This is a genomic window from Litchfieldia alkalitelluris, assembly GCF_002153425.1.
GTDB classification, from domain to species: domain Bacteria; phylum Bacillota; class Bacilli; order Bacillales; family Salisediminibacteriaceae; genus Evansella; species Evansella alkalicola.
In genome coordinates, this window is the sequence record NZ_KZ119600.1 from 4475795 (window position 1) to 4517429 (window position 41635).

Below are 41635 nucleotides of genomic sequence, written 5' to 3' on the forward strand. Positions count from 1 at the left end.
TGCTAATAAATTCAAATCTGTCGGTATTACCTTCTCTTATCGACAGTTTTGCTTCTAATAAATTCAAATCTGTCGGTATTACCTTGTCTTATCGACAGTTTTGCTGCTAATAAATTCAAATCTGCCGGTATTACCTTGTCTTATCAACAGTTTTGTTGCTGAAAAATTCAAATCTGTCGTTATTACTTTGCTTCATGGACAGTTTTCCGCTCCAATACATTAAAACTGTCTTTAGAAAACAGAAGCACTCGTTTTTACCAATTGAAGAGGTGGTGGTGTTTCAATCTTAGGCATAAGAAGGTAGTGTTTCAATCTTTAAGCATAAGGGTGTGGTTATTCAATTTCAGGGCATAAGGTTGAGGTTCTTCGAACGCTGGGCATCATAAAAAAAAGAGAGCTTCAACAGCCCCCCTCCGATTCACGCCCTGCCCCTATGAGATAACATTTCAGCCTACATCAACTATGAAGCAAGCATGATTTTTATACCAAAAGCAATGAGGATTGCTCCCCCGAGCCACTCGCTGTATCCATGAAAGTAATGTCCCATTTTTCTTCCCAGGATCAGACCCATCCACGTAAAAATAGTGCTCATTACACCGAAGCTAACTAATGTAACCCATGTTTTTGCACCAAGCATCCCTAGACTTAGGCCTGCAGAAAAACTGTCGAGACTTACACTAACAGCAAAAAGAATCAATCCTAGACCTGATGTGCTTAGGATAGATGCCCGTTCCTCTTGAAAGGTCGATGCTATCATCTGTAAACCTATAAAGATCAACATGCCACCGCCTAGAACAAATGCGAATAAACCTATGTATTGAGATAATAGTTTACCTAAAACTAACCCAATTAGTGGCATCATCACGTGAAACCAGCCCACAGTTAGCCCGATTTTCGCAATGTGTTTATACCTTAATCCAATTAGCCCCATCCCTATTGAAATGGAGAAGGCATCCATGCTTAAAGCAAATGCCATAAACCCGATTGTAACTAATTCTCCGAACACGTAATCACCCCTCGGACTAGCTATTCTAATCTATGCAAGTCCAAAGGGGTTTATCTCTACTTTTTTTGCTACAGTGAAAATATGAATTTTGGGATGAGGATCATTTCAATTGCAAAACACCACTCGATGTGCAAGTTCTATGTTTATTCTTTTATAACTTGTCCTCCTGCCGCTTTGCGCAGACGGTTCATGATTGCAGAGCCAATTGCCGTTTCAGGAAAAACTTCACTGTATATAATATCTACATTGTTTTTGTCAAAAGCCCTTAATGATTCATATAACCTCTGGGCAACTGTGGATAAATCAGTCCTTTTTCCACAAACGACCTCTTGATGCGCCTCTAGAAAAAGGCCTCTATTATCTTCTGTTACCATGACACCTACTTTTTTACCCGCAGCTACCCCTTCTTCCACTTGGCGATGGAAAAAATCTACGCCCCCATCAACTAAAACAAGAGGAGCGCTCGGAGCATAATGTGTATATTTCATACCAGGTGATTTAGGAGTGAGGTCTTTTTCATAAAGGGCAGGATCCTCAGAAACTTGCCCAACTACCTCCTCTAGCTGTTCTTTCGTGACACCACCTGGCCTTAAAATGATTACTTCTCCAGTTGAACAGTCTACAACTGTAGATTCCACACCCACGCCTGTTGGACCACCATCTATAATGAGGGGGATCCTTCCGTTCAAATCATGATATACATGATCTGCAGTAGTAGGGCTTGGCTTTCCAGAAGTATTTGCACTAGGTGCTGCTAGGGGAATATCACTCGCTTTTATCAGGGCTAGGGCAATAGGATGATCTGGCATTCGAACAGCAACTGTGGATAAGTTAGCCGTCACCCTTGGGGATAAATTCCCACTGTGCTCTAAAACAATTGTTAGGGGACCAGGCCAGAATGCTTCCATGAGCTTTTGAGCAGGTGATGGTATCTTTTCTACATATTTACTCAATTGCTCCATATTGGCAATATGTACAATTAACGGGTTATCCGAAGGCCTTCCTTTAGCTTCATATATTCTTTCAATTGCTTTATCTGAAAGTGCATTGCCACCTAATCCATATACTGTTTCAGTCGGAAATGCCACAACTTCACCAGCTATTATACGTTTGGCAGCATGTTCTATTTCATCATTTTTAGATAAGTTTTCCACATCTTTTTCCACAGAAATAACTTCTGTCTTGTTATCATGCATATAAATGCCCCCTTGCTGCTATATATTTTGCTTTGGTGTTGGGAAAAAGTCAATGCTTGTGGAAAAAACTGTGGAAGAAAACCCACTTATCCACAAAAATCAGTGGATAAGTGGGTTAATTCTGTTGATAACATTGTGTACTATTAAACTATAGTAAATTATATATCTGGATAAGTTGCCTCGGGTTTAGACTTATAATCTCGTTTTTGACTTATAATCTCATTTAAACTTAGAATCATGCATAGACTTAGGATCTCGTTTAAACGTACGATCAGGTTTAGAATGATAATCTCGTTTAGATTTAGGATCTGGGTTAGATTTAGGTCCTGCTTTAGACTTAGGATTAGGTTTCAAAACTAGGTCCATTTAGGACTTCATAAATACTGGAAGACCTTTTGATAGATGTTTCTGAACGTCCTCCAATGAAGTGAGTTCTCCTGGCAAATGATCCGCTGGAGTTTTCGCAAATCCTAAAGGCTGTAAAAAAGTCCCCTCTCCTGCAGCCAGTAAGTAAATATTTGATAATCCTTCTTCTAAGGCGTAATGGATCGTTGCCTCTAAAAATTCTAATATGAATAAGGAATTTACTTTATCAGAGTCAATAATTAGTGTCCTTAATAAGCCTGTATCATCTGTAACCTTTTGAATTCTAATAACAGAAACAAAGTCTCCTTGCTCGTTTTCAGCTATTAAAAATGATGACCATTCAACTGTGGCAGGTAGCTTTCCGACTCCAGTTTTCGCAATAAAATGTTGTATTGGTAATGTATCTTCTTCTGACGCTTTACGTACGATAAAACTCATTGCCCCCACCCTTTCTAGTAATTAAATAGGCTTTAATCTATTACTATGCGTTAGTAGGAGCAATATGACTAGAAAACTAGAAAATTCTATTATATTAAGCTTTAAATCTATCAACAATACTAGTAAAAATCTCTACTATAAAGAAAGACACTTCCACTTCCTCTTCATTCTCCTCTTCCTTAGGAGTTTCGTCTGCTTCATGGGCCACTGCGTCACCATTGGAGAAGTCTAAGAAACATAATGGTGGAAATAAAACACACCACCAATTGTCACCTTGTCCGTCCCCCAACTCAATAAGTACAGCCTCGTAGTCACCAGCAGGGTAAAGACGATCCCCATATAGTTTTGTTGGAAATGAAGTTTCCGTTAATGAAACGTTATAACTCTCATCATTACCAACCTTCTCTAATTCTTCCCCTACAATGCTATTCAAATCATCTATGTTTTCACCAATGATATCCCGTGCATCATCAACATCATCCAATAGTTCAACCCACTCTGTAATTTGTGCATTCACTGCATTTCGGATATTGTGTTTTACTTGTTGGTCGATTGGTGAATTGCTATTTGCTAAGATTCGTAGTCTGATAGATTCTTCGGGTATAAGAATTTCATCAGCCTGAACCGGTTTTAATAGATTTGCTTCCCAAGATAATAATAATACGGATAAGGACAAAAATATGTAAATATGAATTCGCTGCTTCATGCGAGACACCTTCCCTTCGTAGTACTCATTGTTAGCACTACTTAGGGAAGATAAACATAGAATCGAACGACAAGTTATGACAGAAGCATTAATAGATTTTGTCTAATTCCTTCTTATTCCGTAACCAAACCCTTTTCTTCCGCCCTTTTTGTTAAGAAAACTCTTATGAGGTTCCCCACAATAAGTCCAGGTATCAAGCTTAGAATCGGTAAGAAAACGGGACCAAATAAAATACCAAATATCTCAAAGGTTGTGGAATACATTAAACCGACTGTCACAGTATAAGCACAACATGCTAATGGTACATAAGAATATGGTCCAAGATTCCCCCTATTTTCGTCTCGATAGGCATCCCATAACCCATACATGTATAAACACGGATAAAACATTAGCCATTGAAAATCAATAATCTCAATCGTCTCTTGAATACGCCAGTTGAAGGATAACATGATAGCTAAATTAAAGTTACTCATTACATTTATCAAAACTTCGGCAACCATCAAGATAAAACCTTTAAAATGCTTTTTATTTATAAATTGGCCAAAACCTGGCAAAGCGATACTCCAGAGGAGCGCTTCATATTTTTTTCTTTGTCTTTTTACCATAGGAAATCCCCTTATGTAATTAGTAGGCTGAATTTTTATGATATGGAAATATATGATAATTATTTATCGTAAAATGGTTGTTCACAAAATGTACACATTTAAGTTAATGTCTGTAACACCTATTATGTTGTTTACTGCATAATGTTATAACCTAAAACTTTAATGTAACATACCCTTTTTTTGGGTATAGTTGGAATAATAAATTGGCATATTAAATGAAGATAAGAAAAGCAAAGATATTCGAACGTTACATATATGAAACAAAATGACAGGAGGCTAATATGTTTAATTTTAGATTTAGTGGTGTAAAAAAAATGCTCTTAACAAGCACTATTTTATCAAGCGTTTTTAGTATGTTTATTATCATTTTCACTTTCTTCCATCATTTTAAAATAAAAAAAATGATATCGAACTCGATATCACTTAAGAAGAATATTTAATGAAATCATGAAATTTTGAGAGCGGTTCTACATTTCAAGCATGAAATGAAATAGTGATGACTTGTTCACGATACTGTCCCTATCACTATCCGCTCTTTCCCGTTAATATCATTGATGATATCAACTGATGCTGACGGGAATTCCTCTACTATAAGAGTCTTTACAGCTTCCCCTTGACCATGTCCAATTTCAAAGGCAATGATGCCTGGTTTTATCAGAACAGATGGAATTTGTTTCACTAGTCGACGATAAATCCCTAAACCATCTTCTCCAGCAAACAATGCTAAGTGCGGTTCATGCTCAACAACGTTCCCTTTCATCACTGCTCGATCCCCTTCAGGAATATATGGCGGATTGGATACTACAACACTCACTTTTTCCCCTAAGGAGATGAAAGGGCTTAATAAATCTCCCTCCAAGAAAGTAATAGTAGCCCCTAATCGATTTGCGTTCTGGGAAGCTAAATGTAGTGCATCTCCCGAGATATCGATTGCTGTAACTTCTGCGTTCGATAACTCTAATGCTAGCGTGATGGCGATAACCCCACTCCCCGTACCTACATCAACGATCGCCACTTTATCACTATCTATAAGAGGAAGGCTTCTGATCATATCTAAAACGACCTCTATGAGTTCTTCTGTTTCTGGACGAGGAATTAAAACATCCTTATTCACATGGAATTCTCGTCCATAAAATACTTCTTCACCCGTTATATACTGCACTGGAATCCCTGACGCCGCTTTTTCCACGTCCTCTTGAAACTTCATCTGAATTTGCTCAGATAAAGTGGTATGGTATTCTGTCAACATCTGCGTACGCGACCAGCCAGTATGATGTTGTAGGAGCCGTTCGCCAATGGTTTCTTCGTAATCATGTTTTTGTAAAAAAGAAGAAGCCCAACGTAGGGCCTCATACACTTTCAACGATTCTCTCTCTTCCATAGACATAAGTTACTCCCCAGCTTCTTCCATGGCACGTGACTGTTCTTCCACAATCAAGGCCTCGATAATCTCATCTAGGTTACCTTGAAGAATTTGATCAAGTTTCTGAATTGTTAAGCCGATACGGTGATCTGTCACTCGGCTCTGTGGGAAGTTATAAGTACGGATTCTCTCAGAACGATCCCCAGTACCTACAGCAGATTTACGGTTTTGGGCATACTCTGCTTCTGCCTCTTTGCGGAATTTATCATAAACCCTTGCCCGTAAAACCTTCATCGCTTTTTCCTTATTCTTGATCTGTGATTTCTCATCTTGACATGACACGACTACTCCAGTTGGAAGGTGAGTTAAACGAACAGCAGACATCGTTGTATTTACACTTTGTCCCCCAGGACCACTTGATGCGAAGGTATCTACGCGAATGTCCTTCTCATTAATGTCCACTTCAACTTCTTCCGCCTCTGGAAGCACTGCAACCGTAGCAGTTGACGTATGAATACGGCCACCTGACTCTGTTGTTGGGACACGTTGTACACGATGGGCACCATTCTCATATTTCATTTTTGAGAAAGCACCTTTTCCGTTTATCATAAAAATAATTTCTTTAAATCCACCAATATCATTTTCACTTGCTTCAATAACTTCTGGTTTCCACCCTTGCGCTTCTGCATAACGGGAATACATGCGGAATAAGTCCCCTGCAAATAGGGCTGCCTCGTCTCCCCCAGCTGCTCCACGGATTTCAACGATAACGTTTTTATCGTCATTAGGATCTTTAGGAAGTAATAAAATTCGAAGTTTTTCTTCTAGTGGCGGCAGTTGTTCTCCTAACTCCTCCACCTCCATCTTGACCATTTCACGCATTTCATCATCAAGATTTTCCTTCAGCATCCCTTTTGCTTCATCATACTGTTCCTTCAGTTCTTTATAATTTCGATACGTCGTTACTGTTTCTTCTATGTCTGACTGCTCTTTTGAATAATCCCTTAGTTTCTTCGTATCACTGATGACATCAGGGTCCATTAACAGTTCGTTCAGTCTTTCATAACGTTCTTCTACAGCTTGTAACCGATCAAACACGATTCTTCACCTCAATTTAATATCGCATCGCTTACCAGTTTTGGCTCTGCTTGCGAAAGTTCCATTCCTTATTATAGTATAGGGAGTTCTATTTGTAAAAACTGTGTTACATTAATTTTTCACAATCCGTTTACTTAATAAACATGCATCCATTAGATTGTAACGACTAAATACTGTCCCCCTATTTCTAGAAATGCTTACGTCATTATAAGTGTGATGGTTTTTTCCGCCATGAACAGGGAATAGTGTATACCAATACGTCTTTTTTTAACAGAAAGGGGTTTGCAATGAAAGTTGTAATCATTGGCGGTGACGCAGCAGGTATGAGTGCCGCAATGCAAATAGTACGGAACAATAAAAACGCCCATGTCACTGTCCTTGAAAAAGGTAGTTATTATTCCTATGCCCAGTGTGGGCTACCTTATTTTATTGGTGGTTTAGTAGAGGAAACAGATCAGTTAATTGCTCGGAGTAGGGAAACATTTCAGGATAAATACGGTATTGACGCCAGAGTAAAGCATGAAGTGACAGCCCTTGATATAGAGAACAAAACTGTTAAGGGAGTAAATCATGATACTGGTAAACCTTTTGAAGTTTCCTATGATAAACTTCTGGTTGCAACAGGAGCATCACCCATTGTTCCTCCATTTGAGGGACGAGATCTTGATGGCGTTCATGTCCTAAAAACCATTCCAGACGCTGAAAATATCGTCGGCGACATGAAAGAGGATGTCTTAAATGTCACTGTTATTGGCGCAGGTTATATTGGCCTTGAGGTAGCTGAAAACCTTGTCCTTCAAGGACGCAAAGTAAGATTAATTGATTTAAATGAACGTCTTGGTGCGGTCTTTGACCCAGAAATTAGTGACCATTTACAAGAAGAAGCTACTAGAAATGGCGTGGAAACGGTACTTGGGGAAAAAGTGAAACGTTTCGAGGATAATGGTGATGGTCGTGTGAAACAAGTAGTAACTGACAAGGGCTCTTATTTATCTGATATGGTCATTATAGCCGTTGGAGTGAGGCCTAATACGAGTTTTGCAAAGGAAGCAGGTATTCAGCTTCACCACAGCGGTGCTATTGAAGTGAATTCGTACATGGAAACGAATGTGGATGATATTTATGCAGCAGGTGACTGTGCTGTTCAATATCACAGGATGAAGGAAAAAAATGATTATATCCCACTCGGTACACATGCAAATAAACAGGGGCGTATTGCAGGGAGTAATATTGCCGGTTTACGAAAGACGTTTCAAGGTGTTGTGGGGACTTCCATCCTGCAATTTTTTGACCTATCTGTTGGCATAACAGGTTTGTCGTCAGGAGCGGCGGAGGAACTCGGTTTTGATTATGAGCCACTTCTATTTGAGAGTCGTAATCACGCTGGATATTATCCTGGAAGTGAAAAAATGATGATAAAACTTTTGCGTAATAAGGAAAATGACCAGTTGTTAGGTGTTCAAATCATCGGAAAAGCTGGTGTTGATAAGAGGGTTGACGTAGCTGCTACAGCCTTGTATCACCACATGACCATATCAGATTTGGAAAACCTCGATTTGAGCTATGCTCCGCCTTTCAATGGCGTCTGGGATCCTTTGCAGCAAGCAGCTAGAAGATTTTAAGTTGGAGTATAAAGAAATTCAACCGCCTTTCCTAATAGGTGAAGGCGGTTGATTTACCAGCTATTTCGTTTATACTTAACGCCAATCATTAACTACGACTCGGTAGTTGTATCTCGGATTTACTTCATACAACTCCTCTTCAATCTCACGAATTCTGCTTTCTTTATCTACATTCTCTTGTCCTGCCATCGTATCATCAAGCATAACATTTACCCAAGCATGTCCTCCCATGAGAACAACCATACCTGGATTTACGCCTTCCATTCTATAAAGAACATCCTCGATCATATCCTGATCATCACCAAAATCTTGATGTTCCTGAAGTGGCGAGCGGTAGCTGGTACCTGTTGAGTTTTGCTCTGTAACTGGATGATAAGGATCAGCCTGCTCTTCAATAGCACCGTAATTAATAGGTCCTGGCCCCATTAATGCTGAACCCCAATCCTTGTGTTCAATTGGAGCTTCATTTGTATTTTGTCCCTGAACTTCTGGGGGATTTACGTCGTCATTACAACCAGTAAAAATTAGGAGCAATAATCCTAATCCTGTTAAGGTATATTTCATGTTAAGCACCTCCTATACCCTATCTTTTCCTAAAACATTGATTTAGATACAAAAGGGGTAAAGGAAGTTACTTCTTCACTCCATTAAATTAGCCAACCCTCCAACACGAAAAAGGAAAAAGGGAATTATTGCTGAACTCGCTGCAGGCTACTTGTTTTTTAATGTGTCGTCCATATAAAAAAAGAAGCTAGCTGTACGTGAACTGCTAACTTCTCCTTTTTGCTAATTTATATGGTCATTGATGATTCTTTTTCTTTTTTGTGAGTCATTGTAGGTTTTCCTGGTACTTCATGACAGTGACGGCAACGTGGCTCATAAGATTCAGACGCTCCAACTAGTATGATTGGATCATCATAGGAAGCTGGTTTTCCATTAATTAAACGTTGGGTACGACTAGCCGGCGAACCGCAAGTTAAACAGATGGCCTGTAACTTTGTTACCGTTTCAGCTAAAGCCATTAATGTAGGAACATGTCCAAATGGCTCTCCTCGGAAATCTTGATCTAATCCTGCAACTATAACACGAAGGTCTTGATCCGCTAATGCTTGGACAACATCAACGACATCTTCGTTAAAAAACTGGACTTCGTCTATTGCAACAACTTGAGTGTCTTTTTCTAATAAGTCCAATATAGACGATGCCTTTTCAATCGGCATGGCATACACTTTATTGCCATTATGAGAAACAACTTCTTTTTCGCTATAACGATTATCTATTTGTGGTTTAAATACCTGGACTTTTTGCCGACCATAGCTTGCCCTTCGAACACGACGAATGAGCTCCTCTGATTTCCCCGAAAACATACTTCCGCAAACTACTTCTAGCCAGCCTTCTCTCCTGGTCAAATGCATAATAAGACTCTCTCCCTCAACTTGTTGTAAAAATACTATCCATTCTTTTTCACTCTTCTTATTATAGACAGGTTATAGCCTTGGAACAATGGACTTTTCTCAGGGATTGTAGAAAAAGTTAGTATAGGTGCGATTTAAGGAGAATGTGGGCGTATGATGGAGAAAAAGGTTTCTGGAAGCTTTGTGGGAATTTATGGTGGAAGTGAAGCTGAAGCGCTGCCCAGGGCTAGCAAGTACCAATTAAAAAACAGACAAGGGAACATCCCTTGTCTGTTAGTAAGTCAATTACTTCATATTGTATTTCTTCTTGAATCGGTCTACACGGCCACCAGCATCGGCGAACTTTTGGCGTCCAGTATAGAATGGGTGAGAGTCAGAACTAACCTCTACAGTAAGCAATGGATAAGTGTTTCCATCTTCCCACTCGATTGTTTCACTAGAACCTTTTGTTGATCCGCTCAAGAACATAAAACCTGTACTTGTATCCTTAAATACAACCTTTTGATACTTAGGGTGAATTTCTGGTTTCATATCTTTTCATCTCCTTCCGCCCTGAATCTCTCGAAACAGAGTTATCTATTTTGATGTACAAAACATCAATTTTTATTAACAGTGTACTGTACATCAATTTCACACATGTTGGAATTATACCAACTGGAGAAGCAATTTGCAATACTAGGAACGACTATTTAAACAAGAAGTTTTTACCTCTTAAGTTCTTGTCCTAGGACGGCCTGCTTTGTCTTGCTCAAATGCCTTGAAAAACTCTTCGTTTGTCTTAGTAAGTCGTACTTTTTTCAAGAAGCGCTCAAGGAAGTCAGGCTGATCATTCATCGTTTTCCTCATAGCCCAAAGGTTTTCAATTTGCTCCTTAGGCAATAGCATTTCTTCACGACGTGTTCCAGAACGGCGAATATCAATTGCAGGGAAAATACGGCGTTCAGAAAGCTTACGGTCAAGATGAAGTTCCATATTACCCGTCCCTTTAAACTCTTCGTAAATCACATCGTCCATTCGAGATCCCGTATCTACAAGGGCTGTTGCTAAGATTGTTAAGCTGCCCCCTTCTTCGATATTTCTCGCCGCACCGAAGAAACGCTTTGGACGGTGGAAACTTGCTGGATCAATACCACCAGAGAGAGTTCGTCCACTTGGTGGGATAACTAAGTTATACGCTCTTGCAAGACGCGTAATACTATCCATTAAAATAACAACATCTTTTTTCGCTTCTACTAAACGTTGTGCGCGGTCTAGTACAAGTTCAGCTACTTTTATATGATTTTCTGGAACTTCATCAAAGGTAGAGCTTACAACTTCCCCTTTAATGGAACGCTCCATGTCGGTTACTTCCTCAGGACGCTCATCGATTAATAGAACGATTAACGTTACATCAGTGTGGTTTTCTGCAATGCTATTTGCCACCTCTTGTAATAGAAGTGTTTTACCAGCTTTAGGTGGTGCAACGATAAGACCACGTTGTCCAAAACCTACTGGTGCAATCATATCTATAACTCGAGACGCCGCTTTTTTAGGTTCATATTCAAGCGTCATTTTTTTATCTGGATACAACGGTGTTAGCTGTGGAAAATGTGGTCTCTCCCTTGCTAAATCAGGATCTTCTCCATTTACCGCAGCAACTTGTAATAGTCCGTAATATCGCTCATTTTCCTTCGGCTTTCTTACTTTACCTGATACAGTATCCCCATTTCGTAATTCAAAACGTCGAATTTGCGAAGCGGAAATATAGATGTCCTGTGAACTAGGCTTGTACGTGGTGGAACGTAAAAAACCAAAGCCTTCAGAAGGAACAATCTCTAGAATTCCTTCCATAAACATTAAGTCTTCTTGCTCCGCTTGCTTTTTCAATATGGCAAAAATTAATTCCTTTTTCGTTAATTGACTGTAATAAGTAACTTTTAATTCTTTTGCCATCTTATATAAGTCCTTTAGAGTCATCTGCTCTAATTGCGTTAGGCCTACACCCATTAGTATCAACACACTTTCATTAATTTTTTTGTTTATAGTCATATAGATAAGAATGATATAATTTCACTTTTTTCATAAAAACGCTAGGATTGTCGTTCAACTGTTTTATTTCTTAAACATATTTTAGATAATAATGTAATAGGTTGTTGAAAAAGTCAGTTGGATCACTGTGATGAGAATAAGGATAGCAGTTGAAGTAACAGAGGTATTAATACGATGAAGTATGGTCATCGTTCACGCCGCTTTTATGTAAAAATTAATATGAATGAATTAGCGCTTGTTCACATTATAATATAATCACAAATAATTTTATTAATCAAGTATTGAAAGTCTTGTGAACAAGTTAAATGGATAAAAGAGGTGGCGGCGACCGAACAGCCACCTCTTTCACATTTCACTAAAGATAAGCCTACAATGTTAAATGTCGGGCTTATGTTTTTAATTAATCATATTACTTAATTACTAAGTCCGGCTTTTTAGTTAAAACATGAGTCCCATCAATGAAACGAACCGTTCCTGATTTTGCTCGCATAACTACGGACTGGGTTGTGCCAGTGGCGCCTTTATATTGGACACCCTTTAATAGTTCACCATCAGTAACACCTGTGGCTGCAAAAATGGCATCGTCACCTTGGACTAAGTCATCCATTCTTAAAACACGGTTAATTTCATCAATCCCCATCGATTTACAGCGGGTTAACTCTTCTTCGCTCTGTGGCAATAGTTTCCCTTGAATTTCTCCACCTAAACATTTTAGGGCAACTGCAGCTAAGACACCTTCTGGAGCTCCTCCAGAACCTAAAAGCATATCCACACCTGTATCATCAAATACAGTGTTTATTGCAGCAGCAACATCTCCATCGCCCATCAATTTGATACGGGCACCAGCTTCCCTTACTTCTTGGATATACTGTTGATGTCGCTTTCGATTTAATATGGCAACTACTAGGTCATCAATATCCTTGTTTTTCGCCCTCGCCACTGCTTTTAAGTTGTCAAAGACTGGTGCGTCGATATCAATTTGTCCTACTGCTTCTCTGCCTACTGCTATTTTGTCCATATACATGTCTGGTGCGTGGAGAAGCTTTCCATTGTCCGCAATCGCTATAACTGCCAGAGCATTCCATTGCCCGTTAGCAACGATATTCGTCCCTTCTAAAGGATCCACTGCCACATCCACTCTTGGACCATATCCGTTTCCTAACTTTTCACCAATATATAGCATTGGCGCTTCGTCCATTTCCCCTTCTCCGATAACCACTGTCCCTTTCATTGGTACAGTATCAAACACATCACGCATCGCTTCTGTTGCAGCTTTGTCGGCCGCGTCCTTGTTCCCTCTTCCCATCCAACGTCCTGAAGCCAGCGCAGCCGCTTCCGTCACCCTAACTAGCTCCATGGATAAACTTCTTTCCATTACATTTCCCCCAATTTTAGTCGTTCTCCCTGGACTAAGATGTTATATAACAACTACACTCTATATTATAACACTACATTATGAATTTTCTATCTCTGATAACTCTTTTTCACTAAGTTTTTCACGCCAAATGTTTGCACCTAACCCGATCAGCTTTTCTTCCAAGCCACCGTACCCACGGTCAATATGCTCTACCCCAGTAATTTCAGTAACCCCGTCTGCCATTAACCCTGCTACGACTAAGGCAGCACCTGCTCGTAGATCGCTCGCACGTACTGTCGCACCTTGAAGGGTTGAACCTCCATTAATTAAAGCAGAGCGTCCTTCAACCTTAATATTTGCTCCCATTCTTCTTAGTTCATCAATATGTTTAAATCTTGCATTATATATCGTGTCTGTTACCATACTTGATCCTTCTGCTCTCGTCAGCAAGCTCGTAAATGGCTGCTGTAAATCCGTTGGAAAACCTGGGTATACAAGTGTTTTCACATCTACACCTTGAAGTCCCTTATGATTGGCTCGTACTAAAATAGAGTCATCTTCCTCCTCAATCATGACACCCATTTCCCTAAGCTTTGCAATTAATGATTCCACATGATCAGGAATAACATTGTCAATGAGGACAGATTCACCCATTGCTGAGGCCATGATAATGAAAGTTCCAGCTTCAATTCTGTCTGGAATGATGGAGTGTCTACAACCATGAAGCTCATCCACACCGTCAATACGAATAACGTTGGTTCCAGCCCCTTTGATATTTGCCCCCATACTTGAAAGAAGTGTTGCTACATCAATAATTTCTGGCTCTTTTGCTGCATTTTCTATAATCGTCCTGCCTTTTGCCCTTACAGCAGCCAGCATGATATTAATGGTTGCTCCAACACTAACCACATCTAAATAAATTCTTGCACCAATGAGCTCATCTGCCTGTAAATAAATTGCGCCTTGTTCATTTGTCACTTTAGCACCTAGTGCCTCAAAACCTTTAATATGTTGGTCAATTGGTCTAGGTCCTAAATTACAGCCTCCAGGCAGTCCAATGACAGCCTTCTTAAATTTACCAAGCATTGCTCCCATCATATAATATGATGCACGTAGTTTTTTAACTCGGCCATTTGGAAGTGGCATAGCAAACATCTTTTCAGGGTGAATTTCCAATGTGCCTCCTGAAAGATTCGTGCTACCCCCTATTTCCTCCAGTAATTCTGATAAGATTGTTACGTCGGAAATGTTAGGAAGATTGTCTATGATGACTGGAGAATCTGCTAAAATTGCGGCTGGTATAAGTGCCACTGCGCTATTCTTCGCTCCACTGACTTGAACAGTTCCATTTAGAGGATGTCCACCTTCAATCATTAGTTTTTCCATAATATGATGCTTCCCTTCTGTCATTCTAAGTTTGACCTTAATATTTAGGTTACCGTGAAAATCGATTTTGTTGGTATAAACTACAGTCTACTCGCATTCCATTTGTTCCAACAAAATATAACTTTGTATTTGTTCATTCGAACATTCTATTGGTCCTTTGTCCATATTTAAATCCTATCATAAAACTAATGTTATCTACCATTTTATACGTGAAAAAGTCTTTTTAGACGTGGTAATAAAAAGTAAGTCATTACTTATGTAAGCTAGTTTGCTTGTTCCATAATGTAACCTAGCTTGTTCCACGATATGAGCTGCTTGTTCCATAATGAAACCTAGCTTGTTTCACGATGTGATCTATACTCTTTGCAGTGATCAGTGGGAATTGGTCAGTCGGCACTGGTTACTGGCAGTGGTCAGTGTGCACGATCACTAGGCACTAGTCACTGGAAAAAAGTACTTTTATTAATGTGTTTTTATGCTTGTCTTCTTTATTAATGAAGGAAAAAGCATCTTATATGTGGTAAGATACTTTTTCCTTCATTCATTTTTAATTATTTATTCGCACTTTCCCAATCGCTTAAAAATTTTTCAATTCCCGAGTCAGTTAAAGGGTGCTTTACTAGCTGATGGATAACCTTTAATGGAACAGTGGCAATATGAGCGCCCCGAAGTGCTGACTCTGTTACATGCTGTGGATGTCTAATAGATGCAGCTATAATTTCAGTATCAATACCATGTAGGTCAAAAATTTCAGCAATCGTTGATACGAGGTCCAATCCATCGTGTCCAATATCATCCAATCTACCTAGGAATGGTGAAACATATGTTGCTCCTGCCCTTGCTGCTAGTAAGGCTTGGTTAGCAGAAAAAATCAAGGTTACATTTGTTTTAATATTTTTTTCGCTGAATGTCCGAACTGCCTTCAGCCCTTCACTAGTCATAGGAACCTTAATGGTGATATTTGGTGCGATTGCAGCCAATTCTTCCCCTTCTTTAATCATACCTGGAGCATCTAATGCTACTACTTCTGCACTAACTGATCCTTCTGTGACGACGCTTGTGATTTCCTTTAGGCGTTCTTGAAAGTCCACCCCTTCTTTTGCAACCAAGGATGGATTTGTAGTGACACCAGAGAGTATTCCTAGTTCATGTGCCTCTTGAATTTCTTCTAAATTCGCAGTATCAATGAAAAACTTCATGCTATCACTCCTTATGGAATTATGATAACGCTTACTGTTATCCGAAGATTTCGACTTATTTCTGCAAAAAATCTGAGTTGGCTGTATCCTACTATCACTAAAACATATGATAGGATCAGATGTAGCCAACCCATTATAATTAAAATCTTTAGTAAAGTTGATTTTCTCTCCAGGTACTCGCTTTCCGCGGGCGGCTGGTGAGCCTCCTTGATGCTTCGCATCTGCGGGGTCTCACCCCTGCCTTTGCTCCCGCAGGAGTCTCGTACCTTCTGCTCAATCAACTTTTACTAATTTATATTCTTATGAAAAAAATTAAGCTTTATTTGAAGAACCGAATTCTCTCATTTTTCCGATTACTGTTTCTTTAATCGTGTCACGAGCTGGTCCTAAGAATTTACGTGGGTCAATCATATCTGGGTTTGCATCAAGTACTTCGCGAACAGTTTTTGTAGAAGTGATTTGGTTCTCAGTGTTCACGTTGATTTTTGCAGTTCCAAGAGAGATTGCTTTTTGGATGTCCTTTAAAGGAATTCCTGTACCACCGTGAAGAACTAATGGTACACCAGTAAGATTCATAACTTCTTCCATACGGTCGAAGCCTAGGTTTGGTTCACCTTTGTATGGTCCATGTACAGAACCTAAAGCAGGTGCAAAGCAGTCTACTCCAGTTTCACGCACTAATTGGTCACACTCAGATGGAATTGCATATGCAGCTTCTGCATCATCAACAACTAAGTCGTCTTCTTGTCCACCAATACGGCCTAATTCTGCTTCAACAGAAACACCGATTGTGTGAGCTACGTCTACAACTTGCTTAGTGATAGCAATGTTCTCTTCTAATGGGTGGTGAGATCCATCGATCATTACAGATGTGAATCCAGCATACATTGCTTCCACACACTTTTCGAAGCTTGAACCATGGTCTAAATGAATTGCCACTGGTACAGTGGTTTCGTAGTCAGCCATAAGACCTTCAACGATCTGTACAATTGTGAAGAATCCACCCATGTAACGAGCAGCCCCTTCAGATACCCCAAGAATTACTGGAGAGTTCTCTTCTTGTGCTGCTTGTAGGATTGCTTGTGTATACTCTAGGTTGTTGATGTTGAATTGTCCTACTGCATAACCTTCTGACTTTGCTTTTTCAAGCATTTCTTTCATTGATACTAAAGGCATTCGTAAATCCTCCTTATACTTTCACTACTTATTCGCCTTCCAAAGAAAATGGCGTTTTTTTCACTACACACATACAAACGTCAGTGATAATATTTGCAAAAATAGAGCAGTTTATCCCAGTCATTTGTATGGTTCGGACGTGTATTTCGGTAAAAACGACGTGAAAAAGGCCATGAACCTAATTGGGTCATAGCAATGTAACCATTCACCAGGTTGACTAACACAACCATTATAGCATAGTAATGATGTATTACACGTGATATTTCTAACGAATTAGTACTTTTTCACATATTTATTATTAACTTTTTGTGACATTCAAGAAATTTCTTACTTCATTGCGCACTTCATCAATATCGAACGGCTTTGCAAAATGAGTGAGTGCACCTAAATTCATTGCTTCATTAATCATTTCCAGTTCCCCGTAGGCAGTCATCATAATAACCTCAGACTTAGCACCCATTTTCTTGATTTCCCTCAGTATTTCAAGACCATCCATTCCAGGAATTTTCATATCTAAAAGTATTAAATCTGGCTCTTCGTCTTCCACCAGCTTTAAAGCCTGTTTTCCATTAGAGGCCTGCATTGTTTTGTAGCCATCTTTTTCAAAAACTTCATTTAATAATACTCTAATCCCGAATTGATCATCTACAATAAGCAATTTTCGGTTTTCCACACGACACTCCCCCATCCGACTATTTTATTATATATTTTTATCTTGAGTGATGGACCTATTACGCTACTTAATACATTTCTATATAACTGGAAAAAAACCTTCTTTTATTTAAAATATTTTATAAATTCATCCTAAAGTTAACAATGCTAATCAACTTTTACTGCTTTCAATGGTTCACCAAAAAGTTCTAAAGTGGCATCACTATAAAACTCTTTCATGATTAGTCCTTCGCCTTTTTTAAAATAATGGTTTAAGCCTTTGTCACCCTGATAGACAAGATATGCTTGTACTGATTGTCCGTTTATATTTATAGCTACTTCCTCTTCATTTGGAGAATGGTGAAAGAAAAGGTCACTTATTGGGTCTGAAAAATCTAGTAAATACTGTATTAAGTCGTCCGCCATGCTCTCTGTACCTTGTTCTTCTCGTACTTTCCGAAAATGATCGTCAATATCTTCATTAGCCCTGCGAATCACAGTAACGGCTCTTTCTTCTTCATCCACTTCAAATAACTCATATTTATAGACGGCGTGAGCTTGATGTCCGAAACCTAATATATAATCATAGCTATCACTGTAAAGGAAACTAACACTTTCTGCCCCATGGTGTGAGCCATCTTCATTTACAAGCTCGAAATCGGTGAAAACGGCATATTCTTCAAGTGCTTCCTTGAATGATAAGGATTCCTCTTTATCTTGATGAAATTTATCTGGGAACAATTCAGCAAACATTTCATCTACTTCCGCTGTATCGAACTCCACATTATATAAGGTCCCGTTTTCCAGCCATCTAATATAATTGACACTGCCTTTTTCCAGCACATAATAGTCGATGCCGTCAATCTCATGCAATTCTAAATAATCAAAGGAATACGCATCTTCTAAAACTGTACCCTCGTAATTAAAAACAGCACTAAAAACATAGTTATCCTCTTCGTCACGTTCTTCCTCTCGATACATGACCCGTAAAAATAGCTCTACAGCATCCTGAACCTCAATAATTGCACTAACACGAATGAAGGATTCATCCATAGGAAGATTTAACTCCCCTGTAAAATAATCAATAGCCTCCTCCAATGGATACGAAGTTGACTTATAAATGTTCGCCCTTAAATCCCATACAAAATGATTAGCATATCGGTACATTTCTTCCTCACCCACAATATTCAGGTAGGTGTTATCATCAATAGTGATTAACTGTAAATCGTACACTTCCCCGCTCTGCATCTCAATTTTCACATCAACTGTAGATTGTCCAGTACTAACCTCTGAAACTTTAGCATCAGACAATTGGTTCCGATCATTTATGTTATTCATTAGGACCTCTCGACTTTCCTGTGTCAGAGTCCTTGTGTAGTCATCATATTCTTCCACATCTTTATTTAAGGAAAATTCATGAACTACCCCTTCCCTAATAAAAATCCGTTCACTCTCCCCGTCTAAACTAAATTGGTCCTCCTTATCGCCCGAGGTCTCATCTTGTTCCTCTTCCTCTGGTGAAACAGATGCAGGGTCAGAACTACTGCCCCAAAACCATTGATATGACAAAAGAAATCCTATTGAAAGTGCAATCAAAATAGCTAATGTAAATCCAAATTTTCTGCCACTACCAAACCCACTTCTGCTTTTTCCCGTTCTATTATTTTGTTTGTGACCATGCTCCTTCTCCTTTGAACCCTGAAACGTCCCCACCATACATTCCTCCTCTAGAGCCCTTGCTCGTTAAGTCGCTATGCATTCTTCATAAAATATTCATTTTGGTATTAGTCCATGTTTTGTTAAGATAAGAATATCAAATTTTTCGAGGAAGGTACGAGGTTTTATGAAAATATTCCAAACACAATTACAAGGACTACTAAATCAAATAGATAATAACGAAGCAGAACTAGAAGACGCAGCCCGTCTCGTTGCCCAGAGCATCATTAGTGACGGAGATGTTTGGATCTACGCCGAAGACGAAATGATAGGCGTCGTGGCTCAAGCGATGCATGGATCAGATTCCTTGCCAAACCTTTCTTTGGGAGAACAAGGTGCCCTGTTTGATTCCATGGATACATTACTCGTTTTTTCCCCGCATAAATTGAGTAAGGACGCCCTGAATGTCGTCCTGAGTGCTAAAGAAGAGGGTGCAAACATTGTGGGCGTGTCCTCAGAATCCACTCCTCATGAGGGGGAAGCGTGGACTGACCATTGTACCCTTCATTTTTCAACAGGCATAAAAAACGGTCTTGTGCCAACAGAATCAGGTAACCGCATTGGTATGCCTCATTTAATCGTTGCGCTACACTATTACTATGGCTTGTACTTCTCCGTAATGGAAATGCTTGAAGAAAATGAATTTGATTTCGATGCCGTGGATTGATAGTTGAAATCTCACCGCCATAGGATGCGGTGGGTTGATGAAGGTGATTTGACAGGCCATTGGTCGCGGTGGTTTGACAGTTGGAATCTCACTGCCATAGGACGCGGTGGGTTGACAGGCCATTGGTCGCGATGTTTCGTTATCTGCGTTGGCTTTATAAAGTTGTTATTGCTAACTGCGTTAACTCTACAATTGTTGTTATCGATAATAGCCCTAACGGCTTTCTAACAGTTTTCTCTCAATAGATTATGCAAGCAAAGCTGGCCCCTGGTGGTCAGCTTTTTTTGTTTAGTTTGTGAAGGTGGGTGGCAATGCTTTGATTTGGGGTAGTGAATTTAAAGTTATTTCAAACGTTCGATGGAAGGTAAATGGTAAATTCGCTTTCTAGTGGTCCCTTCGCAAACAAGATTCATTGACTTCAGCAAATATTTGCAGCCACTACTGTTAGGCAAGTCTATGAAAATCTGCATTTGCTTGTTGTTAATTGTATCTCGTAGTAGAAGTTTATAGTCAGAGAGCGCCGTGATATGCTCAAATTTTGCCTCATACGCACAACATATATTGTGGCATTTCCATGTTCCTTGCTTCCTTAACATTGGGCGAGTATTACATTTTGGACAAATCACCCCTCTGAGAATTTCACTTTCTTGAATTTGAAATTGCTCAAGAATGTTAGGTTCGTCATCGATATGATTTCTAGTTAATTGCTTCCCAAGTTTTTTTAGTTGTTTTGGTGAAAAAACCGGTGCGGTATGGAGCGTAAAAAAGTTATTTATCATGTCAGGGAGAATCGAGCTTCGGAAGAAATTCTGGTAAATTAATTTGGTGTCGATGAGTTGTGACGGAAGAATTCTAAACTCCGCATGATCATTTGCAAAAACAACAACTGATTCTATTGGAAATGAAGTAGTTTGTGGAAGTAGTTTACGAGAAATAAGCCATTTTCTAAGTTGGTAGGCCTGTCTCTTCACTTGCTGTGTTGGATCAGAGTATATTCTCTTTTGACCATTATAGATTTGAATTAATTGATGGATATCGGGATCGTATGTAACTTCACCAGAAAGGTATTTCACTTCGATTATCAGGAAGAAGTATGGGGAGAGAAGAAGTGTATCCATTTGAAACTTTACATTATCGTTGGAAAGCCTTAAATGATGTAAAATGTAGACCATTTGGTTAGGAATAAAGTTTAGATAATAGTCAATTGAGCTTTCACCACGTACACCTGCCTTCGTAATTCGATATTGCTCCTCCACTTTCTCTCTTTTCGGATGATTTTGTGGCAAACGCCTTAATAATGTTTCTAACTTTAGAAGTTTCAACGATTTTTGTCTTGGTTTTATGATCATATAGCCACTTCCTATTCTATTTTTTGTTTTCAATCAAATAATAATTGATAATTACCTGCTTTTTATGGAAAAATATTGTATTTTTAGTGAACATATTTTGGTAATTTCTCATTTGTATATGGAAATTAGCGTAGGTAGGAGATTGTGAATATGTGAATCGGGCAAAAAGTTTGTGAATTAGGCAAAAAAGTTTGTGAATCGGGCAAAAACAACCTATAAACGGGCAAAAAAATCAATATAAAGATAATTCGACAAAACTAAACAAAATCAGACACTCAAAATACAAAGAGCGGTACCATACTAGTACTCACTTCTCCTCACCTTCCTCCCGCCCGCTCCCCAAACCTAAAAAATCCCCGCACAAAGGCGGGGATCAAGCTAATTTAGTCTTTAGATCTTTTTATCTTTACTCAGCGCCTAGACTCGCACGAATAAATTCGCGGAATAGTGGCTGTGGGCGAGTCGGTCGTGAGACGAACTCTGGGTGGAATTGAGAAGCTACAAAGTATGGGTGCTCAGCCTCTGGTAATTCAATGATTTCAACAAGGCGCCCATCTGGACTAGTTCCAGAGAATACGAAGCCAGCAGCTTCCATTTTTTCACGATATTCGTTATTAAATTCATAACGATGACGGTGTCGTTCATACACCACTTGTTCTCCACCGTACGCTTTGTGCGCAACGGATCCTTCTACCAATTTACATGGATATAGACCAAGACGTAACGTACCACCGTAATCTTCAACATCCTTCTGTTCAGGAAGCAAGTCAATGACAGGGTGTGTTGTCGTTGGGTCTAGTTCCGAAGAATGAGCATCTCCAAACCCAACTACATTACGAGCAAATTCGATCGATGCAAGCTGCATACCAAGACAAATACCAAGGAAAGGAACTTTATTCACACGAGCATATTCTGTAGCAACAATTTTCCCTTCCACGCCACGGTCACCAAAGCCACCTGGAACTAGGATACCGTCAACACCTTCTAACAATTCTCCTACATTTTCCTTCGTTACTTCTTCTGAATTAATCCATTTGATTTCAATATCAGAATCATATTTATATCCTGCATGGCGAAGCGCTTCTGCTACAGACAAATACGCGTCCTGTAACGCAACGTATTTTCCAACTAAACCGATTGTTACCTTTTTAGAAAGGTTTTTCACACGGTCAACAAGGCTGATCCATTCGCTCATCTCCGCATCAGCACATTTAAGTCCTAAATGCTTACAAACGTAATCATCAAGATGTTGTTTTTGAAGTTCAAGAGGCACCTCGTATAATGTTTCAGCATCACGCGCTTCAATAACAGCCTCCTTTTCGATATCACAGAAAAGGGCGATTTTATCCTTCATATCCTCAGGAACTGGTCGTTCTGTACGAACAACGATAACGTTTGGCTGAATACCAAGGCTACGAAGCTCTTTTACGCTATGCTGAGTAGGCTTGGACTTCATTTCCCCCGCTGCAGATAAATATGGAATGAGGGTACAGTGTATGTACATCACATTGCTATGCCCTACATCAGATTTGATTTGGCGAATTGCTTCAAGGAAAGGCAGACTCTCAATATCCCCAACAGTTCCACCAATTTCCGTAATTACGACGTCTGGTTGACCAACTTTTCCAGCTTGAAAAACTCGGTCCTTAATCTCATTCGTGATGTGTGGGATAACTTGAACAGTTCCACCAAGGTAGTCACCACGGCGCTCTTTCTTTAGTACTGACGAATAGATTTTTCCAGTCGTAACGTTGCTGTATTTACCTAGATTAATATCAATAAAACGCTCGTAGTGCCCTAAGTCTAAGTCTGTTTCTGCACCGTCGTCAGTTACGAAAACTTCACCATGCTGGTAAGGGCTCATTGTTCCTGGGTCCACATTAATATAAGGATCGAATTTCTGAATAGTTACTTTTAGGCCACGATTTTTTAATAAACGACCTAAAGAAGCAGCTGTGATTCCTTTACCAAGTGACGATACTACGCCACCAGTTACAAAGATGTATTTTGTTGCCATGTTCCAGTCCCTCACTTTTTGTTTTCCACTTTTTAGTGGTTCCATTTTTATATTTCATTTATCCATTTTTATTTTGTGCTAAATAAATAGCTTCCACTCTTTATGTTGTATCGTGATATGAAATGCATTTTTTCATGCATGTATCTATGGTTATATCAATTTTCCTTGTAGGGACCACTCCTTTGTTTAAAAAAATTGTTTATTAGTAAACATAAAGTACTGCCCTGTGTAGAGTGATGAAATCATTGTCTCAGGGCATTTGTTATATAAACTCTTTTAAAAAATAGGCTTAGCTTTGCTAACTTTGATGTTGAATTCTCGTACCTTTCACAAAAAAACAAAAGTATTAATATCTAGGTTATCCTTTAACATTGCTTAATAAATAAAAAAAGCAAGACTCCCGTCCATATTTGGAGGGGACCCTTGCTATGAGTAACGTTTTAATACAATTATTAATTGTATAGCCCAAAAATGATTTTAGCGATTTCCGATAAAAAAGTCAAGCTGTCTTTTTATAGAAGATCCTCTTCATCTGATTCAGCTTCTATTTCTTCCTCATCTTCATCAAAATCTTCATCTAAGTCGGTATCTTCTTCTTTATCTTCATCAAAGTCTTCTTCATTTGCTAACTCATCAAGCTCATCTTCTAAATCTTCAAACTCATCGAAGTCTTCTTCGTCGTCAACTAAGTAATCTTCATCTTCCTCGTCTTCAGTACGTTTTTTCTTCTTCCGTGGCTTATTTGTTTGAGACAGTTCTTCTTCAGTCTGATCAAACGGGAACCATGAACGAAGGCCCCATTGATTATCACCGAGATTAACAAAACGACCATCGACAGACATTTCCGTGTATAGATGTGCAATTCGATTTGTTACCTCTTCTTCTGTTAAACCTTTTACTTTCGCAACTTCTTTTAACAATGCATAATAATCCGTGTTAGTTTTCGATTCTTTTAACAGCTCATAAGTTATTTCAAGCATTGCAACTTCCTTAAGCTGCTCTTTAGTATATTTATTGATGCTCACGGTCTGCACTTCCTTTCAACTGGGAACATTTTATTATTATCACCTATGATTTTTGAAAACATCTATGGTGTACAAATCAACGCTGAATTCATACCTTTCATTATAAACATATCTGCTCTAATTATGCCAGTCTATACCATTAATTCGTCAAGACTTTTTTGAATTTTATCTCTGTATACCATGATAGACAATATCTGTGCGTTTAATCCCCTATATTTTTGATGTCCGCTGCTCCTGCTTCTGCGGACATTTACTGCTTGATTCGCTTACCTTTTGTCCGCTGCTCTTGCTTCTGCGGACATTTACTGCGTGGATCGATTGTCTTTTGTCCGCTGCTCTTGCTTCTGCGGACATTTACTGCTTGATTCGTTTGCATTTTGTCCGCTGCTTCTGCTTCTGCGGACATTTACAGCGTGGATCGCTTACCTTTTGTCCGCTGCTCCTGCTTCTGCGGACATTTACTGCGTGATTCGCTTAACTTTTGTCCGCTGCTCCTGCTGCTGCGGACATTTACTACGTGGATCGATTGTCTTTTGTCCGCTGCTCTTGCTTCTGCGGACATTTACTGCTTGATTCGCTTACCTTTTGTCCGCTGCTTCTGCTGCTCCGGACATTTGCAGCTTGATTCGCTTACCTTTTGTCCGCTGATACTGCTGCTGCGGACATTTACTGCTTGGATCGTCTGACTTTTGTCCGCTGCTTCTGCTTCTGCGGACATTTACTGCGTGGATCGCTTACCTTTTGTCCGCTGCTCCTGCTTCTGCGGACATTTACTGCGTGATTCGCTTAACTTTTGTCCGCTGCTCCTGCTGCTGCGGACATTTACTACGTGGATCGATTGTCTTTTGTCCGCTGCTCTTGCTTCTGCGGACATTTACTGCTTGATTCGCTTACCTTTTGTCCGCTGCTTCTGCTGCTCCGGACATTTGCAGCTTGATTCGCTTACCTTTTGTCCGCTGATACTGCTGCTGCGGACATTTACTGCTTGGATCGTCTGACTTTTGTCCGCTGCTTCTGCTTCTGCGGACATTTACTGCGTGGATCGCTTACCTTTTGTCCGCTGCTCCTGCTTCTGCGGACATTTACTGCGTGATTCGCTTAACTTTTGTCCGCTGCTCCTGCTGCTGCGGACATTTACTACGTGGATCGATTGTCTTTTGTCCGCTGCTCTTGCTTCTGCGGACATTTACTGCTTGATTCGCTTACCTTTTGTCCGCTGCTTCTGCTGCTCCGGACATTTGCAGCTTGATTCGCTTACCTTTTGTCCGCTGATACTGCTGCTGCGGACATTTACTGCTTGGATCGTCTGACTTTTGTCCGCTGCTTCTGCTTCTGCGGACATTTACTGCGTGGATCGCTTACCTTTTGTCCGCTGCTCCTGCTTCTGCGGACATTTACTGCGTGATTCGCTTAACTTTTGTCCGCTGCTCCTGCTGCTGCGGACATTTACTACGTGGATCGATTGTCTTTTGTCCGCTGCTCTTGCTTCTGCGGACATTTACTGCTTGATTCGCTTACCTTTTGTCCGCTGCTTCTGCTGCTCCGGACATTTGCAGCTTGATTCGCTTACCTTTTGTCCGCTGATACTGCTGCTGCGGACATTTACTGCTTGGATCGTCTGACTTTTGTCCGCTGCTTCTGCTTCTGCGGACATTTACTGCGTGGATCGCTTACCTTTTGTCCGCTGCTCCTGCTTCTGCGGACATTTACTGCGTGGATCGCTTACCTTTTGTCCGCTGCTTCTGCTGCTGCGGACATTTGCAGCTTGATTCGCTTACCTTTTGTCCGCTGATACTGCTGCTGCGGACATTTACTGCGTAATTCGTTTGCATTTTGTCCGCTGATACTGATTTTGCGAACATTTACAACCTCAAACACTTGCCAGTTGTCCGCAGCTGAGATATTTGCAACATGAATAAACATGCTGAAAATACCTTAAACACGCTTTTGAGGTCCCCGCGACAGCAATAGGGAAATGGTCTTTAATATGGAACAATACTATATAGTTCTGATTTTGGTTACCACAAAACAACAAAAATGAAGACTCAAATCGTTTCGTTTACGCATCTAACGACAATACCGAAGCTGACTAAACGCGTTTTGTCGTTAGTTTGCGGATTAGTCTTCATTCTGAACTCAAAGCCATCCATAAACTCCATAATCCATAAAAAACTAAAAAATTTTTCTATATTTCCCCTTAAAAAATACACCTCACAAAATTAGTAGACATTTTGTGAGGTGCACGTTTTACGATTGCTCAAAATCCCTATCGAAAATTACAATTACAATCGCTCAAAATAACCAACAACAATTAAAAATCCCCATCTACATTTACAGATTCCTTCTGTATTTCCCACCCACTTCATAGAGTGCACCAGTTATTTGGCCTAGGCTTGCTACTTTTACAGTTTCCATCAGTTCCTCAAACAGGTTTCCTCCGGTCAAAGCTACTTCTTTTAGACGGGCCAAGGCCACCTGGGCCTCCTCCTTGTGCTGCTCTTGAAACTTCCGTAAGTTGCTTATTTGCTCTTCCTTCTCTTCTTTAGTCGCCCTAGCTAATTCCATTTCAAATTCTTCCTCTGAAGGAGGATTTGGATTGAGGTACGTATTAACTCCGATGATTGGGAGGTCACCATTATGTTTTAACGTTTCATATAAAAGAGACTCCTCTTGAATTTTTCCACGCTGGTATTGGGTTTCCATTGCACCCAGAACACCCCCGCGATCGTTCATTCGCTCTAATTCAAGAAGGACGGCTTCTTCCACAAGGTCAGTCAGTTCCTCAACAATAAAGGATCCTTGCTGTGGATTTTCATTCTTTGCTAATCCGAGCTCCTTAGTAATGATCATTTGTATAGCCATGGCGCGCCGCACGCTTTCTTCGGTTGGTGTTGTTACAGCCTCATCGTAAGCATTTGTGTGCAAGGAATTACAATTATCATAGATTGCTAGCAATGCCTGAAGAGTCGTTCGAATATCGTTGAAGTCTACCTCCATGGCATGAAGGGAGCGCCCTGATGTCTGAATATGGTATTTCAACTTCTGACTTCGAGCATTCGCACCGTATTTTTCCCGCATAGCCACTGCCCAAATACGCCGGGCAACTCTGCCGATTACTGTGTATTCAGGATCAAGTCCATTGCTAAAAAAGAAAGATAGATTCGGCGCGAAGTCATTCACGTCCATTCCGCGGCTTAAATAGTACTCCACATAAGTGAATCCATTAGCTAGTGTGAAGGCCAGTTGACTAATCGGATTGGCCCCCGCTTCGGCAATGTGGTAACCGCTAATTGAAACAGAATAGTAGTTTCTCACGCGGTGATCAATAAAATATTGTTGGATATCGCCCATCATTCGGAGGGCAAATTCCGTAGAAAAAATACACGTGTTCTGTCCTTGATCTTCCTTTAAAATGTCAGCTTGGACTGTTCCACGCACGGTTGACAAAGTAAACTCCTTGATTTCAGCACGCTCTGCCTCATTTGGATCTCTACCATTTTGTATTGCAAAAGCATCTAATTGCTGTTGAATCGCTGTATTCATAAACATGGCCAAGATGATTGGCGCAGGGCCATTAATTGTCATAGATACGGAGGTGGTAGGTGCACAAAGGTCGAAGCCATCATACAATTTTTTCATATCATCGAGGGTACAGATGCTCACACCACTCTCCCCGACTTTCCCGTAAATATCTGGTCTGTAATCAGGGTCTTCCCCGTATAGTGTTACGGAGTCGAAAGCCGTGCTCAGACGTTTTGCCTCGTCATCTTTTGACAAGTAGTGGAAGCGCCGGTTCGTTCGGCTCGGGCCACCTTCGCCAGCGAATTGTCGCTTTGGATCCTCCCCTTTTCGCTTGAATGGGAAAACTCCTGCAGTGTACGGGAACTCGCCAGGAACATTTTCCTTGCGAACCCAACGAACAATTTCCCCATAATCTGCAAAACCAGGTAGGGCTACCTTTGGTATATCGAGGCCAGACAAACTTCTAGTCTTAAGCTCAGTAACAATTTCTTTATCACGAATTTTTGTCACAAACTTATCTTGCTTGTATTTATCTTTTTTATCTTCCCATGTTTCTATCGTTTCCTTCGTTTCTTCACTTAGGGAATCAGCAATTCGTTCCCGTAAACCTTCTATTCTGGCGTCCACTGGGCCCCCGACATCCCCGACGTTCCCGCTGTCCCCTGCATGCTCGACTTCCCTGATGTCTCCTGCTTGCCTGGCGTCTCCTGCGTGCCCGACGTCCACTGCGTTCCTTGACTTTGCCCCTCCTAATTCCCCCAACTCCTGGAGAGCTTCCAACGTTCCTTCTACTTGGAATAAGCGCCTTGCTTTTTTTACTTCTTCTATTGTCTCATCATGGTACTGCTTTACGGATTGGGAAATCTCTCGTAAATAATGAACTTGCTCTGGAGGGATAATGACTTTTTTCAACGTGATTTCATCATTTTTCCCAAAATCAGTCTCCCATTTATCTTCACCGTATTTCCTCCTAAGCACTTGAGCTAGCTCGTAAAATAATCGATTTGTACCTGCGTCATTAAACTGGCTTGCGATCGTTCCATATACAGGCATTTCCTCTACATTCCTCTCAAACAAGGTATGACTTCGCTGATACGCCTTTCGAACCTCACGTAAAGCATCTTCTGAACCTTTCCGCTCAAACTTATTTATAGCAATCAAATCTGCAAAGTCGATCATATCGATTTTTTCCAACTGTGTTGGCGCACCAAATTCACTTGTCATCACATACATGGACACGTCAGCAACATCGGTAATGGCAGCATCCCCTTGCCCAATCCCGCTCGTCTCCACAATAATTAAGTCATAGCCAGCAAGCTTCACAACGCGAATCGCCTCTTCAATTGCTTTAGATAATTCCTGCCTGCTATCCCTCGTTGCTAAGGAACGCATGTATACACGCGGGTGGTGGATGGCGTTCATTCGAATCCGATCACCGAGGAGGGCTCCTCCAGTTTTTCGTTTCGTAGGGTCTACGGAAAGAATGGCCAATGTTTTTTCTGGAAAAGCCATTAAGTATCTCCGCACAAGTTCATCAGTGAGTGAGCTCTTCCCGGCCCCGCCAGTACCCGTAATCCCAAGGACAGGAATTTCTGATTGGATGCTCACCTCCGTAACAGCTTTAGAAAAAAATAAGTCAGCATTTTCTGAAATTTCTTCTTGGAAAGTCTTCTGTTCTGCAATACTTATCAGCCTTGCTACTGACTTTGAATCTTTCTTCTTCAGATTTTCCGTATCTAAATCTTCCACATCGTCCAATGGGAAATCACATAATTCTACCATTTCGTTTATCATTCCCTGAAGCCCCTGCTGTCGTCCATCTTCTGGTGAATAGATTCTCGTAATCCCGTATTCTTGCAACTCTTTAATTTCCGATGGGATGATAACCCCACCGCCACCACCGAATATTTTTATATGAGAAGCGCCACGTTCATGTAGCAAATCATACAAGTATTTAAAATATTCCACATGTCCGCCTTGATAGGAGGAAATAGCAATCCCTTGCACATCTTCCTGTATTGCTGCCTGGACAATTTCATCTACGGAACGGTTATGTCCTAAATGAATTACTTCAGCCCCAGTTGCCTGCAGCATTCTCCTCATGATATTAATAGAAGCATCATGGCCGTCAAATAAACTTGATGCAGTAACAAATCGAACTGCATGCTTCGGTTGATATTTCATTTCCATGTTATCTTCCCTCCGAGTTTATGTTTGAGCGTGCTGGTTGAAAACTATGGTCCTTGATTTGGAACCCACGAAAAAGCTGTGCTATCTGCAAGTCACAATAAGCCTCTATATCGTATTCTTTTTGTATAATCCATCTTCTAAATGTCCACATATGACCTGCAACAAGAATGTTATGGCAAGCGAGGGAAATCTCCTCTTCATCAATGGTAATCAGTCCCTTTTCTATACAAGACCTGATCTCTTTTTCAAACATGACCTTCATGCTTAATTCCTTCTGTAAAACATAGTTTAACGCCTCTCCTGACAGTGCTTTTGACTCTTGGTACATGACAAGCACTTCGTCCTGTAAGTCATCCACGACTCGGAAATAGGATTGAATCACTTGATGGAGGCGTTCAAGCCCCACTAAATTTTTATCCACAAGTCGCTCCCATTTTTCCACAACCTCATCGTAAACAGCATCACAGACGAGATACAAAATATCTTCCTTAGAGCCTATATATTCATAAAGCGTCCCAATGCTAAATCCAGAAGCCTGGGCAACCTCTCTCGTTGTTGTGCCATGATAGCCTTTTCTGTTAAAAAGCTCGACGGCGGCTTTTACAATTTGTTCTCTTCTTGTCTTGATTAATCGTTCATCCTTTACTAGTGATGGTACTTTTTTCTTTTTCATCAACCGCTGCTTCCTCCTCCCAAGCACCCTTCTTATTCTGCTGCTCCTGTTCTCAAATTCTCAGATCTCAGTGAGAAAATCGAAAACCCCACTTCGTAAATTCCGTATGATTCAGTAACACTCAGTTTTTTCCTCGCTTCGCAGATTCCCGCATCATTCATTAAAAAACTCGATGGCCCCGCTTCCACAAGTTCCCTCTCAATTCTCCTCCCCCTCATCTTTCCACCGCTCGTATATATGCTCGGCAGCGTCATAAGGGTCTTGCGATTCACCTTCCGTATTCATATACTCCTCTACCACCTGTTCTATCTCAGCCGTAAAACGTTCATGTAATCGACGCATCACTTCCTGCTTTCGTTGACTGAACCTCCGCTCAGTTTTCCTACCTGAGGAAATTAAGTAGTGATGGTGAGCCAACACCTCTTCCACTACGTTCTCCATACCTTGTTTTTGCGTGGAAACCGTTTCTGTTATTGGTGGATTCCAATCTTCTTCTCCCTTTGTTATATGAATAAGATCCCGTAACTCGCCACGGAGCTGATCCACCCCCGGGAGATCCGCTTTATTGATGACAAAGAGATCGGCAATCTCCATAATGCCTGCTTTAAAAGCTTGAATGACATCTCCACCAGACGGATATAGGACAAGAGCGACGGTGTCAGTTGTTTTCATAATATCCAACTCTGACTGGCCAACTCCAACCGTTTCCACAACAACAAGGTCAAATCCCGCTGCGTCCATTAAACGAACCACATCTTGACAAGCTTCAGATAATCCCCCTAAACTCCCTCTCGTTCCCATGCTACGAATAAAAACTCCCTCATCTTCGTCATGATCACGCATGCGGACCCTGTCACCAAGTAGAGCTCCACCTGAAAATGGACTCGTAGGATCTACAGCAACGACCGCCACTGTTTTCCCTTGTTTGCGCCATTCCTTAACGAGTCCATTGACAAGGGAGCTTTTCCCCGCACCTGGCGAACCAGTAATACCAATCGTTTGCGCACGACCAACATGGGGATAGAGGAGGGACAATAGTTTTCTATGATCTGAGCTTCGATTTTCAACAAGTGAAATCCCTTTAGCCAGAGCTCGATGATTCCCACTTACGATTTGTTCTGCGAGTTTCGTTGCGTCCATATCCATTTTCAATTGCCCCACCTCCCCTTGTTAAAATGCTCGCTCGCCAATTTTATTAATCCTTCAACAGCATTTTTGAGATAACGAGTCTTTGCACCTCATTCGTTCCTTCATAGATTTGAGTAATCTTGGCATCACGCATATAGCGTTCCACAGGGTACTCCTTCGTATAGCCGTAGCCGCCAAACACTTGAACCGCCTCTACTGTCACTTCCATTGCCGTATCCCCAGCAAATAGCTTGGACATTGCCGACTCCTTACCATAAGAAATGCCTTCGCTCTCACGCCATGCAGCCTGATAGGTTAATAGTCTAGACGCCTCTATTTTTGTGGCCATATCTGCAATCTTAAATCCTATTCCCTGCTGCGCACCTATCGCCTTTCCAAATTGCTTTCTTTCCTTCGCATAATCAACGGCTGCATCAAGGGCACCTTGTGCAATTCCTACTGCTTGAGCTGCGATTCCGTTTCGCCCACCATCAAGCGTCATCATGGCAATCTTAAACCCTTCCCCTTCTTCCCCTAAACGGTTTTCAGCAGGAACGCGACAATTGTCAAAGATGATCTCAAGGGTAGGTGATGACCTTATTCCTAACTTACTTTCCTTTTTCCCCATTGAAAAACCTGGTGTGCCCTTTTCTACAATAAATGCCGTGCACCCTTTATGTTTCTTCTCAGGCTCCGTCAATGCAAAAACAACATAGATTTCCGCTTCTCCAGCATTCGTGATGAAAATCTTTGAACCATTAAGAATATAGTCGTCTCCATCTTTCACAGCTGTTGTTCTCATAGCTGCTGCATCACTACCAGAACCAGGCTCTGTCAGTCCATATGCACCTAACTTTTTCCCTTCTGCTAGTGGACGGAGGAATCTTTGTTTCTGTTCTTCATTTCCGAATTTATATATAGGCCACCCTGCTAAGGACGTATGGGCCGAAAGGGTAACACCCGTTGAGGCACATACTCTAGATAACTCTTCCACCGCGATACAATAACTGAGGTAATCAGCACCAATTCCCCCATACTCCTCTGGCCACGGAATACCCGTTAATCCCAGCTCCCCCATTTGATCAAAGATAGAACGATCAAATCGCTCTTCTTCATCACGCTCTGCTGCAGTAGGTGCTACTTCATTTTCTGCAAAATCACGAACCATTTTCCTAATCATTTCTTGTTCATCTGTTAGTTTAAAAAACATGTCTACTTCCCCTCTTTCTTCTCTTCCCATTTACTATTTCAACAGCTGTTTACTGATCACTATTCGTTGAATTTCATTTGTTCCTTCATAGATTTGCGTCACTTTCGCATCTCGGAAATATCGCTCCACAGGGTACTCCTTCGTGTAGCCATAGCCACCGAAAATTTGGATCGCCTCTGTCGTTACTTCCATTGCCGTATTGGAGGCAAATAGTTTTGCCATTGATGCTTCCTTCACTGCCGGCAATCCTTTTTCAATGCAATCTGCTGCTTGATAGGTAAGCAATTTTGCTGCCTCCACCTTCGTCGCCATGTCAGCAAGCTTGAACGCCACGCCTTGTTGCAATCCAATCGGCTTTCCAAACTGCTTTCGTTCCTTTGCGTAAGCAGTTGCTGCTTCAAGTGCCCCTTCAGCAATACCTAAGGATTGGGCTGCGATTCCTATGCGCCCCTTATTTAAATTAGCGAGGGCAATCTTTAAGCCTTCTCCTTCACGTCCGAGGAGGTTTTCCGCTGACACTTTTGCATCTGAGAAGGAAAGTGCCCTCGTATTCGAACCATGGATTCCCATTTTCTTTTCTTTCGCACCAACCAATAGGCCTGGCGTATCCTTCTCGACGATGAAAGCACTGACACCTTTTGTACCAGCTGCAGGATCTGTTTTGGCGAAAACAACGTAAGTGTCCGCTGCGCCAGCATTTGTTATGAACATTTTTTCCCCGTTCAAAATGTAGTTTTGGCCTTCTTTGAACGCAGTCATTCTCATGCCCCCAGCGTCGCTCCCCGCGCCAGGTTCCGTTAATGCAAAGGCACCTAAATACTCCCCTGAAGCAAGCTTTGGTATAAATCGGCGCTTTTGCTCCGCAGTTCCAAAGTGTAAAATAGGGTTCGTGCCAACAGATGTATGAACGGATAAGATAACTCCAACCGTTGCACTAACCTTCGAAAGCTCATGAATGGCAATAATATAGGAGAGGTAATCCATTTCGGAGCCACCTAGGACCTCTGGAATCGGGATACCCATTAACCCTAGCTCCCCCATTTCCTTAATGATTTCAGTAGGGAACTCATCTGTTTCTTCCATCTTTTCTACTGCTTTTGCCACTTTTTCTTCCGCAAATTGCTTTACCATGCGGCGCAACATTTTCTGCTCTTCTGTGAAAGTTAGCTCCATATATGTCACCTAACCTTCATAGTTGTAAAAGCCTCGGCCTGATTTTTTCCCAAGCCAGCCAGCCTTTACATACTTCCTTAACAAAGGACAAGGTCTGTATTTGTCGTCTCCAAAGCCTTCGTGCAGTGTTTCCATAATATAAAGGCATGTGTCGAGTCCGATGAAGTCAGCCAATGTTAACGGCCCCATTGGGTGGTTCATACCGAGCTTCATCACTTCGTCCACATCCTTTGGGCTAGCTACACCTTCATATACTGTAAAAATTGCTTCATTGATCATAGGCATGAGGATTCTATTAGACACAAAGCCAGGATAGTCGTTCACTTCCACTGCCGTTTTCTTCAAAGATACTGCCATTTTTTCCACAGATTCATAGACTTCCTGAGCAGTGGCCAATCCACGAATCACCTCTACAAGCTTCATCACAGGTACTGGATTCATGAAATGCATACCAATAACCTTTTCTGGCCGTTTCGTAGCAGCAGCAATTTCCGTAATAGGTAATGATGATGTATTAGTGGCTAGGATCGTTCTTTCTGGAGCAATATCATCTAGCTGAGCAAAAATTCTTTTCTTTGTTTCCAAGTTTTCAGTTGCAGCTTCAATCACGATATCTGCCTGTTCCGCATTAGACAGATGGGTAGATGATTGGATTCTTCTCAAAAACCTTTCCATATCCGCCTCTGCAATGCGCTCCTTATCCACTTGGCGCTGGAGTTGTTTCCTTATACTGGACAATCCTCCATCTACAAATTCCTCTTTCAAATCATGAAGAATGACATCATAGCCATTCATAGCACAAACTTGCGCAATACCTGAGCCCATCTGTCCTGCACCAATTACCATCACTTTTTTTATATCCATTCCAATCATCAGCTCCCTTCGAACTCCTGGCTTTTTACACTTCAATCATCACAGCATCACCTTGACCGCCGCCACTACAGATTGCAGCTATTCCAATACCTCCGCCACGACGTTTCAACTCATATGCTAATGTCAAAATAATTCTCGTTCCACTCGCCCCTATTGGGTGACCTAAAGCAACAGCGCCACCATTAACATTAAGCTTTGCTGGGTCCAACTCTGCTATTTGTCCACTTGCTAAAGCTACTGCAGCAAACGCCTCATTCACTTCAAATAAATCAATTTCTGCAACAGACTTTCCTGTTTTTTTCAAAAGCTTATTTATCACTAACCCTGGCGTTTTCGGGAAATTCTCTGGCTCTACTGCAAGTTGGGCATGCCCCACGATTGTCGCTAATGGCGTAGCTCCTTGCGCCTTAGCCTTTTCCTCGCTCATTAAAACAACGGCTGCCGCACCATCATTAACACCAGGCGCATTTCCAGCTGTAATCGTCCCATCAGCTCCAAAAACTGGCTTTAGCTTTGCTAGTTTCTCAATGGTTGTATCTGCCCTTGGAGACTCATCAGCATTGACAACTAAAGGATCTCCCTTTCGCTGTGGCACCTCAACAGGAACGATCTCCTCATCCAACCTTCCAGCCTCCATTGCTTTCACAGCTTTTTGATGACTCTCAAACGACCACTTATCCTGTGCCTCACGGGTCAATCCACACTCAGAAGCAACACCATTTCCATACGTGCCCATATGAACGCCAGTGAATGTACAAGTCAGTCCGTCATGGGTCATCATGTCATGGAATTTTTGTTCTCCCATCTTGAAGCCAAACCTTGCCCCTTTGACAAAAAACGGTGCCTGACTCATGGACTCCATTCCACCGGCAACAACGGTTTCTTGCTCACCAGATTGAATAAGAATATCCCCTAACGTGACGCTACGCATGCCTGAAGCACAGACTTTATTAATTGTTTCTGTTTCCGTTTCCCATGGTATTCCTGCTTCGTGCATCGCCTGTCGTGAAGGTAGTTGACCCTGTCCCCCCTGTAGAACAGACCCCATGATAACGTGGTCCACATCTTTCCCATCCAGGTTTGCTCGAATTAAAGCCTCTTTTATCGCCTTTCCCCCTAATTGTGAAGCTGTAAAACTCGATAGTTTGCCCCCTAGCTTACCAATTGGTGTTCTCGCACCACTTACAATTACTGTTTTCCCCATTTTTTAAAGCCTCCCTTTTTTTAAAGGCTATGTTAAAATTTGAAGTTGATTTTTTAACAGAGCCCCATTAAAACTGGTGTCGCGCTGTTCGATATATGGTGGTTGATCGAACGCTCGCTCAGTTCCCTTTGACAATGTTTTTAAGCGCTTACAAATCTAGTGAACTACTTTCTTTAAAGATAACTTGAGAATAATATTTGTTGGAAAAACTACAGTCTGCTTCTTAGAGGTCACTTAAAAAGAATCTATATTTGAAGAATTGGCTTTTATTTATAAGGCCATTCATATAAAGTTGTTGATGAGACCTGCGCAAACTCGCTTTCACGCAAGGTACAAGTGCGACATCTACTCATTCTTCGCAGTGTCTTCTTTGCCTCGGGCAGCTGGTAAGCCTCCTCATGCATTCGCACTGCGGGGTCTTACCCCTGCCTTTGATCCCGAAGGTGTCTCACTTGCTCCGGTCTCATCAACAGTTCTTTATTAAGGACTCTTGAATAATGATTTGATCTAAAAGAAGATACAGTTACCTCGTAAACTTCAGTTTGTTCCACAAATTTACTAATCTTTAAATCTGTAAAGAATATCTAATAACATATCTATTCGGGAGCCTCGCATTTCATACGAGACACCCGAATATTTAGAATTTTCTGTTCTTCATACTTTATTTCTTCAAACAGCCTCAGATTCCTTTTTTATGTCTAAAGATTTTTCTAAAATCTCTACAATATCTAACGTTTTCACATCATCTTCTACTTCCTTCGCCTTTGTTCCATCACTTAGCATCGTTAAGCAATAAGGACAAGCACTTCCAATTACTGATGGTGAAACTTCAAGAGCCTGCTCTGTACGGGCTTCGTTTACGCGAGTTCCCGTGTCCTCCTCCATCCACATCATACCTCCACCAGCGCCACAGCACATTCCGTTTTCACGGTTACGTTCCATTTCAACTAGTTTTACACCAGGAATGGACTTCAGGATTTCGCGAGGTGCATCATACACATCGTTATATCTTCCTAAGTAACATGAATCGTGGTATACGATCGTTTCATTTACTTCTTTCGTAGGCTTAATCTTCCCTTCCTGAAGCCATTGGAATATTAGTTCTGTATGGTGATAGACTTCTGCTTCTAGTCCAAAGTCAGGATACTCATTTTTAAATGTGTTATAGATGTGAGGATCTGTTGTAATAATCTTCTTCACACCATTTTTCTCAAATTCTTGAATGTTTGCAGTTGCGAGCTCTTGGAATAAGAACTCGTTACCAATTCTTCGTGGCGTATCACCTGAGTTCTTTTCCTTGTTTCCTAGAATTGCAAACTTAATGCCAGTCTCATTCATGATTTTTGCAAAAGACTGGGCAATCTTCTGGCTTCGGTTATCATAAGACGCCATGGATCCAACAAAGAACAAGTAATCAAATTCTTCTCCACGCTTCTTAAGATCCTTCACTGTAGGAACTTCGATATCGTCCCTACCATCACGCCAGTTTTCACGCTCTTTACGGTTAATACCCCAAGGGTTCCCTTGCTTCTCAATATTTTTAATTGTACGCTGCGCTTCCGTATCCATCTTTCCTTCTGTCAGCACAAGGTAACGACGCATATCAATAATTTTGTCTACGTGCTCGTTCATTACTGGACATTGGTCCTCACAGTTACGGCATGTTGTACAAGCCCAAATTTCTTCTTCCGTAATGACATCTCCAATAAGACTTACATCATATGGATCTACAACAGTTGCAGCAGCCTCTTGTCCTGCTTGCCCCGCACCTGTAGCAGCTGCGGCTAGTTGGTTTCCTTTTGTATGGTTAAATGCAAAAGATGGTAACCACGGTTTTCTTGATGTTACTGCAGCACCTTTTTCTGTTAAATGGTCACGCATTTTTACAATGAGGTCCATTGGTGACAGCATTTTCCCTGTTCCAGTTGCTGGACACATATTTGTACAGCGCCCACACTCCACACATGCGTATAGATCAAGTAGTTGTTTATGGTCAAAATCTTCAATTTGATTTTTCCCAAACTTCTCAGCATCTTCGTCCTCAAAGTTGATGGACTCCAGCTGCCCTTTCTTATGCGTCGGTCCGAGCCAAACATTCGCTGGCCCTGCAATAAGGTGGGCGTGTTTCGATTGTGGAATATATACAAGGAATACTAGAAGGAATAACAAGTGCATCCACCAGAAAACGAAAAATGCTATTCCAGCAGCAGTGGCGCTAACCCCGCTGAAAACGGTTGCAATCCCAGATGCAATCGGCTCAAATCCAGTAGTCCCTTTATCTAGCCAGATCATTTCCATTCCTTTTGCAAATAGCTTGGAAATCATCAATCCTCCGATAAAAATTAGAACTAATCCTGCTTTAAAATTTCGCTTTAATCGGACGAGCTTTTCCACATATCGGCGGTGGAACGCCCAAACTACAGCTACAAGGATCATAAGTACGACTATTTCTTGGAAAAAAGTAAAGAATGGATATATTGGACCTAGTGGCAGATGTGATTCTGGTGCTAGCCCCTTCCATATGACATCAATGGCACTAAATTGAACGAGCAGGAATCCGTAAAAAAGCATGACATGAATAATTCCACTTTTCTTGTCCTTCATCAGCTTTTTTTGACCGAATACCATCGTCCAAAGGGCCTCCCACCGTTCTTTTACAGTGAGATTAAATTCTGCTTTTTTCCCTAGCTTAATGTACTCCATCCGCGTCTTAACTAATGACGCAAATAAATAAAGTGCGTATCCTGTTACGAGTAAAAATAAAATCCAGTTAATGATAATTGGTTCCAAGTAAAGCTCCCCTTTCTTCTAGACTTAATTTGCTGACAGGTGTTAATTAGTGGGACTCTTGAAGCTCTTGGTGCTTTGATGCTATTGGTGCTGGTTGATGCTACTGGTGTTGGTTGGTGCTCTTGGTGCTGTTGATGTTGGTTGTTGGATAAAAAATGAACTAAAGCATTATATATTTACCCATGTCGCCCCCGAAATCACACCTTATTCTGAAAATAATTATTATTCGGTTTTCATTATAGCACAATTTTTACTGAATGAGTATTCATTCATACTAAGTTTGTTAATACTATATTGTCTAATGTTTGAAAATATGCAGTCTAATTGGGGGTTGGGCAGTTTAGATTTGAAAGTAATAGAACTATAATCAACTCCTTTTCCACCTCTATGAATTAATTTCGCACATGTAAAAACAAAAGTCGGAATCTTATTTTTTCAAAAGCAACAAGCTTATGTTCAATAACATAGGGGAATAACCCTTCATATGCAAAAAGTAGTAAAAAACCGTTTTTTCGGAAAAGCTAACTAATCAAAGCCAAAAAATACATATTCTCAGGAGGGGTTTCTTTGTTTCTGATGGCACTTATAATAATCCTTATCCTCATCATTGCCTGGATAACAGTGGATATTTATTTAGGTTACAAGAAACACCAAGCAGCTATTAAACAATATAAAGAAGCTCCAATTAGACAGAGTGATGCCCATTTTTTTTCTCAAGGAGATAAGCTTTATGACGATATGTTTAAGGAAATTGTGAAGGCTAAAGACCACATTCACATGTACTTTTATATTTTTCGCGATGATAATATCGGAAAAAAAATGCTCGGGAATCTAATGGAAAAGGCACGTCAAGGTGTGACTGTCCGGTTAATGGTGGACTGGATAGGCTCTAAAATCTCAAAAGAGTCACTAGCTAAGTTAAAGGAAGCAGGAATACAATTTTCCAAAGCAAATCCCCCTTCTTTTCCATATTTCTTCTACACACTAAATGAACGTAATCATCGTAAGATCACTGTCATTGATGGAAAAATTGGATATATAGGCGGCTATAACATTGGTGATGAGTATTTAGGTCGTGATCCAAAAATGGGGCCATGGCGCGACTACCATTTAAAGCTAGCAGGAGAGGCAGTGGCAGACTTACAGAAGCAGTATCTAAATGACTGGGAAAGATCAGCGAACGAAACGATTCCACATGATGAGAAGAACTTCCCTCTATTAGAAAAGGGGAAGTTAAAAGTACAAATTGTTCCTACAAATGGAACACACGCAAAGGAAACAATCGTGTCCCTTTTGCATCGAGCCAAGAAATCCGTTATGATTGGGACCCCTTACTTCATTCCAGGTTCCGAGGTTCAAAATGCATTGCTTGATTTGGTAAAAAAAGGAGTACGCGTAAAAGTATTAATTCCGAAGACGCCAGATCATCCATTAGTTAAGGACGCTGCCATTCCTTACATCGAATCACTATTGAAAGCAGGTGTGGAAATCCGCCAATTTAATAAAGGGTTTTATCATTCAAAGGTCATTATCATTGATGATGATATTGTGGATATTGGGACAGCTAATTTCGATAAGCGCAGCTTTCATTTAAACCATGAAATCAATTGTATTATTTCTGATCAGGAATGGATTCGACAAGTGAAGGATGAGATTGAAGAAGATTTTTACCAGCGTGGTGAGGAAATTACGTTAGAGCAGATTAAGAGCAGATCATTTTTTGAAAAAACGAAGGAAAAAGTTGCTACAACCTTGTCTCCCCTTCTTTAAATATTGTAGAGGATCGGAGGAAGAGGTCAGAGGTTGATAAGGGCAACTCTTGAAGTAAAAATTCTTCGTTGGCAAGGAACATTTGTGATCCACGCGATCGCGATAAGGAACTCGTCATTCATTGGAAAAAATGCTATTTCTGTTGATATTCACCGAATATATCAATAGGGTGTTCTGTGTACTGCATCAATTTGAATGACGGACCGGACATATTTTAAAGACAATTGTGATTGTGGCTGTGCTGGAAAAACTAGGTTGATTTTGGTTGTCCGCAGCTTGTGGGGCTATGGACAATTACAGCCTTAATCGCTGGCATTTTGTCCGCTGCTCATGCTTCTACGGACAATTACAGCCTCAATCACTGGCATTTTGTCCGCTGCTCATGCTTCTGCGGACAATTACAGCCTCAATCACTAGCATTTTGTCCGCTGCTTCTGCTTCTGCGGACAATTACAACGTGAATCACTAGCATTTTGTCCGCTGACTCTGTTTCTGCGGACAATTACAGCCTCAATCACTGGCATTTTGTCCGCTGACTCTGTTTCTGCGGACAGTTCCAACGTGAATCACTAGCATTTTGTCCGCTGACTATGTTTCTGCGGACAATTACAACGTGAATCACTAGCATTTTGTCCGCTGACTATGTTTCTGCGGACAGTTGCTGCCTTAATCGCTGGCATTTTGTCCGCTGACTATGTTTCTGCGGACAGTTGCTG

Annotated in this window: 42 protein-coding genes; 3 read left to right on the forward strand and 39 right to left on the reverse strand. The window is 40.9% G+C overall.

Annotated features, from left to right (window positions below; all coding sequences use genetic code 11):
• Positions 1-460 precede the first annotated feature (460 nt).
• The 8 genes from BW724_RS21205 to prfA form a co-directional block, all read right to left on the reverse strand.
• The gene (locus BW724_RS21205; protein WP_088078126.1) at positions 461-976 is read right to left on the reverse strand and encodes a manganese efflux pump MntP; all 516 of its coding nucleotides are present in this window, start codon (positions 974-976) and stop codon (positions 461-463) included.
• A gap of 173 nt (positions 977-1149) precedes the next feature.
• On the reverse strand, positions 1150-2202 hold the full coding sequence (locus BW724_RS21210) for an L-threonylcarbamoyladenylate synthase (RefSeq protein ID WP_088077067.1): 1053 nt from the start codon (positions 2200-2202) through the stop codon (positions 1150-1152).
• 219 nt (positions 2203-2421) lie between these two features.
• Positions 2422-2568, reverse strand: a complete 147-nt coding sequence (locus tag BW724_RS23850; protein WP_176371517.1) for a hypothetical protein — start codon at positions 2566-2568, stop codon at positions 2422-2424.
• Complete coding sequence (locus BW724_RS21215; RefSeq protein ID WP_088077068.1) at positions 2569-3006, reverse strand: hypothetical protein; 438 nt, start codon at positions 3004-3006, stop codon at positions 2569-2571.
• Between the two features lie 94 nt (positions 3007-3100).
• The gene (gene spoIIR / locus BW724_RS21220) at positions 3101-3712 is read right to left on the reverse strand and encodes a stage II sporulation protein R (RefSeq protein WP_088077069.1); all 612 of its coding nucleotides are present in this window, start codon (positions 3710-3712) and stop codon (positions 3101-3103) included.
• A 113-nt stretch (positions 3713-3825) separates the two neighbouring features.
• The gene (locus tag BW724_RS21225) at positions 3826-4317 is read right to left on the reverse strand and encodes a hypothetical protein (RefSeq protein ID WP_088077070.1); all 492 of its coding nucleotides are present in this window, start codon (positions 4315-4317) and stop codon (positions 3826-3828) included.
• A gap of 505 nt (positions 4318-4822) precedes the next feature.
• Positions 4823-5704 carry a peptide chain release factor N(5)-glutamine methyltransferase gene (gene prmC, locus BW724_RS21230; RefSeq protein ID WP_281419642.1) on the reverse strand — a complete coding sequence of 294 codons (882 nt, stop codon included), beginning with the start codon at positions 5702-5704 and terminating at the stop codon, positions 4823-4825.
• A gap of 3 nt (positions 5705-5707) precedes the next feature.
• A complete protein-coding gene (gene prfA, locus BW724_RS21235; protein ID WP_088077071.1) occupies positions 5708-6778 on the reverse strand; it encodes a peptide chain release factor 1 in 1071 nt (356 codons plus the stop codon).
• A gap of 287 nt (positions 6779-7065) precedes the next feature.
• Here prfA and BW724_RS21240 point away from each other — a divergent pair, with 287 nt between their 5' ends.
• Positions 7066-8400, forward strand: coding sequence for a CoA-disulfide reductase (locus tag BW724_RS21240; protein WP_088077072.1), 1335 nt, complete (start codon positions 7066-7068; stop codon positions 8398-8400).
• Between the two features lie 75 nt (positions 8401-8475).
• Here the strand turns inward: BW724_RS21240 and BW724_RS21245 are convergent, their stop codons facing one another.
• The 10 genes from BW724_RS21245 to BW724_RS21295 all read right to left on the reverse strand — a co-directional run bounded on the left by BW724_RS21245 (position 8476) and on the right by BW724_RS21295 (position 19325).
• Positions 8476-8964: a hypothetical protein gene (locus tag BW724_RS21245; protein WP_088077073.1), complete on the reverse strand. Its 489-nt coding sequence runs from the start codon at positions 8962-8964 to the stop codon at positions 8476-8478.
• Between the two features lie 227 nt (positions 8965-9191).
• Positions 9192-9815 (reverse strand): thymidine kinase, encoded by a 624-nt coding sequence (locus BW724_RS21250; protein ID WP_088077074.1) that lies wholly within the window; start codon positions 9813-9815, stop codon positions 9192-9194.
• A gap of 285 nt (positions 9816-10100) precedes the next feature.
• Positions 10101-10346 (reverse strand): type B 50S ribosomal protein L31, encoded by a 246-nt coding sequence (locus BW724_RS21255; protein WP_088077075.1) that lies wholly within the window; start codon positions 10344-10346, stop codon positions 10101-10103.
• A 180-nt stretch (positions 10347-10526) separates the two neighbouring features.
• Positions 10527-11801 carry a transcription termination factor Rho gene (gene rho / locus BW724_RS21260; protein ID WP_088077076.1) on the reverse strand — a complete coding sequence of 425 codons (1275 nt, stop codon included), beginning with the start codon at positions 11799-11801 and terminating at the stop codon, positions 10527-10529.
• 451 nt (positions 11802-12252) lie between these two features.
• Entirely contained in the window at positions 12253-13218 is a 966-nt protein-coding gene (gene glpX / locus BW724_RS21265; protein WP_088077077.1) for a class II fructose-bisphosphatase, read from the reverse strand.
• A gap of 78 nt (positions 13219-13296) precedes the next feature.
• A complete protein-coding gene (locus BW724_RS21270) occupies positions 13297-14586 on the reverse strand; it encodes a UDP-N-acetylglucosamine 1-carboxyvinyltransferase (RefSeq protein WP_088077078.1) in 1290 nt (429 codons plus the stop codon).
• 551 nt (positions 14587-15137) lie between these two features.
• A complete protein-coding gene (gene fsa, locus BW724_RS21275) occupies positions 15138-15785 on the reverse strand; it encodes a fructose-6-phosphate aldolase (protein WP_088077079.1) in 648 nt (215 codons plus the stop codon).
• 312 nt (positions 15786-16097) lie between these two features.
• Positions 16098-16961, reverse strand: coding sequence for a class II fructose-1,6-bisphosphate aldolase (fba, locus tag BW724_RS21285; RefSeq protein ID WP_088077081.1), 864 nt, complete (start codon positions 16959-16961; stop codon positions 16098-16100).
• 298 nt (positions 16962-17259) lie between these two features.
• Entirely contained in the window at positions 17260-17649 is a 390-nt protein-coding gene (locus BW724_RS21290; protein WP_088077082.1) for a response regulator, read from the reverse strand.
• Between the two features lie 131 nt (positions 17650-17780).
• Positions 17781-19325, reverse strand: coding sequence for a hypothetical protein (locus tag BW724_RS21295; protein WP_140355049.1), 1545 nt, complete (start codon positions 19323-19325; stop codon positions 17781-17783).
• A gap of 130 nt (positions 19326-19455) precedes the next feature.
• Here BW724_RS21295 and BW724_RS21300 point away from each other — a divergent pair, with 130 nt between their 5' ends.
• On the forward strand, positions 19456-19995 hold the full coding sequence (locus tag BW724_RS21300; protein ID WP_088077084.1) for a DUF2529 family protein: 540 nt from the start codon (positions 19456-19458) through the stop codon (positions 19993-19995).
• Positions 19996-20336: 341 nt separating this feature from the next.
• Here the strand turns inward: BW724_RS21300 and BW724_RS21305 are convergent, their stop codons facing one another.
• The 21 genes from BW724_RS21305 to BW724_RS21365 all read right to left on the reverse strand — a co-directional run bounded on the left by BW724_RS21305 (position 20337) and on the right by BW724_RS21365 (position 39149).
• A complete protein-coding gene (locus BW724_RS21305; protein ID WP_088077085.1) occupies positions 20337-21344 on the reverse strand; it encodes a nuclease-related domain-containing protein in 1008 nt (335 codons plus the stop codon).
• Positions 21345-21750: 406 nt separating this feature from the next.
• The gene (locus tag BW724_RS21310; protein ID WP_088078130.1) at positions 21751-23361 is read right to left on the reverse strand and encodes a CTP synthase; all 1611 of its coding nucleotides are present in this window, start codon (positions 23359-23361) and stop codon (positions 21751-21753) included.
• 512 nt (positions 23362-23873) lie between these two features.
• On the reverse strand, positions 23874-24386 hold the full coding sequence (gene rpoE / locus BW724_RS21315; RefSeq protein WP_088077086.1) for a DNA-directed RNA polymerase subunit delta: 513 nt from the start codon (positions 24384-24386) through the stop codon (positions 23874-23876).
• Between the two features lie 250 nt (positions 24387-24636).
• A complete protein-coding gene (locus BW724_RS23855) occupies positions 24637-24792 on the reverse strand; it encodes a hypothetical protein (RefSeq protein WP_176371519.1) in 156 nt (51 codons plus the stop codon).
• The gene (locus BW724_RS23860) at positions 24793-24948 is read right to left on the reverse strand and encodes a hypothetical protein (protein ID WP_176371520.1); all 156 of its coding nucleotides are present in this window, start codon (positions 24946-24948) and stop codon (positions 24793-24795) included.
• The gene (locus BW724_RS23865) at positions 24949-25104 is read right to left on the reverse strand and encodes a hypothetical protein (protein ID WP_176371521.1); all 156 of its coding nucleotides are present in this window, start codon (positions 25102-25104) and stop codon (positions 24949-24951) included. It abuts the gene before it with no gap.
• On the reverse strand, positions 25105-25260 hold the full coding sequence (locus BW724_RS23870; protein ID WP_176371522.1) for a hypothetical protein: 156 nt from the start codon (positions 25258-25260) through the stop codon (positions 25105-25107).
• Positions 25261-25416: a hypothetical protein gene (locus tag BW724_RS23875; RefSeq protein ID WP_176371521.1), complete on the reverse strand. Its 156-nt coding sequence runs from the start codon at positions 25414-25416 to the stop codon at positions 25261-25263.
• Positions 25417-25572, reverse strand: a complete 156-nt coding sequence (locus tag BW724_RS23880) for a hypothetical protein (protein WP_176371522.1) — start codon at positions 25570-25572, stop codon at positions 25417-25419. It abuts the gene before it with no gap.
• Positions 25573-25728 carry a hypothetical protein gene (locus tag BW724_RS23885; RefSeq protein WP_176371521.1) on the reverse strand — a complete coding sequence of 52 codons (156 nt, stop codon included), beginning with the start codon at positions 25726-25728 and terminating at the stop codon, positions 25573-25575.
• Positions 25729-25884 (reverse strand): hypothetical protein, encoded by a 156-nt coding sequence (locus tag BW724_RS23890; RefSeq protein WP_176371522.1) that lies wholly within the window; start codon positions 25882-25884, stop codon positions 25729-25731. It lies immediately after the preceding gene.
• Positions 25885-26040 (reverse strand): hypothetical protein, encoded by a 156-nt coding sequence (locus tag BW724_RS23895; protein WP_176371521.1) that lies wholly within the window; start codon positions 26038-26040, stop codon positions 25885-25887.
• Between the two features lie 68 nt (positions 26041-26108).
• The gene (locus BW724_RS21320) at positions 26109-26309 is read right to left on the reverse strand and encodes a hypothetical protein (protein WP_088077087.1); all 201 of its coding nucleotides are present in this window, start codon (positions 26307-26309) and stop codon (positions 26109-26111) included.
• A gap of 408 nt (positions 26310-26717) precedes the next feature.
• Positions 26718-30098 (reverse strand): methylmalonyl-CoA mutase family protein, encoded by a 3381-nt coding sequence (locus BW724_RS21325; protein WP_088077088.1) that lies wholly within the window; start codon positions 30096-30098, stop codon positions 26718-26720.
• Between the two features lies 1 nt (position 30099).
• Positions 30100-30771 carry a TetR/AcrR family transcriptional regulator gene (locus BW724_RS21330; RefSeq protein WP_088078133.1) on the reverse strand — a complete coding sequence of 224 codons (672 nt, stop codon included), beginning with the start codon at positions 30769-30771 and terminating at the stop codon, positions 30100-30102.
• A 198-nt stretch (positions 30772-30969) separates the two neighbouring features.
• A complete protein-coding gene (meaB, locus tag BW724_RS21340) occupies positions 30970-31917 on the reverse strand; it encodes a methylmalonyl Co-A mutase-associated GTPase MeaB (protein WP_088078135.1) in 948 nt (315 codons plus the stop codon).
• A 49-nt stretch (positions 31918-31966) separates the two neighbouring features.
• Positions 31967-33109: an acyl-CoA dehydrogenase gene (locus BW724_RS21345; RefSeq protein ID WP_088077090.1), complete on the reverse strand. Its 1143-nt coding sequence runs from the start codon at positions 33107-33109 to the stop codon at positions 31967-31969.
• 33 nt (positions 33110-33142) lie between these two features.
• Positions 33143-34282, reverse strand: coding sequence for an acyl-CoA dehydrogenase (locus BW724_RS21350; RefSeq protein ID WP_088077091.1), 1140 nt, complete (start codon positions 34280-34282; stop codon positions 33143-33145).
• A gap of 9 nt (positions 34283-34291) precedes the next feature.
• On the reverse strand, positions 34292-35146 hold the full coding sequence (locus BW724_RS21355) for a 3-hydroxybutyryl-CoA dehydrogenase (protein ID WP_088078137.1): 855 nt from the start codon (positions 35144-35146) through the stop codon (positions 34292-34294).
• A gap of 34 nt (positions 35147-35180) precedes the next feature.
• Positions 35181-36359 (reverse strand): acetyl-CoA C-acetyltransferase, encoded by a 1179-nt coding sequence (locus BW724_RS21360; protein WP_088077092.1) that lies wholly within the window; start codon positions 36357-36359, stop codon positions 35181-35183.
• A 669-nt stretch (positions 36360-37028) separates the two neighbouring features.
• Positions 37029-39149, reverse strand: coding sequence for a (Fe-S)-binding protein (locus tag BW724_RS21365; protein WP_088077093.1), 2121 nt, complete (start codon positions 39147-39149; stop codon positions 37029-37031).
• Between the two features lie 576 nt (positions 39150-39725).
• Here BW724_RS21365 and cls point away from each other — a divergent pair.
• Entirely contained in the window at positions 39726-40919 is a 1194-nt protein-coding gene (gene cls, locus BW724_RS21375; protein WP_088078139.1) for a cardiolipin synthase, read from the forward strand.
• The last annotated feature ends 716 nt before the right edge of the window (positions 40920-41635 follow it).

Coding starts and splice junctions, on each gene's coding strand:
- BW724_RS21205 (WP_088078126.1), bottom strand. CDS start 976: ATGGCATTTGCTTTAAGCATGGATGCCTTCTCCATTTCAATAGGGATG.
- BW724_RS21210 (WP_088077067.1), bottom strand. CDS start 2,202: ATGCATGATAACAAGACAGAAGTTATTTCTGTGGAAAAAGATGTGGAA.
- BW724_RS23850 (WP_176371517.1), bottom strand. CDS start 2,568: ATGGACCTAGTTTTGAAACCTAATCCTAAGTCTAAAGCAGGACCTAAA.
- BW724_RS21215 (WP_088077068.1), bottom strand. CDS start 3,006: ATGAGTTTTATCGTACGTAAAGCGTCAGAAGAAGATACATTACCAATA.
- spoIIR (WP_088077069.1), bottom strand. CDS start 3,712: ATGAAGCAGCGAATTCATATTTACATATTTTTGTCCTTATCCGTATTA.
- BW724_RS21225 (WP_088077070.1), bottom strand. CDS start 4,317: ATGGTAAAAAGACAAAGAAAAAAATATGAAGCGCTCCTCTGGAGTATC.
- prmC (WP_281419642.1), bottom strand. CDS start 5,704: ATGTCTATGGAAGAGAGAGAATCGTTGAAAGTGTATGAGGCCCTACGT.
- BW724_RS21240 (WP_088077072.1), top strand. CDS start 7,066: ATGAAAGTTGTAATCATTGGCGGTGACGCAGCAGGTATGAGTGCCGCA.
- BW724_RS21245 (WP_088077073.1), bottom strand. CDS start 8,964: ATGAAATATACCTTAACAGGATTAGGATTATTGCTCCTAATTTTTACT.
- BW724_RS21250 (WP_088077074.1), bottom strand. CDS start 9,815: ATGCATTTGACCAGGAGAGAAGGCTGGCTAGAAGTAGTTTGCGGAAGT.
- BW724_RS21255 (WP_088077075.1), bottom strand. CDS start 10,346: ATGAAACCAGAAATTCACCCTAAGTATCAAAAGGTTGTATTTAAGGAT.
- rho (WP_088077076.1), bottom strand. CDS start 11,801: ATGGGTGTAGGCCTAACGCAATTAGAGCAGATGACTCTAAAGGACTTA.
- glpX (WP_088077077.1), bottom strand. CDS start 13,218: ATGGAAAGAAGTTTATCCATGGAGCTAGTTAGGGTGACGGAAGCGGCT.
- BW724_RS21270 (WP_088077078.1), bottom strand. CDS start 14,586: ATGGAAAAACTAATGATTGAAGGTGGACATCCTCTAAATGGAACTGTT.
- fsa (WP_088077079.1), bottom strand. CDS start 15,785: ATGAAGTTTTTCATTGATACTGCGAATTTAGAAGAAATTCAAGAGGCA.
- fba (WP_088077081.1), bottom strand. CDS start 16,961: ATGCCTTTAGTATCAATGAAAGAAATGCTTGAAAAAGCAAAGTCAGAA.
- BW724_RS21290 (WP_088077082.1), bottom strand. CDS start 17,649: ATGGGGGAGTGTCGTGTGGAAAACCGAAAATTGCTTATTGTAGATGAT.
- BW724_RS21300 (WP_088077084.1), top strand. CDS start 19,456: ATGAAAATATTCCAAACACAATTACAAGGACTACTAAATCAAATAGAT.
- BW724_RS21305 (WP_088077085.1), bottom strand. CDS start 21,344: ATGATCATAAAACCAAGACAAAAATCGTTGAAACTTCTAAAGTTAGAA.
- BW724_RS21310 (WP_088078130.1), bottom strand. CDS start 23,361: ATGGCAACAAAATACATCTTTGTAACTGGTGGCGTAGTATCGTCACTT.
- BW724_RS23855 (WP_176371519.1), bottom strand. CDS start 24,792: ATGTCCGCAGAAGCAGAAGCAGCGGACAAAATGCAAACGAATCAAGCA.
- BW724_RS23860 (WP_176371520.1), bottom strand. CDS start 24,948: ATGTCCGCAGAAGCAAGAGCAGCGGACAAAAGACAATCGATCCACGTA.
- BW724_RS23865 (WP_176371521.1), bottom strand. CDS start 25,104: ATGTCCGCAGAAGCAGAAGCAGCGGACAAAAGTCAGACGATCCAAGCA.
- BW724_RS23870 (WP_176371522.1), bottom strand. CDS start 25,260: ATGTCCGCAGAAGCAAGAGCAGCGGACAAAAGACAATCGATCCACGTA.
- BW724_RS23875 (WP_176371521.1), bottom strand. CDS start 25,416: ATGTCCGCAGAAGCAGAAGCAGCGGACAAAAGTCAGACGATCCAAGCA.
- BW724_RS23880 (WP_176371522.1), bottom strand. CDS start 25,572: ATGTCCGCAGAAGCAAGAGCAGCGGACAAAAGACAATCGATCCACGTA.
- BW724_RS23885 (WP_176371521.1), bottom strand. CDS start 25,728: ATGTCCGCAGAAGCAGAAGCAGCGGACAAAAGTCAGACGATCCAAGCA.
- BW724_RS23890 (WP_176371522.1), bottom strand. CDS start 25,884: ATGTCCGCAGAAGCAAGAGCAGCGGACAAAAGACAATCGATCCACGTA.
- BW724_RS23895 (WP_176371521.1), bottom strand. CDS start 26,040: ATGTCCGCAGAAGCAGAAGCAGCGGACAAAAGTCAGACGATCCAAGCA.
- BW724_RS21320 (WP_088077087.1), bottom strand. CDS start 26,309: ATGTTTATTCATGTTGCAAATATCTCAGCTGCGGACAACTGGCAAGTG.
- BW724_RS21325 (WP_088077088.1), bottom strand. CDS start 30,098: ATGGAAATGAAATATCAACCGAAGCATGCAGTTCGATTTGTTACTGCA.
- BW724_RS21330 (WP_088078133.1), bottom strand. CDS start 30,771: ATGAAAAAGAAAAAAGTACCATCACTAGTAAAGGATGAACGATTAATC.
- meaB (WP_088078135.1), bottom strand. CDS start 31,917: ATGGATATGGACGCAACGAAACTCGCAGAACAAATCGTAAGTGGGAAT.
- BW724_RS21345 (WP_088077090.1), bottom strand. CDS start 33,109: ATGTTTTTTAAACTAACAGATGAACAAGAAATGATTAGGAAAATGGTT.
- BW724_RS21350 (WP_088077091.1), bottom strand. CDS start 34,282: ATGGAGCTAACTTTCACAGAAGAGCAGAAAATGTTGCGCCGCATGGTA.
- BW724_RS21355 (WP_088078137.1), bottom strand. CDS start 35,146: ATGGATATAAAAAAAGTGATGGTAATTGGTGCAGGACAGATGGGCTCA.
- BW724_RS21360 (WP_088077092.1), bottom strand. CDS start 36,359: ATGGGGAAAACAGTAATTGTAAGTGGTGCGAGAACACCAATTGGTAAG.
- cls (WP_088078139.1), top strand. CDS start 39,726: ATGGCACTTATAATAATCCTTATCCTCATCATTGCCTGGATAACAGTG.